General features: G+C 67.6%; 48 protein-coding genes and 7 tRNA genes (2 of these 55 cut by a window edge). 36 read left to right on the top strand and 19 right to left on the bottom strand.

Going from position 1 to position 56615, the window contains the following annotated elements; all coding sequences use genetic code 11:
- Both U4Z64_RS06965 and U4Z64_RS06970 read left to right on the top strand, forming a co-directional pair.
- On the top strand, positions 1-576 hold the 3' portion of the coding sequence (locus U4Z64_RS06965) for a dipeptide ABC transporter ATP-binding protein (protein ID WP_321801182.1). The gene continues 1047 nt to the left of window position 1, outside the view; 576 of the gene's 1623 nt are visible here — the last part of the coding sequence; the start codon falls outside the window, past its left edge; its stop codon occupies positions 574-576.
- Between the two features lie 128 nt (positions 577-704).
- A complete protein-coding gene (locus U4Z64_RS06970) occupies positions 705-1379 on the top strand; it encodes a C40 family peptidase (protein ID WP_044847963.1) in 675 nt (224 codons plus the stop codon).
- A gap of 144 nt (positions 1380-1523) precedes the next feature.
- On the opposite strand, the gene U4Z64_RS06975 is transcribed toward U4Z64_RS06970, so the two are convergent.
- The gene (locus U4Z64_RS06975; RefSeq protein WP_044847962.1) at positions 1524-2450 is read right to left on the bottom strand and encodes a patatin-like phospholipase family protein; all 927 of its coding nucleotides are present in this window, start codon (positions 2448-2450) and stop codon (positions 1524-1526) included.
- A gap of 280 nt (positions 2451-2730) precedes the next feature.
- On the opposite strand from U4Z64_RS06975, the gene gltX reads away from it, so the two are divergent.
- The 9 genes from gltX (at position 2731) to U4Z64_RS07020 (ending at position 6087) form a co-directional block, all read left to right on the top strand.
- On the top strand, positions 2731-4140 hold the full coding sequence (gene gltX, locus U4Z64_RS06980; RefSeq protein ID WP_321801185.1) for a glutamate--tRNA ligase: 1410 nt from the start codon (positions 2731-2733) through the stop codon (positions 4138-4140).
- 128 nt (positions 4141-4268) lie between these two features.
- Positions 4269-4344, top strand: a tRNA-Ala gene (locus tag U4Z64_RS06985).
- Positions 4345-4485: 141 nt separating this feature from the next.
- Positions 4486-4561: transfer RNA gene (locus U4Z64_RS06990), tRNA-Glu, on the top strand.
- An 80-nt stretch (positions 4562-4641) separates the two neighbouring features.
- Positions 4642-4718 (top strand) — tRNA-Asp (locus U4Z64_RS06995).
- A gap of 63 nt (positions 4719-4781) precedes the next feature.
- A tRNA-Glu gene (locus U4Z64_RS07000) sits at positions 4782-4857 on the top strand.
- Between the two features lie 83 nt (positions 4858-4940).
- Positions 4941-5017 (top strand) — tRNA-Asp (locus U4Z64_RS07005).
- Positions 5018-5082: 65 nt separating this feature from the next.
- Positions 5083-5158, top strand: a tRNA-Glu gene (locus tag U4Z64_RS07010).
- Positions 5159-5231: 73 nt separating this feature from the next.
- Positions 5232-5308, top strand: a tRNA-Asp gene (locus U4Z64_RS07015).
- 314 nt (positions 5309-5622) lie between these two features.
- Entirely contained in the window at positions 5623-6087 is a 465-nt protein-coding gene (locus U4Z64_RS07020) for a GNAT family N-acetyltransferase (RefSeq protein WP_014896698.1), read from the top strand.
- Between the two features lie 40 nt (positions 6088-6127).
- On the opposite strand, the gene U4Z64_RS07025 is transcribed toward U4Z64_RS07020, so the two are convergent.
- Positions 6128-7006 (bottom strand): AraC family transcriptional regulator, encoded by an 879-nt coding sequence (locus U4Z64_RS07025; protein WP_044847960.1) that lies wholly within the window; start codon positions 7004-7006, stop codon positions 6128-6130.
- A 302-nt stretch (positions 7007-7308) separates the two neighbouring features.
- Between U4Z64_RS07025 and U4Z64_RS07030 the strand changes: the two genes are divergently transcribed.
- Positions 7309-7734: a gamma-glutamylcyclotransferase family protein gene (locus U4Z64_RS07030; protein WP_321819533.1), complete on the top strand. Its 426-nt coding sequence runs from the start codon at positions 7309-7311 to the stop codon at positions 7732-7734.
- A 106-nt stretch (positions 7735-7840) separates the two neighbouring features.
- Here the strand turns inward: U4Z64_RS07030 and aceB are convergent, their stop codons facing one another.
- Positions 7841-9433, bottom strand: a complete 1593-nt coding sequence (gene aceB, locus U4Z64_RS07035; protein WP_321819534.1) for a malate synthase A — start codon at positions 9431-9433, stop codon at positions 7841-7843.
- Positions 9434-9500: 67 nt separating this feature from the next.
- Complete coding sequence (locus U4Z64_RS07040) at positions 9501-10262, bottom strand: haloacid dehalogenase type II (RefSeq protein ID WP_044847958.1); 762 nt, start codon at positions 10260-10262, stop codon at positions 9501-9503.
- A 154-nt stretch (positions 10263-10416) separates the two neighbouring features.
- Between U4Z64_RS07040 and U4Z64_RS07045 the strand changes: the two genes are divergently transcribed.
- On the top strand, positions 10417-11322 hold the full coding sequence (locus tag U4Z64_RS07045; RefSeq protein ID WP_044847957.1) for a LysR family transcriptional regulator: 906 nt from the start codon (positions 10417-10419) through the stop codon (positions 11320-11322).
- Positions 11323-11496: 174 nt separating this feature from the next.
- On the top strand, positions 11497-11931 hold the full coding sequence (locus tag U4Z64_RS07050; RefSeq protein WP_044848000.1) for a universal stress protein: 435 nt from the start codon (positions 11497-11499) through the stop codon (positions 11929-11931).
- Between the two features lie 229 nt (positions 11932-12160).
- Here the strand turns inward: U4Z64_RS07050 and aceA are convergent, their stop codons facing one another.
- From aceA to U4Z64_RS07065, 3 genes are all read right to left on the bottom strand, one after another.
- Positions 12161-13468 carry an isocitrate lyase gene (gene aceA, locus U4Z64_RS07055; RefSeq protein WP_321819535.1) on the bottom strand — a complete coding sequence of 436 codons (1308 nt, stop codon included), beginning with the start codon at positions 13466-13468 and terminating at the stop codon, positions 12161-12163.
- A gap of 380 nt (positions 13469-13848) precedes the next feature.
- A complete protein-coding gene (locus tag U4Z64_RS07060; RefSeq protein ID WP_321819536.1) occupies positions 13849-15390 on the bottom strand; it encodes a DEAD/DEAH box helicase in 1542 nt (513 codons plus the stop codon).
- 368 nt (positions 15391-15758) lie between these two features.
- Positions 15759-16028 (bottom strand): acyl-CoA-binding protein, encoded by a 270-nt coding sequence (locus tag U4Z64_RS07065; protein WP_044847954.1) that lies wholly within the window; start codon positions 16026-16028, stop codon positions 15759-15761.
- A 147-nt stretch (positions 16029-16175) separates the two neighbouring features.
- On the opposite strand from U4Z64_RS07065, the gene tsaB reads away from it, so the two are divergent.
- Genes tsaB through U4Z64_RS07085 form a run of 4 tightly spaced genes read left to right on the top strand, consistent with a single transcriptional unit; the run spans position 16176 to position 19495 of the window.
- Positions 16176-16943, top strand: a complete 768-nt coding sequence (tsaB, locus tag U4Z64_RS07070; RefSeq protein WP_321819537.1) for a tRNA (adenosine(37)-N6)-threonylcarbamoyltransferase complex dimerization subunit type 1 TsaB — start codon at positions 16176-16178, stop codon at positions 16941-16943.
- Positions 16940-17440 carry a ribosomal protein S18-alanine N-acetyltransferase gene (rimI, locus tag U4Z64_RS07075; protein WP_044847952.1) on the top strand — a complete coding sequence of 167 codons (501 nt, stop codon included), beginning with the start codon at positions 16940-16942 and terminating at the stop codon, positions 17438-17440. Before tsaB ends, rimI begins: the two co-directional genes overlap by 4 nt.
- Positions 17427-18539: a uracil-DNA glycosylase gene (locus tag U4Z64_RS07080; RefSeq protein ID WP_321819538.1), complete on the top strand. Its 1113-nt coding sequence runs from the start codon at positions 17427-17429 to the stop codon at positions 18537-18539. The genes rimI and U4Z64_RS07080 overlap by 14 nt, the downstream gene beginning before the upstream one ends.
- The gene (locus tag U4Z64_RS07085; protein ID WP_321819539.1) at positions 18536-19495 is read left to right on the top strand and encodes a DUF1853 family protein; all 960 of its coding nucleotides are present in this window, start codon (positions 18536-18538) and stop codon (positions 19493-19495) included. Before U4Z64_RS07080 ends, U4Z64_RS07085 begins: the two co-directional genes overlap by 4 nt.
- Positions 19496-19513: 18 nt before the next feature.
- On the opposite strand, the gene thiD is transcribed toward U4Z64_RS07085, so the two are convergent.
- A complete protein-coding gene (gene thiD, locus U4Z64_RS07090; RefSeq protein ID WP_321819540.1) occupies positions 19514-20323 on the bottom strand; it encodes a bifunctional hydroxymethylpyrimidine kinase/phosphomethylpyrimidine kinase in 810 nt (269 codons plus the stop codon).
- A 58-nt stretch (positions 20324-20381) separates the two neighbouring features.
- A complete protein-coding gene (gene lplT, locus U4Z64_RS07095; RefSeq protein WP_044847948.1) occupies positions 20382-21689 on the bottom strand; it encodes a lysophospholipid transporter LplT in 1308 nt (435 codons plus the stop codon).
- A 218-nt stretch (positions 21690-21907) separates the two neighbouring features.
- Between lplT and alr the strand changes: the two genes are divergently transcribed.
- From alr to U4Z64_RS07110, 3 genes are all read left to right on the top strand, one after another.
- Complete coding sequence (gene alr, locus U4Z64_RS07100) at positions 21908-22978, top strand: alanine racemase (RefSeq protein ID WP_044847947.1); 1071 nt, start codon at positions 21908-21910, stop codon at positions 22976-22978.
- An 11-nt stretch (positions 22979-22989) separates the two neighbouring features.
- Positions 22990-24366, top strand: coding sequence for a DNA repair protein RadA (radA, locus tag U4Z64_RS07105; protein WP_044847946.1), 1377 nt, complete (start codon positions 22990-22992; stop codon positions 24364-24366).
- A 149-nt stretch (positions 24367-24515) separates the two neighbouring features.
- Positions 24516-24782, top strand: coding sequence for a DUF2866 domain-containing protein (locus U4Z64_RS07110; protein ID WP_044847945.1), 267 nt, complete (start codon positions 24516-24518; stop codon positions 24780-24782).
- Positions 24783-24985: 203 nt separating this feature from the next.
- Here the strand turns inward: U4Z64_RS07110 and U4Z64_RS07115 are convergent, their stop codons facing one another.
- Positions 24986-26917 (bottom strand): ATP-binding cassette domain-containing protein, encoded by a 1932-nt coding sequence (locus tag U4Z64_RS07115; RefSeq protein WP_321809235.1) that lies wholly within the window; start codon positions 26915-26917, stop codon positions 24986-24988.
- A gap of 136 nt (positions 26918-27053) precedes the next feature.
- Here U4Z64_RS07115 and U4Z64_RS07120 point away from each other — a divergent pair, with 136 nt between their 5' ends.
- The gene (locus tag U4Z64_RS07120) at positions 27054-27533 is read left to right on the top strand and encodes a glutathione peroxidase (RefSeq protein WP_321801211.1); all 480 of its coding nucleotides are present in this window, start codon (positions 27054-27056) and stop codon (positions 27531-27533) included.
- A 106-nt stretch (positions 27534-27639) separates the two neighbouring features.
- Here the strand turns inward: U4Z64_RS07120 and cls are convergent, their stop codons facing one another.
- The 6 genes from cls to dapC all read right to left on the bottom strand — a co-directional run bounded on the left by cls (position 27640) and on the right by dapC (position 33813).
- Positions 27640-29079 carry a cardiolipin synthase gene (gene cls / locus U4Z64_RS07125; RefSeq protein ID WP_321819541.1) on the bottom strand — a complete coding sequence of 480 codons (1440 nt, stop codon included), beginning with the start codon at positions 29077-29079 and terminating at the stop codon, positions 27640-27642.
- 113 nt (positions 29080-29192) lie between these two features.
- Entirely contained in the window at positions 29193-30101 is a 909-nt protein-coding gene (gene prmB, locus U4Z64_RS07130) for a 50S ribosomal protein L3 N(5)-glutamine methyltransferase (protein WP_124519992.1), read from the bottom strand.
- Positions 30102-30112: 11 nt separating this feature from the next.
- Positions 30113-31252 carry a succinyl-diaminopimelate desuccinylase gene (dapE, locus tag U4Z64_RS07135; protein ID WP_044847940.1) on the bottom strand — a complete coding sequence of 380 codons (1140 nt, stop codon included), beginning with the start codon at positions 31250-31252 and terminating at the stop codon, positions 30113-30115.
- A gap of 87 nt (positions 31253-31339) precedes the next feature.
- On the bottom strand, positions 31340-31708 hold the full coding sequence (locus U4Z64_RS07140) for an ArsC family reductase (protein WP_121859337.1): 369 nt from the start codon (positions 31706-31708) through the stop codon (positions 31340-31342).
- Positions 31708-32535 carry a 2,3,4,5-tetrahydropyridine-2,6-dicarboxylate N-succinyltransferase gene (gene dapD, locus U4Z64_RS07145; RefSeq protein ID WP_006478479.1) on the bottom strand — a complete coding sequence of 276 codons (828 nt, stop codon included), beginning with the start codon at positions 32533-32535 and terminating at the stop codon, positions 31708-31710. Before dapD ends, U4Z64_RS07140 begins: the two co-directional genes overlap by 1 nt.
- A gap of 45 nt (positions 32536-32580) precedes the next feature.
- Complete coding sequence (gene dapC / locus U4Z64_RS07150) at positions 32581-33813, bottom strand: succinyldiaminopimelate transaminase (RefSeq protein ID WP_321819542.1); 1233 nt, start codon at positions 33811-33813, stop codon at positions 32581-32583.
- A 167-nt stretch (positions 33814-33980) separates the two neighbouring features.
- Here dapC and U4Z64_RS07155 point away from each other — a divergent pair, with 167 nt between their 5' ends.
- The 5 genes from U4Z64_RS07155 (at position 33981) to def (ending at position 42735) form a co-directional block, all read left to right on the top strand.
- A complete protein-coding gene (locus U4Z64_RS07155; RefSeq protein ID WP_044847937.1) occupies positions 33981-34922 on the top strand; it encodes a DMT family transporter in 942 nt (313 codons plus the stop codon).
- Positions 34923-35063: 141 nt separating this feature from the next.
- Positions 35064-38576: a chromosome segregation protein SMC gene (gene smc / locus U4Z64_RS07160; RefSeq protein WP_321819543.1), complete on the top strand. Its 3513-nt coding sequence runs from the start codon at positions 35064-35066 to the stop codon at positions 38574-38576.
- 85 nt (positions 38577-38661) lie between these two features.
- Complete coding sequence (locus tag U4Z64_RS07165) at positions 38662-39954, top strand: cell division protein ZipA C-terminal FtsZ-binding domain-containing protein (RefSeq protein WP_321819544.1); 1293 nt, start codon at positions 38662-38664, stop codon at positions 39952-39954.
- 175 nt (positions 39955-40129) lie between these two features.
- Positions 40130-42205 (top strand): NAD-dependent DNA ligase LigA, encoded by a 2076-nt coding sequence (gene ligA / locus U4Z64_RS07170; RefSeq protein ID WP_321819545.1) that lies wholly within the window; start codon positions 40130-40132, stop codon positions 42203-42205.
- Complete coding sequence (gene def / locus U4Z64_RS07175; protein ID WP_044847933.1) at positions 42202-42735, top strand: peptide deformylase; 534 nt, start codon at positions 42202-42204, stop codon at positions 42733-42735. Before ligA ends, def begins: the two co-directional genes overlap by 4 nt.
- 108 nt (positions 42736-42843) lie before the next feature.
- On the opposite strand, the gene U4Z64_RS07180 is transcribed toward def, so the two are convergent.
- From U4Z64_RS07180 to map, 3 genes are read right to left on the bottom strand one after another with little or no spacing between them, the layout of a single operon-like run.
- Positions 42844-44706: a pseudouridine synthase gene (locus U4Z64_RS07180; protein ID WP_321819546.1), complete on the bottom strand. Its 1863-nt coding sequence runs from the start codon at positions 44704-44706 to the stop codon at positions 42844-42846.
- Between the two features lie 16 nt (positions 44707-44722).
- The gene (locus U4Z64_RS07185) at positions 44723-47299 is read right to left on the bottom strand and encodes a [protein-PII] uridylyltransferase (RefSeq protein ID WP_044843776.1); all 2577 of its coding nucleotides are present in this window, start codon (positions 47297-47299) and stop codon (positions 44723-44725) included.
- Positions 47300-47353: 54 nt separating this feature from the next.
- Entirely contained in the window at positions 47354-48169 is an 816-nt protein-coding gene (gene map / locus U4Z64_RS07190) for a type I methionyl aminopeptidase (protein ID WP_021159103.1), read from the bottom strand.
- Between the two features lie 368 nt (positions 48170-48537).
- On the opposite strand from map, the gene rpsB reads away from it, so the two are divergent.
- From rpsB to bamA, 9 genes are all read left to right on the top strand, one after another.
- The gene (gene rpsB, locus U4Z64_RS07195) at positions 48538-49278 is read left to right on the top strand and encodes a 30S ribosomal protein S2 (RefSeq protein WP_006483818.1); all 741 of its coding nucleotides are present in this window, start codon (positions 48538-48540) and stop codon (positions 49276-49278) included.
- A 162-nt stretch (positions 49279-49440) separates the two neighbouring features.
- Complete coding sequence (gene tsf / locus U4Z64_RS07200; protein WP_321809228.1) at positions 49441-50322, top strand: translation elongation factor Ts; 882 nt, start codon at positions 49441-49443, stop codon at positions 50320-50322.
- 156 nt (positions 50323-50478) lie between these two features.
- On the top strand, positions 50479-51192 hold the full coding sequence (gene pyrH, locus U4Z64_RS07205; RefSeq protein WP_011885142.1) for a UMP kinase: 714 nt from the start codon (positions 50479-50481) through the stop codon (positions 51190-51192).
- Positions 51193-51294: 102 nt separating this feature from the next.
- Positions 51295-51855: a ribosome recycling factor gene (frr, locus tag U4Z64_RS07210; RefSeq protein WP_006752152.1), complete on the top strand. Its 561-nt coding sequence runs from the start codon at positions 51295-51297 to the stop codon at positions 51853-51855.
- Positions 51856-51902: 47 nt separating this feature from the next.
- Positions 51903-52685: a polyprenyl diphosphate synthase gene (uppS, locus tag U4Z64_RS07215; protein WP_321819547.1), complete on the top strand. Its 783-nt coding sequence runs from the start codon at positions 51903-51905 to the stop codon at positions 52683-52685.
- The gene (locus U4Z64_RS07220) at positions 52679-53500 is read left to right on the top strand and encodes a phosphatidate cytidylyltransferase (protein WP_124486187.1); all 822 of its coding nucleotides are present in this window, start codon (positions 52679-52681) and stop codon (positions 53498-53500) included. The genes uppS and U4Z64_RS07220 overlap by 7 nt, the downstream gene beginning before the upstream one ends.
- A 15-nt stretch (positions 53501-53515) precedes the next feature.
- Positions 53516-54712, top strand: a complete 1197-nt coding sequence (locus tag U4Z64_RS07225; protein ID WP_044843772.1) for a 1-deoxy-D-xylulose-5-phosphate reductoisomerase — start codon at positions 53516-53518, stop codon at positions 54710-54712.
- A gap of 11 nt (positions 54713-54723) precedes the next feature.
- Entirely contained in the window at positions 54724-56097 is a 1374-nt protein-coding gene (rseP, locus tag U4Z64_RS07230; RefSeq protein WP_321819548.1) for an RIP metalloprotease RseP, read from the top strand.
- A gap of 64 nt (positions 56098-56161) precedes the next feature.
- A protein-coding gene (gene bamA, locus U4Z64_RS07235; protein WP_044843770.1) for an outer membrane protein assembly factor BamA crosses the window boundary here: on the top strand, positions 56162-56615 show its 5' end (the start). Its footprint extends 1853 nt past the window's final position; only the first 454 of its 2307 coding nucleotides appear in the window; it begins with the start codon at positions 56162-56164; its stop codon lies off the right edge, out of view.

Raw genomic sequence — 56615 nt, forward strand, 5'->3', positions numbered from 1 at the left:
ATCGAATTCCAGGGGCGCGCGCTGTCGACCTATCGCGGCCGTGAACAGACCGCGCTGCGCTCGAACATGCAGGTCGTCTTTCAGGATCCCTTCAGTTCACTGTCGCCGCGTCACACGATCGAGCGGATCGTCGGCGAGGGGCTCGAACTGCATCGCCCGGAACTCACGCCGGACGCGCGCCGCGCGAAGTCGCTGGCCGTGCTGCGCGAAGTCGGCCTCGACCGCACGGTGCTGCATCGCTATCCGCACGAATTCTCGGGCGGGCAGCGCCAGCGGATCGCGATCGCGCGCGCGCTGGTGCTGGAGCCGCGCATCCTGATCCTCGACGAACCGACGTCCGCGCTCGACGTGTCGATCCAGCAGCAGGTGCTGAAGCTGCTCGCGAATTTGCAACAGAAATACAACCTCGGCTATGTATTCATCAGCCACGACCTGGAGGTGATTGGCGCGATGGCGCACCGGGTCGCGGTGATGCAGGACGGGGCGATCGTCGAGTCCGGCGACGTGGCCGATATCTTCACGAAACCGTCACATCCTTACACACAAAAGCTGTTGAAAGCGGTCTGGAAAGCGTGATAGGCGTCCAATGGTCTGACTATCTCGATTGTATTTTTTAATTTGTTTTGACAAACGATTACGCGCTGGCTAGTATCGACCGAAATTTTCCGCCAATCAGCTGATTTTTAAGCACATTCCATCGACCAATGCAGCATCGATCCCTGACCCAGGCATGCGCGCGCACCCTCGCCGGGCTGTTCATCGGCGCCCTGTTCGCAGCAGCTCCCGGCGCGTTCGCCGACGAAGTCAGCAGTTTTAACCAGAATGTCACGAATTCGACTCAAATCGGGTCGAGCTCCTCCCCCCAGCAGACCAATGCCCAGTCGTCGAGCGGCGGCGCGAAGTCGTTTCTTGCCGGCATGGCGGGCAAGGCAGGCGACGTCGTCGTCGGTGCGCTGAACATGATCGGCGTGCGTTACCGCTGGGGCGGCAACTCGCCGGATTCCGGCCTCGACTGCAGCGGCTTCGTGCGCTACGTGTTCCAGGACACGCTCGGCATGTCGCTGCCGCGTCGCGCCGAAGAGATGAGCCGCGTCGGCGAGAAGGTCAGCATGAGCAACCTGAAGCCGGGCGACCTCGTGTTCTTCAACACGATGCGCCGTACGTTCTCGCACGTCGGCATCTATATCGGCGACAACAAGTTCGTGCATTCGCCGTCGACGGGCAGCACGATTCGCGTCGACGATCTCGACAGCGGCTACTGGGAAAAGCGTTTCACCGGTGCGCGCCGGCTCGAGTCGGAGTTCCCGATGAAGGCCGACGACCTGCGCCAGCGCGTGCGCGCCACGATCGGCGACGACGCGGCGAACGGCAGCAACTGACCGACGCTCGCCGGCGAACCGCCGGATCCAAAAAACCCTGTCACCGGAAGGCGGCAGGGTTTTTTGTTTTGGGGCGTGCGCAAGCGGCTGGTGGCGGGGCCATCGTCGGTGGCGCGCTCGCTGTCGCGCGCCGCGATGCGTCGCTTATGCCGCCGCGACGCCGCGGGCGGCCGCGAGCTTGCGCTGCAGCTCGGGCATGACGCGCGCGACGGCTTCCTCGCCCGCGAGGATCGCCGCGTTGCGCTGGTTGAAGTCGCTGCCGCCCATCGCCGCGAGGTTCGGGCGGATCACGACGTCCGCGTATTTGTCGAGCTCGTAGGTCTTGATCGTCTGGCCCATGATCGTGAAGGTCTGCAGCAGCATCTCGATCGGGTTGTTGGTCGCCGCGCCGTCCGGCCGCGACGAGATGTCGACCGCGATCACGAAGCTCGCGCCCATCTTGCGCGCGAACGACGCGGGCACCGGGCTCACGAGGCCGCCGTCGACGTATTCGCGGTTGCCGATCTTCACGGGCTCGAACACCGACGGCACGCTGCACGACGCGCGCACCGCGAGCCCCGTATTGCCCTGCTGGAACAGGATCGGCTGGCCGTTCTGCAGGTCCGTCGCGACGATGCCGAGCGGCTTCGCCATCTTTTCGATCGGCCGGTTGTTGAGCGTCTTGTTCAGGAAGTTCTGCAGCGCCACGCCCTGCAGCAGCCCGCGCGAGCGGAACGGCAGCGCCCAGTCGCTGATCGCCGCCTGATCCATGTCGAGTGCGATCTTGTTGATCTGCAGCCCGCTCATCCCGGCGGCATAGAGCGCCCCGACCACCGAGCCCGCGCTCGTGCCCGCGACGATCTCGACCGGGATGCCGCGCGCCTCGAGCGCCTTCAGCACGCCGATGTGCGAGAAGCCGCGGGCGGCGCCGCCGCCGAGCGCGATGCCGATCTTCACGGGCTTCTCGCGCGACTGCGCGGGATTCGCGGCGTTGTCGGGGCGGGACTTGTCGCCGAACGACGTGCAGGCGGCGAGGCTGGCGGATGCGCAAGCGATCGTGAAGTGACGGCGCGACAGGCGAGGGGACGACATCGAATGGTTCTCCGGCGGCTTGGCGGCGGGCCGTGCGGCCCGCGGCGGCGATAGGTTCCGAGCGGCCGCGCGGAACAAACCGCGCGGCCGGCGCGGCGCCGGCTGGCGGCCGCGGCGCGCACATCATAAAGCAAGCGGCGCGCTTGGCGCGAAGGGCGGCGCGAGTATAATTCCGGCTTCTTTCCCGTTCCGGGCGCGGCCGGCCCCAGTGCTGTCCGGGCTGTCGCCGTCGATCCCGCGTCGAATCATTCATGCGCCCCAGGCGTTCGAGTTACCGTTTATGACCCGTCCTGTCCGTACCCGCTTCGCGCCGAGTCCCACCGGCTTCATCCACCTCGGCAACATCCGCTCCGCGCTCTATCCGTGGGCGTTCGCGCGCAAGATGAAAGGCACGTTCGTGCTGCGTATCGAGGATACCGACGTCGAGCGTTCGTCGCAGGAAGCCGTCGACGCGATCCTCGAGGGGATGCAGTGGCTCGGCCTGGATTTCGACGAAGGCCCGATCTACCAGATGCAGCGGATGGACCGCTACCGCGCGGTGCTCGCGCAGATGCTCGAGCAGGGCCTCGCGTACCCGTGCTACATGTCGGCCGAGGAGCTCGACGCGCTGCGCGAACGCCAGCGCGAGGCCGGCCTCAAGCCGCGCTACGACGGCACGTGGCGTCCGGAGCCGGGCAAGGTGCTGCCCGAGCCGCCGGCCGGCGTGAAGCCGGTGCTGCGGTTCCGCAACCCGCTGACCGGCACGGTCGTGTGGGACGACGCGGTGAAGGGGCGTGTCGAGATCTCGAACGAGGAACTCGACGACCTCGTGATCGCGCGCCCGGACGGCACGCCGATCTACAACTTCTGCGTCGTCGTGGACGACATGGACATGAACATCACGCACGTGATCCGTGGCGACGACCACGTGAACAACACGCCGCGCCAGATCAACATCCTGCGCGCGCTCGGCGGCGAGCCGCCCGTCTACGCGCACCTGCCGACCGTGCTGAACGAGCAGGGCGAGAAGATGAGCAAGCGGCATGGCGCGATGAGCGTGATGGCGTACCGCGACGCGGGCTTCCTGCCGGAGGCCGTCGTCAACTACCTCGCGCGCCTCGGCTGGTCGCACGGCGACGCGGAGATCTTCTCGCGCGAGCAGTTCGTCGAATGGTTCGACCTCGAGCATCTCGGCAAGTCGCCCGCGCAGTACGACCACAGCAAGCTGAGCTGGCTGAACGCCCATTACATCAAGGAAGCGGACAACGCGCGCCTCGCCGCGCTGGCGAAGCCGTTCCTCGACGCGCTCGGCATCGACGACGCGGCGATCGCGACGGGCCCCGCGCTCGATGCGGTGGTCGGCCTGATGAAGGACCGCGCGACGACGGTCAAGGAGATCGCCGAAGGCGCCGCGATGTTCTACCGCGTGCCGGCGCCGGATGCCGACGCGCTCGCGCAGCACGTGACCGATACGGTGCGCCCGGCACTGGCCGATCTCGTCGTCGCGCTGAAGGCGGCCGACTGGACGAAGGAAGCGGTGTCCGCCGCGCTGAAGGCGACGCTCGGCGCGCACAAGCTGAAGATGCCGCAGCTCGCGATGCCGGTGCGCCTGCTGGTGGCGGGCACGACGCATACGCCGTCGATCGACGCGGTGCTCGTGCTGTTCGGTCGTGACGTCGTGGTGTCGCGTATCGAGGCCGCGCTGGCCTGAGGTTGGAGCGGATGCGAAGCCGCTCGCGCAGGGTGTCACGGCGGCTTCGCAAAAAATTTCGCTCGAATCGCAAAAAGGGTATTTACAAGTTCAAATTCGGTCCATATAATCTCATTTCTGTTCTGCAAGGGGGTATAGCTCAGCTGGGAGAGCGCTTGCATGGCATGCAAGAGGTCAGCGGTTCGATCCCGCTTACCTCCACCATCAGAGCAGAACGAATTGATTTGCGAAGCAGCGGTAGTAAGTAATAAATGCTTCACAAAATGATTTAAAGCAGTTAGAATTTCGGCCTTCGCTGTTGATGATGAGTGAATAGCGAAAGTCAGACAGATCTGAAAAGATCATGTCCCCTTCGTCTAGAGGCCTAGGACATCACCCTTTCACGGTGAGTACAGGGGTTCGAATCCCCTAGGGGACGCCAGATTCAGCGGCGTTTCGTAGAAGTGTCGCGAGGCTTGCAGGAACGTAACCGACGTCCTGCAGGTAACGGTGCAGAAAGTTGGAGCGGTAGTTCAGTCGGTTAGAATACCGGCCTGTCACGCCGGGGGTCGCGGGTTCGAGTCCCGTCCGCTCCGCCAGAACGAAGCCCGTTCAAGACGTTTTTGAGCGGGCTTTTGTATTAAAGATGTAAGCAGTACGTTGTCCCCTTCGTCTAGAGGCCTAGGACATCACCCTTTCACGGTGAGTACAGGGGTTCGAATCCCCTAGGGGACGCCAGGATTCAGCGGCGTTTCGTAGTAGAAGTGTCGCAACGCTTGCAGGACGTGAACGAGGTCCTGCAGGTGAGAGTGAAGAAAGCTGGAGCGGTAGTTCAGTTGGTTAGAATACCGGCCTGTCACGCCGGGGGTCGCGGGTTCGAGCCCCGTCCGCTCCGCCAGAACAAAGCCCGTTCAAATGAACGTTTTGAGCGGGCTTTTGCGTTAAAGATGTAAGCAGTACGTTGTCCCCTTCGTCTAGAGGCCTAGGACATCACCCTTTCACGGTGAGTACAGGGGTTCGAATCCCCTAGGGGACGCCAGATTTCGGCGTCGTTCGAACAAACGATGCGCCGGCAGGAAGTAACCGACGCCTGCCAGGCAAGAAGCAAGACTGGAGCGGTAGTTCAGTCGGTTAGAATACCGGCCTGTCACGCCGGGGGTCGCGGGTTCGAGTCCCGTCCGCTCCGCCAGAAAATGAAAAAGCCCGCCTCGTGCGGGCTTTTTCATTTGCGTCGTTGATCGTGCCCGCTCGCGGGCGCGTGACTGCGGAGCGGAGGAAGCCGCCTGCGCGGCTTCCGGCGGGACGCGAAGGGCTGCGCGTGCACGCGCAGCCGCGGCCTGCAGGATGTAGGCGAGTCCCGTCCGCTCCGCCAGAAAATGAAGAAGCCCGCCTCGTGCGGGCTTTTTCGTTGCATCGCCGATCCGGCGCCACTACGAGAAATTCGCGATTGCATCCGCCCGCGACTGCGCTATCGTGGCGGAATGCGTTTTTGACCCCTGCGCGATGCTCGATCCGACCGACCTGCGATTGCTGTATCAGCTCCGGCCCGCGGAGCCTGGCGATTTTCCGTTTGCCGAGGCGCTGACGCACGGCAACATGGGCGGCTATTACAAGCGCCATGGGCTCGTCTGGCGCAGCGACCTGTTCTATGCGAGCTGGCGCGAATCCGAAAACTTCATCCTGGAAGCCGACGGCGAACGTATCGGCGTGCTGCGCGTGACCGAGGAGGGCGATTCGCTGCACATCCGCGACGTGCAGATCGCGGCCGGCCATCGCGGACAGGGCGCCGGCACCTACATGCTCGACATGTCGCATCGCTGGGCGCGCGCCCGCGGGCTACACGAACTGCAGTTGCGTGTGTTCGTCGACAATCCGGCCGCGCGCCTCTACCTGCGGATGGGCTACCGCGTCACCGGGCCGAGGCTGGCCCAGCTCGGCTCGATTCGCCACATGGTGCGTCCGGTTTGAGCGCGTAACGGTTACCCACGCGGGGGCCACGCGGCGACGGTCAGCGGGCGGCGTCGATCGCGTCGTCGTCGGGGGCGTCGTCGATTGCGATGCCGTCTTCCGCGCCGCGATGCTCGTAGCCGCGCAGCATGAACGCGCGCGGGCTTTCGCCGAACGCGCGCCGGAACATCGCCGAAAACGCGCTCTGGCTCTGGTAGCCGAGTTCGCGGGCGATATGCGACAGCGGGCGCCCCTGGTTCAACAGCGGAATCGCGCGCGCAAGCAGCGCCTGCTGCCGCCACTGCGAAAAACTCACGCCCAGTTCCTGCCTGAACAGCCGCGAGATCGTGCGCGTGCTCGCACCCACCTCGCTCGCCCAGTGTTCGAGCGATTCCGCATGCGCCGGTTGCGCGAGCACCGCCTCGCACAGCATGCGCAGCCGCTTCTCGTCGGGCATCGGCACCGCGAGCGGCAGCGGTTCGGCGCGGCTCAGCTCGTCGAGCACGAGCCCGCACAGCAGCCGTTCGCGGGTGCCGCTCAGGTCGCGCGCGTCGAGCGCGACGATCAGTTCGCGCAGCAAGCCCGTCACCTCGACCACCCGGCATGCGTCGAGCCCGTCCGGCACGACCGACTCGTCGATGTACAGCGTGCGCAAGTACGCTTCCTCGACGATCACGACCTCGTGCGTGACGTGCGGCGGCACCCAGATCGCGCGGGACGGCGGCACCATCCACGTCGTCCCGGTCGTCGCGACGCGCAGCACGCCGCGCGATGCATACGCAAGTTGCGCCCACGCGTGCGTGTGCAGCGGGATCCGGCGGCCGGCGTCGACCTGCCGTGCCCGGACACGCATCGGGTGGACGCGGGTCGGCGCGAACTCGGGCGGGATGTCGATGACGTCGTACGGGTTCGATGCGTCGGCTTGGGCTGGCGGGTTCATGGACGATTCGGTCGGCGCGGCGGCGATGCCGTCATTTTAGAAGGCGCCGCGCAGGCGCATGCGGCGGTTTTTCGGCCGATAATGCACGGTTCAAATGAACTTTGTATGGGGCAGCACGTGTGCCGGCCGGCGCAAGCCCGGGCCAGCGTGATGCGCCGTGCCGACAAGAACCATCGTGCCGCCGGCGCGGTCTATCGATGCGGGCGCGTTTTCGCACAAGCAGCGCCCCAACGACGCCGGCGCCCGCGGCACGGCCGCGACGGCCCGGCACGGCAACACCTGAATCGAAGAGGAGGACCACGATGCGCCATGTATTCGTCTACGGCACGTTGAGAGCGGGAGAAGCCAACGACATCGGCCAGGCGGCCGCGCGGCACGGGATCGCCGGGCCGACGCTGCTCGGGGCGGCCGCTCTGCCGGGCGAACTGTACGATTTCGGCACGTATCCGGGCATGGTGCCCGGGCCGGCCGGCCGGTCGCTCGTGTGGGGCGACGTCTACGAGATCGACGAGCGACTGGTGCCCGTGCTCGACGAGATCGAGCGCGTCTATCCGGGCGTCGACACGCTGTTCCGGCAGGAGCCGGTGACCGTCGAACTCGGCGGTCGTGCCTATGCGTGCGTCTACTATCCGGTCGCCGCGCATGCGGCAGCCGACCGTCCGCGCATCGTGTCGGGCGACTGGGTCCAGCACCGGCGCGAGCGGGAAGCCGCCGCCGCATCCGCATAGAGAACCCGCGGCCCCGCAAAGGAAAAGCGCCCCGCGGGGCGCTTTTTTCATGCCGCCGTGTTGCGCGACCGGCGGCGGGCAGGACCAGGCGACCCGGCCCGCGTCGTCAGATTTCCTCGTACAGCGGCAGCGTCAGGAATTCGGTGAAACCTTCCGACGTCGACATCTGTTCGAAGATCGACGCGGCACGCTCGTACGGCTGCGTGTTGCCGCCGACCGAACGCTTCACGTTATCGATCTCGGCCTTCGCGAATTCGCGCACGAGCTCGGCGGTGACCTTGCGGCCGTCGTCGAGCACGCCCTTCGGCGAGCGGATCCACTGCCACACCTGCGAGCGGGAGATCTCGGCGGTCGCCGCGTCTTCCATCAGGTTGTGGATCGGCACGCAGCCGTTGCCGTCGAGCCAGGCGCCGAGATAGTGGATGCCGACGTTGATGTTGTTGCGCAGGCCGGCTTCGGTGATCGGCGCTTCAGGCTGGAAGTCGAGCAGGTTCTTGCCTTCGATCTGCACGTCGTCGCGTTGCTTCGCGATCTGGTTCGGCTTGTCGCCGAGCACCTTGACGAATTCCTCCATCGCGATCGGAACGAGGCCCGGGTGCGCGACCCAGCCGCCGTCGTAGCCGTCGGTCGCGTCGCGGGCCTTGTCCGAACGCACGCCGCCCATCGCCTTGTCGTTCGCTTCCGGATCGTTCTTGATCGGAATCAGCGCAGCCATCCCGCCGATCGCCGGCGCGTTGCGCTTGTGGCAGGTCTTCAGCAGCAGCAGCGCGTACGCGCGCATGAACGGCACCGTCATCGTGATCTTCGAGCGATCGGCCAGGCAGAAGTCGCGGTCGTTCTTGAACTTCTTGATCGCCGAGAAGATGTAGTCCCAGCGGCCGGCGTTCAGGCCCGAGCTGTGTTCGCGCAGTTCGTACAGGATCTCGTCCATCTCGAACGCGGCGAGGATCGTCTCGATCAGCACCGTCGCGCGGATCGTGCCGCGCGGCACGCCGACTGCCTCCTGTGCCGCGACGAAGATGTCGTTCCACAGGCGCGCTTCGAGATGGCTTTCCATCTTCGGGAGGTAGAAGTACGGGCCCGAGCCGCGCGCGATCAGTTCCTTCGCGTTGTGGAACAGGAACAGCGCGAAATCGAAGATGCCGCCGGACACGCGCTGGCCGTCGACCGTCACGTGCTTCTCGTCGAGATGCCAGCCGCGCGGACGCACGATCAGCGTCGCGACCTTGTCGTTCAGCTGGTACGACTTGCCGTTCTGTTCGAGCGAGATCGTGCGGCGCACCGCGTCCTTCAGGTTGATCTGGCCGTCGATCTGGTTCGTCCAGCTCGGCGCGTTCGAATCCTCGAAGTCCGTCATGTACGAATCGGCGCCCGAGTTCAGCGCGTTGATGATCATCTTGCGCTCGACCGGGCCGGTGATCTCGACGCGGCGGCATTGCAGGTCGGCCGGCAGCGGCGCGACCTTCCAGTCGCCCTCGCGGATCGCCTTCGTGTCGGCCAGGAAATCGGGGCGCTCGCCGGCGTCGAGGCGCTTGGTGCGTTCGACGCGGGCCTGCAGCAGCGCCTGGCGGCGCGGCTCGAACGCGCGGTGCAGCGCCGCGACGAGCGCGAGTGCTTCAGGCGTCAGGATCGCTTCGTAACCCGGCTTGATTTCGCCGGTGATCGCCATGCCTTGCGGCAGCGTGATCGGGGTGCTCATGAGTCTCATCTCCTTGGTCGGTCAGTTGCGGTTTCGGTGAAGGGGGAAGGCGGCAGCGCAGCGAACGTCATGCGCCCGGGCCGGGGCGCGCGCGGTTCGCGGGTCTGCCGGACGGAGCCGGGGTGGCGAGGAATGCGAGCAGGTCGGCCATGCCGCTGCCGGTGCCGTCGGGCGGCGCGCCGAGTTCCTCGGCGGGCGCACCCGTGCGGTTGAGCCAGAACGTCGTGTAGCCGAACCAGGCGGCCCCCGCGACGTCCCAGGCGTTCGACGACACGAACACGATGTCGCGGGGGTTCGCGCCGAACGCGGCGGTGCCGAGTGCGTACGCGACGGGGCTCGGCTTGTACGCGCGTACCGCGTCGGCCGACAGCACGCGATCGAACAGGCCGGTCATGCCGGCGCTCTTGATCGCGATGTCGAGCATCTCCGGGTTGCCGTTCGACAGGATCGCGAGCGGCGGGCGCGGGTCGAGCGCGCGCAGCTTGCGCAGCGCGGGCACCGTGTCGGGATAGGTGGACAGGCACGCGTATTCGTCCATCAGCCGCTTCTCGGCCGCGCTGTTCAGCGCGAGCCCGAGCCTGCGCGCGGCGAACCGCAGCGCGTCGAGCGTGATGTCGCGGAACGGGCGATAGCGGGCGCCGGACGGATCGGCGAGCGTGCGCAACTGCGAGTATTCGATTTGCTTGCGTCGCCACAGCCGCGACAACCGGTCCCCGTGACCGGGAAACATCTGCTCTGCCGCGGCCACGACCGCATGCACGTCGAACAACGTGCCGAATGCATCGAAGAGGATTGCGTCGGGAGAGGAGAGTGTCGTTGTGGCCGACATAGCCTTGCGCTCCAGTTTCAGAGGTCGGAAACGATTTTATTCGTGCTCGTCAGTGCTAAAAAAGACGCTAAACATCACTTGATCTTTTACTTTCATATACCTAATCTTGACCGCTCAAGCTATTTGAAGGGCGGGAACGCCGCCCTTGCGAGTCATGGACCGGTTCAAACAGATCGAAACGTTCGCCGCGGTCGCGGCGAAGGGCAGCCTGTCGGCGGCCGCGCATGCGGAAGGCGTCGCGCCGGCGATCATCGGCCGCCGCCTCGACGCGCTCGAGGAGCGGCTCGGCGTGAAGCTGCTGGTGCGGACCACGCGCAAGCTCACGCTGACCTTCGAGGGTTCGGCCTTCCTCGAGGATTGCCAGCGGATCATCAACGACATGCAGAACGCGGAGGCGAGCGTGTCCGCCGGCGGCGTGAAGGCGAGCGGCCACCTGCGCATTTCCGCGCCGGCCGGCTTCGGGCGGCGCCACGTCGCGCCGCTCGTGCCCGAGTTCAGCGGCGCGCATCCGGACGTGTCGGTCACGCTCGACCTGTCCGACCGGATGGTCGACCTCGTCAACGAAGGGTTCGATTGCGCGGTGCGGCTCGGCGAGCTGCCCGATTCGTCGCTGGTGTCGCTGAAGCTCGGCGAGAACCGGCGCGTGTGCGTCGCGTCCCCCGCGTATCTCGCGCGGCGCGGCACGCCGGCCACGCTTGCGGAACTCGCGCGCCACAACTGCCTCGCGCTTGCCGCGAATGCGAACCAGCAGCGTGGCTGGGCGTTCCAGGAGGGCGACAAGGTGGTGTCGATCCGCGTGAACGGCACGATGGAATGCTCGGACGGCGCGGTGCTGCACGAATGGTGCCTCGCCGGCTACGGCCTGGCATGGCGATCGTGGTGGGAGGTCGGCGACGATATCGCGGCCGGCCGCCTCGTCACCGTGCTCGACGCGTTCGCGGCGCCGCCGATCGGCATCCACGCGGTGTTTCCGCAGCGCCGTCACCTGCCGCTGCGCGTGCGGCTGTTTCTCGATTACCTGAAACATACGTACGAACGGCCGGGGTATTGGGGCGAGTAGGGCGGGGGCGAGCAGGGCGCACCGGCCCACGCGTTTCCGATATGAGGGCGAACCCGCTGCCGGCGCCGGTCGCCCGGTTTCGCGCACTACAATCGAAACTGGCATGCGCGACGCGCCGGAGCCGGCCCGCATGGGTTCGCGGTGCGCGCGGTGCGTCTGACGCAGGAGGGCGCGATGTTCCGGCACATCCTCGTTCCAACCGACGGTTCCGAACTGTCGCAGAAGGCGATCGACGGCGCGATCGACCTGGCGCGCGCGGTCGGCGCGCGGGTCACGGCCTATGCGTGCCTGCCGCAGTATCCGTACTCGCCGTTTTCCGAAGTGATCATCGAGCCGCCCGCCGATTTCCGCGCGCGCAGCGAGCGCGAGGCGCGCGCGCACCTGGACGACGTGCAGGCAGCCGCGAAGGCGGCCGGCGTCGATTGCGACAGCTGGACGAGCGTGCATCCGTCGCCGTACCTCGGCATCATCGAGGCGGCCGAACGTGGCGGCTGCGACGTGATCTTCATGGCGTCCCACGGACGCCGCGGGCTCGGCAGCCTGCTGATCGGCAGCGAAACGCAGCGCGTGCTGACCCATACGAAAATTCCGGTGATCGTCTATCGGTAGACGCGGCGCCCGTCGCTCGTAGCCGCCCGGGCGACAGCACGGCGGCGCCGCTGAAAAAAGGGCGCGCCGGACGAAGCCGACGCGCGTCGTTGCTGGCGGCCACTGGCCGCGCGCGACCGGTCGCGCGACGTCGATCGCGCGCCAGCCGTCTCCTCCCTGATTGTTGTCCGGTGCCGCCGATGCCGCGCCGTCGCGTGACGGGCCGGCATCGGCGTGACGCTTGCGCGTGTTACGCGACCTTCTTGCCGTCGAAGAACTGTTCGTCTTCGGTCGAGCCGTGCAGCGCGGTCGTCGAGGCTTCCCGCTCGACGGTCTGCGTGACCGCGTCGAAGTAGCCGGTGCCGACTTCGCGCTGGTGCTTGACGGCCGTGAAGCCCTTGTCGGCCGCCGCGAACTCGGCCTGCTGCAGTTCGACGAACGCGCTCATCTGCGTGCGGGCATAGCCGTGCGCGAGGTTGAACATCGAGTAGTTCAGCGCATGGAAGCCGGCCAGCGTGATGAACTGGAACTTGTAGCCCATCGCGCCGAGTTCCTTCTGGAACTTCGCGATCGTCGCGTCGTCGAGGTTCTTCTTCCAGTTGAACGACGGCGAGCAGTTGTACGACAGCATCTTGCCGGGGAACTGCTTGTGGATCGCTTCCGCGAACTTCTTCGCGTACTCGAGATCCGGCTTGCCCGTCTCGCACCAGACGAGATCGGCGTACGGCGCATATGCGAGGCCGCGCGAGATCGCCTGCCCGATGCCCGGCTTCGTGCGGAAGAAGCCTTCGACCGTGCGCTCGCCCGTCAGGAACGGCTTGTCGTTGTCGTCGATGTCGGACGTGATCAGGTCCGCCGCTTCCGCGTCGGTCCGCGCGACCAGCACGGTCGGCGTGCCCATCACGTCGGCCGCGAGACGCGCCGCCGACAGCTTCGCGACCGCTTCGCGGGTCGGCACCAGCACCTTGCCGCCCATGTGGCCGCACTTCTTCACCGACGCGAGCTGATCCTCGAAGTGCACGCCCGAGGCGCCGGCCTCGATCATCGCTTTCATCAGTTCGAACGCGTTCAGCACGCCGCCGAAGCCGGCTTCCGCGTCCGCGACGATCGGCGCGAAGAAATCGACGTAGCCTTCGTCGCCCGGATTCTTGCCTTCCGACCACTGGATCTGGTCGGCGCGCGTCAGCGTGTTGTTGATGCGCTTGACGACGAGCGGCACCGAGTTCGCCGGGTACAGCGACTGGTCCGGGTACATTTCGCCCGCGACGTTCGCGTCGCCGGCCACTTGCCAGCCCGACAGGTAGATCGCCTTCAGGCCGGCCTTCACCTGCTGCATCGCCTGGTTGCCGGTCAGCGCACCGAGTGCGTTGACGAACGGCTCTTCGTTGATGAGGCGCCACAGCTTTTCCGCGCCGCGCTTGGCCAGCGTGTGCTCGACGGCGAGCGAGCCGCGCAGGCGCACCACGTCCTCAGCCGTGTAGCTGCGCTTGATGCCCTTCCAGCGCGGATCGGTTTCCCATTGCTTTTGCAGTTCCTGTGCCTGTTGCTGTCGCGACATGATGAGCTCCTTGATGCGGTGTGTTGCCAGATCGGTCGAATCGGACGGTGCTGATGCTGTTCTCGAAGCGGGGCGCGGTGCGCGCCGCTTTGAGAAGTCTTGTATAAGAGTCTAGGCAAACCGATCCGAGTGAAACAGGGGCTATACCAGGAAGTTTTAAACTTTTTAATCGTTGTTAATCAATAACTTGTGTTTTGTGTTTCGCAATGAGAAACGATTTTTCCCATCTCGCAATTGTAAGGTTGTGCCGCGCAGCATGATTTTTTACGACGCAAAAAAATTTTCCGCATCGTGAAATTTGGCGCGGGACGAAAAAAAACCGGCGCGGGTGCGCCGGTTTGCCGGATGGGCGGGCGGCCACGGGGGCCGCCGGGGCGTGCTTACGACGCCGAATTGCTGCGACGCGGGCCGCCGCTGCGCTGGCCGTCGCGACGCGGGCCGCCGTCACGGCTGCCGCCCGGCTTGCCGCTCCAGCCGCCGCCATTGCCGCCGCCGTAGCTGCGGCCGTTGGCGCCATGACCGCCGCCCGGCTTGCCGCCGAAACGACGACCGCCGTTACCGCCGCCCGGACGGCCGCGGCCGCCGGTGCCGCGATCGTTGCGCGGGGGTGCCTTGCGGGGCTCGAAGCCTTCGATCACGTTGACCGGCAGCGGCGAGCGCACGAAGCGCTCGATGCGCTTGAGCGCGCCTTGCTCGGCGTGGTGCACGAGGCTCACCGCGGTGCCCGAACGGCCGGCACGGCCCGTACGGCCGATACGGTGCACGTAGTCTTCCGCGAACTTCGGCAGGTCGTAGTTGAACACGTGCGTGATGCCCGGGATGTCGATGCCGCGGGCCGCGACGTCGGTCGCGACCAGCACGCGCACGCGACGCTCGCGCAGCGCGCGGATCGTGCGGTTGCGTGCGCCCTGCGGCAGGTCGCCGTGCAGCGCGGCCGATTCGAAGCCGGCGTCGGCGAGACGGCCGGCGAGCTGGTCGGCATCGATCTTGGTCGCCGTGAAGATGATCGCCTGGTCGAGCGCGTCGTCGCGCAGCAGGTGATCGAGCAGGCGGTCCTTGTGGTCGCGATCGTCGACGTAATGGACGGTCTGTGCGATGTTCGCGCGCGATTCGAGGCGCTGCTGGATCTCGATGCGTTCCGGATCCTTCAGCAGGCGGCTCGTCAGCGAACCGATCTTGCCGTCGAGGGTAGCCGAGAACAGCATCGTCTGGCGCGACTCGGGCGTCGCGGCGACGATCGTTTCGATGTCTTCGATGAAGCCCATGTCGAGCATGCGGTCGGCTTCGTCGAGCACGAGCATCTTCAGTTCGGACAGGTCGATGCGGCCGCGTTCGAGGTGGTCGAGCAGACGGCCCGGCGTGGCGACCAGGATCTCGGGGTTCTTCGCGAGCAGCATCAGCTGCTGGCCGTAGGCGACGCCGCCGAGGATGCTGACCGTGCGCAGGCGCTTCAGGTGCTTGCCGTAGGTCGACGCGGCCGTGGTGACCTGCATCGCGAGTTCACGGGTCGGCGTCAGCACGAGCAGGCCCGGGCGGGCGACGGGCTGCGGGCGGCGCGCACGGCGGTCGCCCTGGTTCGGTTCGCGCGGCGCGCGCGGTTGCTGCGCCTGCGCCTTCTGGAGCTGCGCGAAACGTTCGATCGCGGGCAGCATGAATGCGGCCGTCTTGCCCGAACCGGTCGGGCTCGACACCAGCAGGTCCCGACCGGCGATGCCGGCCGGAATCGCGCGCTGCTGGACCGGCGTCGGCTTGGCGTAGCCGGCGGCCTGCAGCGCGGAGACGATCTCCGGCGACAACCCGAGCGACGCGAAAGTCGGCTCGTCCGACGCCGGTTCGACCGCGGCCGGTGCGGCGGCGTTCTCGAGACCGAGCGCCTGGTCGGCGATCGCGTTGAGCGGGCTGGAGTTGATGCTCGAAGTCATAACAATCCTTGAAACACAGTGGGTGAAACGTCGGCGCCAATCGCGCATACCCAAGTCGTCGGATTCAGCGAGCAAATCGGGAAACGGGTGCAATCCGCCGAACCGTCGGCGGATGAGGCATTAGAAGCTGTTTTGGGTGCGGCGCGCTTCTGGAGCGGGGGCCGCCAGCCTAGTTGACGACCGCGAGGGTCGAAGCAGGAGGGGACAGGTTCTAAACCGGATTGGAGCTTAACGCTACGAGGCGTCGGGCCGGAACGGCTTGCGAGCCGAGCGCGGGAGGTGACGCAGCCAGCATTATAGAGATATTTGCTGCGCTGCGCCACTGATTTGATTGCCTATTGATTGCCGGTCTCGGCAGGCGGGACAGATCAGGACGCCGTGCCGTTCTTCAGCGATTCGACGAGTTCGATGTATTGCTGCTTCGCCGCATCCTGGGTCGTGCCTTTCAGCGCTTCCCACGCGTCGTACTTGTACTTGCCGACGATGTCGGTGAAACCCGGCTTGTCGCCGTGCGCGTCGCCGTCGGTCGCCTGCTTGAAGAGCGCATACAGGCGCAGCAGCGTCAGGTTGCCCGGTCGCTCGGTCAGTTGCTTGACGTCGACCTGGGCCTGGTCGAATTGGGCGGTGAGTTCGCTCATCGTGTGTCTCCGTAAGGGTTTCAGGTCGGGCGATCTTAACAAGCGCCGCGCCGCGCGGGGTCGAGCGATCCTTCCAAACCGCCGCCCGCGCGGCGCGCGCATCGCGATCGGGTCCGATCGCCCGTGGGAGCGGGGCGCCGCATTACAATGTCGGCCATGACGCAAACAGTGCTCCTCGCCATCGATACGTCGACCGAATACTGCTCGGTCGCGCTGCTGCGCTCGGCTTTCGCCGATGACGCCGTTTCCACCCCGCAAACCTGGGTCCGCCACGAGCTGACGGGCGCCGTGTCGAGCACGCGCGTGCTGCCGGCCATCCAGGAGCTCTTCGCCGAATCGGGCCTCACGTTCGCCGATTGCGACGCGATCGCGTTCGGCGCGGGCCCCGGCTCGTTCACCGGGCTGCGCACCGCGACCGGCATTACGCAGGGGCTCGCGTTCGGGCGCGGGCTGCCGGTCGTGCCGGTCAGCACGCTGCTCGCGTGCGCCGAGCACGCGCGGCTGCGCGCACCCGGCACGACGCGCGTGCTGGCCGCGCTCGACGCGCGGATGGACGAAGCGTACTGGGCCGACTTCGTGTGGGACGAGCAGACGGGCGACTGGCGCACGCTGCATCCGGCGTCGCTCGATGCACCGGGCGCCGTCGGCGTGCCCGACGCGCCGTTCACGCTCGCGGGCAACGCGGCCGCCGCGTTCGGCGCGCAACTGCCGGCGGCGGCGGCCGCGGCCGTGATCGACGGCGATGCGCTGCCGCATGCGCTGGCGGTCGCGCATGCCGGGCTGCGGGCGTTCCGCGCCGGCCGGACGGTGCCGGCCGACCAGGCCGCACCCGAATACGTGCGCGACAAGGTTGCACAGACCACCGCCGAGCGCATGGCCGCGCGTGCCGCGCAGACGGACGGAGCAAAAGGATGACGGGCGTCCTGTTGAGCGACCGCTATCTGTCGCCGATGACCGACACCGATCTCGACGAGGTCGTCGCGATCGAGCAGGTCGCGTACGAATTCCCGTGGAGCCGCGGCAATTTCCAGGATTCGTTGCGCAACGGCTATTTCGGCGTGTGCCTGCGGCACGTGACGGGCGCGCTCGTCGGCTATTGCGTGCTGATGCCGGTGATCGACGAAATGCACCTGCTGAACCTGTGCGTCGCGCCGGCCGCCCAGCAGTCGGGCGCGGGCCTCGCGCTGCTGCGCGAAGCCGTGCGCATCTCGCGCGCGGAGGGGCTCGACGGCGTGCTGCTCGAGGTTCGGCCGTCCAATCCGCGGGCGATCCATCTGTACGAGCGCTTCGGCTTCGTGACGATCGGCCGGCGCAAGAACTACTATCCGGCGCGGCATCGCAGCCGGGAGGACGCGATCGTGATGCGTCTGACGCTGAACAAGGACGAAGGGGACGCGCATGGCGTGGGCTGAAGCAGCGCTCGAGGAAATGGGGCTCGCGCAGATCTGGGTGCGGCGCGGCTCGCGCGCGAAAGGCGCCGAAGCGGGTGGCGCGGGGGCCGGGCCGGCTGGCGTGCCGGGCGCGGCGGACGATGCGTCCACCGTTGCGGCCGCAACCGTCGCGCCCGCGTCGCGGCCGACGTCGGAGCAGCCGCGTGACACGCAGGCGCCTGCACGCGTGTTCCCGCGCGGCGATATGCCGCTGGCGGATACGCCGCCCGCTGGCGGCGCCGCGCGCTCCGCGCCACCGGCTGCGGAAACGGGTAGCGGCGCGCGTGCCGCGATCGACGAAACGGGCGGCGGCGCGCGTGCCGCGATCGACGACGATCGCGCGTCCGCCGGGCCCGCATCGTCCACGGCCGCCGCCGCCGCCGCGGACGACCTGCCGCCGCTCACCGAAGACGATTTCGCGTGGTTCGACGCGGCGCCGCCCGGCGATCCGCTGCCGCCGGCCGAAGCGCGTCCGGCGGCAATGCCGGTCGCGATGCTCGACTGGGATGCGCTCGCCGCACGCGTCGCCGGCTGCACGAGCTGCCGCCTGTGCGAGAAGCGCACCAATACCGTGTTCGGTGTCGGCGATCGGGAAGCGGACTGGATGCTGATCGGCGAAGCGCCGGGCGAGAACGAGGACAGGCAGGGCGAGCCGTTCGTCGGCCAGGCCGGCAAGCTGCTCGACAACATGCTGCAGTCGCTCGCGCTCAAGCGCGGCGACAACGTCTACATCGCCAACGTGATCAAGTGCCGCCCGCCCGGCAACCGCAATCCGGAACCGGACGAGGTCGCGCGCTGCGAGCCGTACCTGCAGCGCCAGGTCGCGCTCGTGAAGCCGAAGCTGATCGTCGCGCTCGGCCGCTTCGCCGCGCAGACGCTGCTGAAGACGGACGCGAGCATCGCATCGCTGCGCGGCCGCGTGCACACGTACGAAGGCGTGCCGGTGATCGTCACCTACCACCCGGCGTACCTGCTGCGCAGCCTGCAGGACAAGTCTAAGGCGTGGGCCGACCTGTGCCTGGCGCGCGATACGTTTCAGCGGGCGGAGGGCGCCGCCGCGCACGGGCCGGCCGGACAATGACGCGCGGCGCGGCGGTCGCGTTCGTCGATACGCTGCACGATGCCGCGGTCCGCGATCTGGGCTGGCTCCTCGCGAGCCCGAGCCTGCTCACTGCCGCGCCCGGCGCGCCGCTCGCGCATCCGTGGGCGGATGCGGTCGAGCGGGTGGCGGTCGAAGCGTGGCTCGTCGCGCTCGATGCCGCGCCCGAGCCGCTGCACCGCGCGCTCGACGGGCTGCGGCCCGTGCGACTCGGCCGTTATGCCGAATGCCTGCTCGAGTATTTCCTCACGCACGGGCCGTCGCTGCGGCTCGTCGCCGCCAACCTGCCGCTGCGCAGCAACGGCAAGACGCTCGGCGAGGTCGATTTCCTCGTCGATGCGCCGGGCGGGCTGCGCCTGCACTGGGAACTCGCGGTCAAGTGCTATCTATGCGCGCCGGTCGACGGCGACGCGTCGCTCGCGGATTTCGTCGGGCCGAATCTCGTCGACCGCCTCGACCGCAAGCGCAGCCGGCTGCTCGAGCATCAGCTGCGGCTGAGCGATCGCCACGGGTTCGTGCTGCTGGGCTACGGCGCGCCGTCCGATGCGCAGATGTTCATCAAGGGCTGGCTGTTCTATCCGCACGGCGTGCCGCTGCCGCCGGTGGCCGCGGAAATCGCGGCCGATCATCCGCGCGGGTTCTGGCTCACGCACGCGCAGTGGCCGGCGTGGGCCACCGCGCAGCCCGACGGTGCGGCGTGGAACGTGCTGCCGCGGCTCGCATGGCTCGCGCCGCGGCGGGTGGCGGCCGACGCCGCGCCCGAACCGCTGGCGCGTTCGCTCGAGTTGCCGTCCGCCTTGACGGCGCGCCAGGCGCCCGCGCTGATCGGCGTCCATCGACAGGACGGCAACGGCATATGGCGGGAGACGGCGCGCGGTTTCATCGTGCCGGACGACTGGCCCGCGCGTGCGCAGGCGTTCGCTGCCCAGGACCACTGACGCCGCATCAGCCGGCGCTTACCACCAGCGATGGAAGTGATGGACGGGGCCGACGCCGTGGCCCACGTCGAGCTGGCCGCTCTCGGCGATCGCGCCGGTCAGGTAGGCCTTCGCCTCGCGCACCGCGCTGTCGAGATCGGGCCGCTGCGGCAGCAGCGCGGCGATCGCCGACGACAGCGTGCAGCCCGTGCCGTGCGTGTTGCTGACCGGCACGCGCGTGCCGTCAAACCGGACCGCATGCGCCGCATCGACGAGCCAGTCGGGGCTCGCGGCCGCGTCGGGCAGGTGGCCGCCCTTCATCAGCACGGCGCGCGCGCCGGTCTTCAGCAGCGCCTGGCCTTGCCGGACCATGTCGTCTTCGGTCATCGCGGGCGTGTCGCCGAGCAGGGCGGCCGCTTCGGGCAGGTTCGGCGTGACGACGGTCGCGAGCGGCAGCAGCGCGTCGCGCAATGCGTCGGCCGCATCGGGTGCGAGCAGCGCGTGCGAACTCTTCGAAATCATCACCGTATCGAGCACAACGAAGCGCGGCGCATGGCGCCGCAGCGCGTCGGCGACCGCGTGCACGATCGCCGCGTTCGCGAGCATGCCGATCTTGACCGCGTCGATGCGGATGTCGTCGAACACCGCGTCGAGCTGCGCGGTCACGAACGCGGCGTCCGGCGCGTGCACGCCGGTCACGCCGCGCGTGTTCTGCGCGGTCAGCGCGGTGATCACGCTCGCGCCGTACGCGCCGAGTGCGGAGAAGGTCTTGAGATCGGCCTGGATGCCCGCGCCGCCGCCCGAGTCGGAGCCGGCGATCGTCAGGACGTTGGGTATCGGGTGCGTCATGATGGCAAGGCGCCGGTTCGAAGACCGGCGCCGACGGACGGAAACAGGAAGTGTAACGTCAGTGCCGCGATTCGCCGATCAGCGCGACCGAGTCGAACTGACGCTGGTTCGCCTGGTGGCGGCGCATCACGAGCCACATCGTCAGGCACACGAACGTGCCGAACAGCACGATCACGACGCCGACCGGCACGTCGAGCCAGACCAGCACCGCATACAGGCACAGCATCACGAGCACCGACAGGTTCTCGTTGAAGTTCTGCACCGCGATCGAATGGCCGGCCGACAGCAGCACGTGGCCGCGATGCTGCAGCAGCGCGTTCATCGGAACCACGAAGTAGCCGGACAGCGCGCCGACGCAGATCAGGAAGATGTACGCGACGATCAGGTACACGGGCAGGCGCAGGTGGCCGAAATGCACGGCCCAGTGCGCCGGGAACAGGTCGCGCGTGTAGAACGCCATCAGCATGACCGCGATGCCCATGATGATGCCGACCGGCAGCACGCTGAGCGACTTCTTCAGCGGGATCCGCGCGGCGGCGGCGATCGCACCGCCCGCGACGCCGACCGCGACCACCGCCTGCAGGATCGCGCCTTCGGACAGCGACATGTTGAGCGACACTTCGGCCCACTTCAGCACGATGAACTGCAGCGTCGCGCCCGCGCCCCAGAACAGCGTCGTGACCGCGAGCGAGATCTGGCCGAGCTTGTCGCGCCAGAGCACCATGAAACAGTCGGCGAAGTCGGTGAGGAGCTTGACCGGGCCGCGCTCCTGCTTCGGGTAGCGCGCGCCGGTATCGGGGATCCGCAGATTGAAGATGGCGGCGATCACGTAGATCGCCATGATGATCACCATCGCCGCTTCGGCGGGCGTGGCGATCCAGGCTGGCGTGTGCGCGATCACGTGCGACGCGATGTGCGGGCTGATCAGCGCGCCGCCGAGCACGGTGCCGAGGATGATCGAGCTGACGGTCGTGCCTTCGATCCAGCCGTTCGCGGCGACGAGCCGGTCGGCCGGCAGCAGCTCGGTCAGAATGCCGTACTTCGCGGGCGAGTAGGCCGCGGCGCCGAACCCGACGATGCCGTATGCGATCAGCGGATGGGCGCCGAGCAGCATGATCAGGCAGCCGACCACCTTGATCGAATTGGTGATGAACATCACGCGCCCCTTCGGACGCGAATCGGCGAACGCACCGACATAGGCCGCCAGCACCACATACGACAACACGAAGAACAGCTTGAGCAGCGGTGTCATCCAGTTGGGGGCGTGGAGGTCTTTCAGCAGGGCGATGGCGGCGATGAGAAGCGCATTGTCGGCCAGCGACGAGAAAAACTGCGCGGCCATGATGGTGTAAAAACCTTTTTTCATCTGATGCGATGCTTTCGTCGCTGCGGCAGGGCCGCGTAGGCCGCCTGGTATGCGATCGGCTTATTCCGTTCGAAATGGGTTGTGCGCACGGCTTTATAACACGAAAATACGGCAATTCGGACTAGCAAGATTCCCCGATCGTTCCGCAAATTGTCGGCTTCGGTGCTCAAAAGGCGCGGTAAGCTGATGATTCGCAAGCGTCTTTACGTAAATTTCCCATGCCGCGCCCGATCTCCGCCACCATCCACACCGCCGCCCTCGCGAACAATCTCTCCGTCGTCCGCCGCTTTGCCGGCCCGTCCAAGGTCTGGGCGGTCGTCAAGGCCAACGCGTACGGCCACGGTCTCGCGCGCGTGTTTCCCGGCCTGCGCGGCACCGACGGCTTCGGCCTGCTCGACCTCGACGAGGCCGTGAAGCTGCGCGAGCTCGGCTGGGCCGGCCCCATCCTGCTGCTCGAAGGGTTCTTCCGGTCGACCGACATCGACGTGATCGACCGCTACAGCCTCACGACCACCGTCCACAACGACGAGCAGATGCGGATGCTGGAGACGGCGCGGCTGTCGAAGCCCGTCAACGTGCAGCTCAAGATGAACAGCGGGATGAACCGGCTCGGCTACGTGCCGGAGAAGTACCGCGCCGCGTGGGAGCGCGCCCGTGCGTGCCCCGGCATCGGCCAGATCACGTTGATGACCCATTTTTCGGACGCCGACAACGAGCGCGGCGTCGCCGAGCAGCTCGCGACGTTCGAGCGCGGCGCGGCAAGCATCGCGGGCGCGCGCAGCCTCGCGAATTCGGCGGCCGTGCTGTGGCATCCGGATACGCACTTCGACTGGGTGCGGCCGGGGATCGTGCTGTACGGCGCATCGCCGTCGGGGCTGTCGTCCGACATCGCCGACACGGGCCTGAAGCCCGCGATGACGCTCGCCTCCGAGCTGATCGCCGTGCAGACGATCGCGAAGGGGCAGGCGATCGGCTATGGCTCGACGTTCTCCGCGCAAGCGCAGATGCGCATCGGCGTCGTCGCGTGCGGCTATGCGGACGGCTATCCGCGCGTCGCACCCGAAGGCACGCCCGTGATCGTCGACGGCATCCGCACGCGGATCGTCGGCCGCGTGTCGATGGACATGATCACCGTCGACCTGACGCCGTGCCCGCAGGCCGGCGTCGGCGCGCGGGTCGAGCTGTGGGGCAACGCGCTGCCGATCGACGACGTCGCGCGCCATTGCGGGACCATCGGCTATGAACTGATGTGCGCGGTCGCCGCCCGCGTGCCGGTGCGCGCGGAATAAGGGCAGCACGCGTGGCCAAACAGAAAACCGTCTACGTCTGCAGCGAGTGCGGCGGACAAACCCCGAAGTGGCAGGGGCAATGCCCGTCGTGCCAGGCCTGGAACACGCTCGTCGAATCGGTCGCCGAGTCGCCGGCCGCCCATCGCTTCCAGTCGCTCGCGAAACGCGCGCCCGTGCAGCGCCTCGTCGACATCGAGGCGGCCGACGTGCCGCGCTTCTCCACCGGCATCGGCGAATTCGATCGCGTGCTGGGCGGCGGGCTGGTCCCGGGCGGCGTCGTGCTGATCGGCGGCGATCCCGGCATCGGCAAGTCGACGCTGTTGCTGCAGTCGCTCGCGGACATCGCGAGCGAGCGGCGCGCGCTCTATATCAGCGGCGAGGAATCGGCCGCGCAGATCGCGTTGCGCGCGCAACGGCTCGCGCTGCTCGACGGCGGCGCGCCGGCGGCCGAGCTGAAGCTGCTCGCCGAGATCCAGCTCGAGAAGATCCAGGCCGCGATCGACGCGGAACGGCCGGACGTCGCCGTCATCGACTCGATCCAGACCGTCTATTCCGAAGCGCTGACATCGGCGCCCGGCTCGGTCGCGCAGGTGCGCGAGTGCGCGGCGCAGCTCACGCGCATCGCGAAGCAGTCCGGCACCGCGATCATCATGGTCGGGCACGTGACGAAGGAGGGCAACCTCGCGGGCCCGCGCGTGCTCGAGCACATCGTCGACACGGTGCTGTACTTCGAGGGCGACACCCATTCGTCGTTCCGGCTCGTGCGCGCGTTCAAGAACCGCTTCGGCGCGGTCAACGAGCTCGGCGTGTTCGCGATGACCGAGCGCGGGCTGCGCGGCGTCGCGAACCCGTCCGCGCTGTTCCTGTCGCAGCACGAGCAGGTCGTGCCGGGTTCCTGCGTGCTCGTCACGCAGGAGGGCACGCGCCCGCTGCTCGTCGAGATCCAGGCGCTCGTCGATACGGCGCATGTGCCGAACCCGCGCCGGCTCGCGGTCGGCCTCGAGCAGAACCGGCTCGCGATGCTGCTCGCGGTGCTGCACCGGCACGCGGGCATCGCGTGTTTCGACCAGGACGTGTTCCTGAACGCGGTGGGCGGCGTGAAGATCACCGAGCCGGCCGCCGACCTCGCGGTGCTGCTCGCGATCCATTCGTCGATGCGCAACAAGGCGCTGCCGAAGGGCCTGATCGTGTTCGGCGAAGTGGGACTGGCAGGCGAGATCCGGCCGTCGCCGCGCGGCCAGGAACGGCTGCGCGAGGCGGCGAAGCTCGGTTTCACCGCGGCGCTGATCCCGAAGGCGAATGCACCGAAACAGCCGATCGAAGGACTGAACGTGATGGCCGTCGAGCGGATCGAGCAGGCGATCGACCGTGTGCGCGATCTCGAATAGCCGTGGCTGGCCAGCGCCGCCGTGCGTTGGCCCGCAGTGATCTGTCGCGTAATTGACTGTAATGAATATGTAGGCTGATGTAACCCGCCGGACATCGCTTTTCCCTATCCTTTGCCGGATCGTCGAACCGCACAATGCGAAGGGAACCTATGTTTAAACAGTATGGGGAAGCGCCGAGCGGACGCAGTTACAACCTGCGCGGCTGCCGTGTGTCGGAGCCGATCGTTCAGCCGTGGGGCGGCGGATGCCGGATCGTCGAATGGATCGACGACGAAGGGCGCCTGGCGCGCCGGGTCGTGTCCGAGGACGTGACGGAAGCGGAGGTCGCCGCGGCGATTCGCCGGCCGACCGAAGGGCGGCGTCACCTGATGGGCGATGACGAGCAGATGCCGCGCGATACGCTGCCGCGGCGTTGAGCGGATGGCGCGGCCGGCGGACGGCCGACGCGATCACGTCGAACGCAACAATGACAAAGAGGCCGGGCCCGGGCGCCCGGCCTTGTCGTTTCCGCGCCCGGTTCGGCCGGGCGGGTTCGCAGGTCGTCGATCGTAGACCGTGGATCGTGCCGAGGACGTCCGGCCGCCGCTGAAACGACCGGCTGACGGCGCGCCGGGCGCGTTCAGCCGATCTGCTCGAGTTCTTCCTGCACGGCGAGCCAGTCCGCCTCGACCGTTTCGAGCCGGGCATTGACCTCGCCCAGCTTGCGGATCGCTTCGGTCAGTTCCGTCTTGCGCGCGGCTTCGTAGCTCGCCGGATCGGCGACGAACGCGTCGAGGCGCGCCTTCTCCGCGTGCAGCGTTTCCATTTCCCTTTCGAGCTTCGTGATGCGGTTCTGCAGCGGTTTCTTCAGCTGCGACAGCCGCTGGCGCTCTTCGGCCGCCTGACGCTTCTGGTCCTTGCGGTTGACGCCCGGATCCGTGCCCGCTGCCGCCGCGCTGTCGGCCTTCGCGGCCGCGCGTTGCTCGGCCGCATGCTGCAGCAGCCAGTCGCGGTAATCGTCGAGGTCGCCGTCGAACGGCTGCAGCCGGTGCTTCGCGACGAGCATGAACTGGTCGGTGGTCGCGCGCAGCAGGTGGCGGTCGTGCGAGACGAGGATCAGCGTGCCTTCGAACTGCGCGAGCGCCATCGTCAGCGCGTGACGCGTCTCGAGGTCGAGGTGGTTGGTCGGCTCGTCGAGCAGCAGCAGGTTCGGTTTCTGCCAGATGATCAGCGCAAGCGCGAGCCGCGCCTTCTCGCCGCCCGAGAACGGGCCGACCGGGCTCGTCGCCATGTCGCCGGAGAAATTGAAGCCGCCGAGGAAGTCGCGCAGTTCCTGCTCGCGCGTATCGGGGGCGAGCCGTGCGAGATGCGCGAGCGGCGAATCGTCCTCGCGCAGGGTTTCGAGCTGGTGCTGCGCGAAATAGCCGATCGTCAGCCCCTTGCCGTCGCGCACGTGGCCCGACAGCGGCGCGAGCGTGCCGGCCAGCGTCTTGATCAGCGTCGACTTGCCCTGGCCGTTCGCGCCGAGCAGGCCGATGCGCTGGCCGTTCTGGATCGACAGCGCCACGCGTTCGACGATCGGGATGTCCGTGCCGTCCTCGGCGTGGTAGCCGCAGCGGACGTCTTCCATCACCATCATCGGGTTCGGCGCGGCGTCGGGCGTGCGGAACTCGAACGTGAACGGCGACGCGATGTGCGCGGGCGCGATCAGCTCCATCTTCTCGAGCGCCTTCATCCGGCTTTGCGCCTGCTTGGCCTTGGTCGCCTTGGCCTTGAAGCGGTCGACGAAGCTTTGCAGGTGCTCGATCGTCTTCTGCTGCTTTTCGTACGCGCTTTGCTGCAGCGCCAGCTGCTGCGCACGCAGCACTTCGAACTGCGAGTAATTGCCGCCGTAGCGCTTCACCTGGCGATTTTCCAGATGCAGCGTGACGTTGCAGATCGAGTCGAGGAATTCGCGGTCGTGCGAGATCACGACGAGCGTGCCGGCGTAGCGGTGCAGCCAGTCTTCGAGCCAGACGATCGCGTCGAGGTCGAGGTGGTTGGTCGGTTCGTCGAGCAGCAGCAGGTCGGAGCGGCACATCAGCGCCTGCGCGAGGTTCAGCCGCATGCGCCAGCCGCCGGAGAAGCTGGCGACCGATTCGCGCGTCTGCGCGAGCGTGAAGCCGAGGCCGAGCAGCAGCGCTTCGGCGCGCGCGGGGGCCGTATAGCCGTCGGCGTCGGCGAACGCCGCGTGCGCGTCGGCTTCGGCCGCGCCGTCGTGCGCGGCCGAGGCGGCGGCGATACGCGCCTCGATCTCGCGCAGCGCGGTGTCGCCGTCGAGCGTGTAGTCGAGCGCGGAGCGGTCGACGGCGGGCGTTTCCTGCGACACGTGGGCGATCCGCCACGACGGCGGCATCGCGAAATCGCCGCCGTCGGAATGCAGCTCGCCGCGCAGGACCGAGAAGAGCGTCGATTTGCCGGCGCCGTTCGCGCCGATCAGGCCGGCTTTCTCGCCGGGATTGAGCACGAACGAGGCCGACTCGAACAGCGGCTTGGTGCCGCGCGCAAGGCTGAACTGATTGAAACGGATCACGGCGGGAATGACTGACCAAAACCGCTATTCTAGACTGCGTGCGCGTCGCCCCGGATATCGGTCGTTCGGCAGGTGCCTCAACGACGCGATTTCGCCTAGACTCCACGTCGATACGGTTTCGTAAAAGGAGTGCCCGATGTCCACCCTGTATTCGTTCAGCGCAGAGACGCTCGCGGGCGCACCCGCGTCGCTCGACGCGTATCGCGGCAAGGTGCTGCTGATCGTCAATACCGCGAGCGAGTGCGGTTTCACGCCGCAGTACGCGGGCCTGCAGAAGCTGTATGAGCAGTACGCGGCCCGCGGTTTCTTCGTGCTCGGCTTCCCGTGCAACCAGTTCGGCAAGCAGGAGCCGGGCGACGCCACGCAGATCGGCGCGTTCTGCGAGCGCAACTACGGCGTCACGTTCCCGATGTTCGCGAAGATCGACGTGAAGGGCGACCACGCGCATCCGCTGTACCGCTACCTGACCGACGAGGCGCCCGGCATCCTCGGCCTCAAGGCGATCAAGTGGAATTTCACGAAATTCCTGATCGACCGCGACGGGCGGATCGTCAAGCGCTACGCGCCGTCGACGAAGCCCGAGGAAATCGCCGCGGATATCGACAAGCTGCTTTGACCGTTCGATGCGGCGAGCGGGCGGTTCGGATCGAGCCTGCCTGGGTCACGCCGTGCGAAAGCATGCGCCGCCGGGCGGCGGCGCGGGGCCGGCGCTCGCGCAACCGCTACAGGATCGGCGCGAACAGGCGCGCGACGTGCATGGCGATACGCCGCCACGCGGGCGAGTGCCGATACTCGTTCGCATCGACTTCGTAGGCCAGCGCGAAATCGGCGTCGAGCATCGCTTCGACTTCGGCGGCGAACGCGCGGTCGACGGTCAGCACCATGATTTCGAAGTTCAGCCGGAACGAGCGGTTGTCGAGATTCGCGCTGCCGATGGCGGCCGCGACGCGGTCGATCAGCAGCACTTTCTGATGCAGGAAGCCGGGCCGGTAGCGAAACACCTTGACGCCAGCGTCGACGAGATCGCGCGCATAGAGCTTCGACGCCTCGAACACCACGTAGTGATCGCGCCGGCTCGGAATCAGGATGCGCACGTCGACGCCGCGCATCACCGCGAGCTTCAGCGCGGCGATCACCGCTTCGTCGGGCACGAGATACGGCGTCGTGATCCAGATCCGCTCGCGCGCGGCGTTGATCGCCTCGACGAAGAACAGCGAGCCGGTTTCCTGCTTGTCGGCCGGCCCCATCGGCACGGCGAGGCAATGCATCGCGTCGTCGGGCAGCGCCTCCGGCGGCGCGGCGAGCGGCGGCAGCGTCTGCGTGGCCCAGTGCCAGTCTTCGGCGAACACGTACTGGATGCTGGCCACCACCGGGCCGCGAATCTCGATATGGGTGTCGCGCCACGGCGACAGGCGCCGGTTCGCACCGAGATATTCGACGCCGACGTTGAGACCGCCGACGAACGCGCGATTGCCGTCGACGACGACGATCTTGCGATGGTTGCGGAAGTTGAGCTGGAAGCGGTTGACGAACTTGCGGTGGGTCGCGAACGGATGGACCTCGACGCCGCCACGGCGCAGCGTGTCGACGTAACCGCGCGGCAGGTCGAAGCTGCCGATGCTGTCGTACAGCAGGTAGCAGCGCACGCCGGCCGCCGTGCGGGCGAGCAGCGCGTCGCGCAGCATCTGGCCGAGCGCGTCGTCGCGCACGATGAAGAACTGGACGATCACGTAGTCGCGCGCGGCGTCGATCGCCGACAGGATCGCCGAGAAGGTTGCGTCGCCGTTCACGAGCGTGCGCACCACATTGCCGCCGACGAACGGCATTCCACCCAGCCGCGTGAGCGCGAGCACGGCGGCCCGGCCGATCGCGTCGGCGGCCTGCCCGTCGGTTGCGTCCGCAGCGGGCCATGGCGCGCGCGGCGTGTGCGTGCGCAGCGCTTCCATCTCGTGGCGCCGCGCGTCGACATAGCCGGAGAACTTGCTGCGGCCGAGGAACAGGTACGGGATGAGCGTCAGGTACGGCATCGCGGCGAGCGACACGGCCCATGCGATCGCGCCTTGCGACGTGCGGGTATTCATGAGCGCATGACACGCCGCGATGATCCCGAGCACATGGACGGCCAGGATCAGGGTGCCGAGATGTAGCCAGTCGAGGGTCATGGGCGCGTGACGGACTCCTGAAGTCGTGCGGCGCGACGGCCGCTTACGCGCATCTTACCCAACCGTGCGGGACAGCGGTGTGCCGTACCGCACGGTTCGGTCGCGGCGCGCCGTCAGGCCTTGCGCGGCAGGTCCGACGCCTGGATCAGGAACACGGCGTCGTCGCCCGCGCTGGTGGGCAGCCACGTGAGCTCGAGGCCGCCGAACGCGGCTTCGACGTGCTCGCGCTCGTTGCCGATCTCGACGACGAGCACGCCGTCGTCGTGCAGCCAGTTGTGCGCTTGCCCGATGATGCGCCGCACGATGTCCATCCCGTCGTCGCCGCCCGCGAGCGCCATTTCCGGCTCGTGCCGGTACTCGGGCGGGAGGGCCGCCATCGACGTCGCGTTCACGTACGGCGGGTTCGTCAGGATCACGTCGTAGCGCGTGTCGGGTTCGGCACGGAACGCGGGCAGCGGCGTGTAGAGGTCGCCGCGATGCAGCGTGATGCGATCGTCGAGGCCGTAGTCGCGCACGTTGATCTCGGCGACTTCGAGTGCCTTCTCGGACAGGTCGACCGCGTCGATCTCGGCATTCGGGAACGCGCTGGCCGCGAGGATCGCGAGGCAGCCGGAGCCGGTGCACAGCTCGAGCACCGCACCGACCTGCTCGGGATCGGCGACATACGGCTGCAGCCCGTCGTCGAGCAGTTCGCCGATGAACGAGCGCGGCACGATCACGCGCTCGTCGACGTAGAAGCGGTGGCCATGCATCCACGCTTCATGCGTGAGATACGCGGCCGGCACGCGGTCGGTCGCGCGTCGCTCGATCACTGCGAGCACGGCCGCGATTTCGTCGGGCAGCAGGCGGGCATCGAGGAACGGCTCGAGCGTGTCGAGCGGCAGGTCGAGCGTGTGGAGTACGAGGTAGGCGGCTTCGTCGTATGCGTTGTCCGAGCCGTGGCCGAACGCGAGCTTCGCCTTCGAGAAGCGCGTGACCGCATAGCGCAGCAGGTCGCGAACAGTTGCAAAAGGTGTCGTCATGCGAGGCTCCGTCAGGCGATCAGTTGTTCGAGCACGCGGCGGTACACGTTCTTCAGCGGGTCGACGAAGCGCACGTCGATGTGCTCGTCGATCTTGTGGATGCTGCCGTTCGGCGGACCGAACTCGATCACCTGCGGGCAGATGCGCGCGATGAAGCGCCCGTCGGACGTGCCGCCCGTCGTCGACAGCTCGGTCGTGAGGCCGGTCTCGGCGCGAATCGCGTTTTCCAGCGCGTTCGACAGGTCGCCGCGCGGCGTGAGGAACGGCAGGCCGCTCACCGACCACTTCAGCGTGTACTCGAGGCCGTGCTTGTCGAGGATCGCATGCACGCGCGCCTGCAGGCCCTCGACGGTGCTTGCCGTCGAAAAGCGGAAGTTGAACATCAGGTCCGCGTGGCCGGGGATCACGTTGGTCGCACCGGTGCCGGCATGCAGGTTCGACACCTGCCAGGTGGTCGGCGGGAAGTATTCGTTGCCTTCGTCCCACTGTTCGGCGGCGAGCTCGGCGAGCGCCGGCGCGAGCAGGTGGATCGGGTTCTTCGCGAGGTGCGGGTAGGCGATGTGGCCCTGCACACCCTTGACGATCAGCTCGCCCGACATCGAGCCGCGGCGGCCGTTCTTCACGACGTCGCCGAGTTCGGCGGTCGACGTCGGCTCGCCGACGATGCAGTAGTCGAGACGTTCGCCGCGCGCTTCGAGCAGCTCGACGACTTTCACGGTGCCGTCGGTGGCCGGGCCTTCCTCGTCGCTCGTGATCAGGAACGCGATCGCGCCGCGGTGGCCGGGGTGGGCCGCGACGAATTCCTCGGAGGCGACGACGAACGCCGCGAGCGACGTCTTCATGTCGGCCGCGCCGCGGCCGTACAGCTTGCCGTCGCGATGCGCGGGAATGAACGGCGGCGAGGTCCACTGCTCGAGCGGGCCGGTCGGCACGACGTCGGTGTGGCCCGCGAACGCGAGCAGCTTGCCGTCGCGGCCGTCGGCGCCGCGCTTGACGGCCCACAGGTTGGTCACGCCATGCGACGCGATGGTTTCGCATTCGAAGCCGAGCGCGGCGAGGCGCTCGGTCATGATCTGCTGGCAATGCTGGTCGTCGGGCGTGACGGACGCGCGGGCGATCAGCTGTTCGGTAAGGGCTAGGGTGGCGGACATGGTTCGGACCACTTTCGATAAAAAATGCCGGCGCGGTGGCCGGCAGCGATGAGGCGTCGTGTGCAGCGCGGGCGCCGCGCGGGCCGCCTAGGCGGCAAACAGCGCCGCGTACTGATCGGCCACGAAGCCGAGCGATTTCACGCGGCCGTTGACGACGAGCACGGGGCGCTTGATGACCGACGGCTTGTGGATCATCAGCGCAACCGCGCCGGACTTCGTTTCCGCGGCCGCCTTCATGGCGTCGTCCAGGCCGCGCCACGTCGTGCCGCGCTTGTTCACGAGCGCGTCGAGCGATACGTCCTTCAGCCAGTCTTCGACCAGCGGTGCGCTGACGCCGAGCTTCTTGAAGTCGTGGAACTCGAACTCGACGCCGTGATCGTCGAGCCACACGCGGGCCTTCTTCACGGTGTCGCAGTTCGGAATGCCGTAGACGACCACGGTGTGCGGCTTCGCCATCAGTCGCCTCGCAGCAGCTCGTTCAGGCCGACCTTCGCGCGGGTCTTCGCGTCGACCTTCTTCACGATCACCGCGCAGTACAGGCTGTGCGAGCCGTCCTTCGACGGCAGGTTGCCGGCGACGACGACCGAGCCGGCCGGGATGCGGCCGTAGCTGACTTCGCCCGTTTCGCGATCGTAGATCTTGGTGCTCTGGCCGAGGTACACGCCCATCGAGATCACCGAGTTCTCCTCGACGATTACGCCTTCGACGACTTCCGAGCGCGCGCCGATGAAGCAGTTGTCTTCGATGATGACCGGGTTGGCCTGCAGCGGCTCGAGCACGCCGCCGATGCCGACGCCGCCCGACAGGTGCACGTTCTTGCCGATCTGCGCGCACGAGCCGACCGTCGCCCACGTGTCGACCATCGTGCCTTCGTCGACGTACGCGCCGATGTTGGTGTACGACGGCATCAGCACGACGTTCTTCGCGATGAACGAGCCGCGGCGCGCGATGGCCGGCGGCACGACGCGGAAGCCGCCCGCGGCGAAGTCTTCGGCCGTGTAGTTCGCGAACTTCGACGGCACCTTGTCGTAGAACTGCGAGTAGCCGCCCGCCGGCATCGGTGCGTTGTCCTCCAGGCGGAACGACAGCAGCACGGCCTTCTTCAGCCACTGATGGACGGTCCAGTTGCCGTCGATCTTCTCGGCGACGCGCAGTGCACCCTTGTCGAGCTGCTCGATCGCGTGAGCGACGGCTTCGCGGACGTCGGCGGGCGCGGCCTTCGGCGACAGCTCGGCGCGGTTTTCCCAGGCGGTATCGATGATTTGCTGAAGTTGTTGCGACATGTTCGTTTTCGCAGGAGATGAATGGAATTGATCGGGATGGACGTCTTACCGCGCGAGAGCCCGGCAGAAATCGACGATGCGTTGCGCGCCCTCGACGCATTCGGGGGTGCCCGCGACGAGCGCGATCCGGATGAAATCGCGGCCCGGATTCGTGCCGTGCGCATCGCGCGCGAGGTACGAGCCGGGCAGAACCGTCACATTATAGTCGGCGTACAGGCGGCGGGCGAACTCGGTGTCCGACAGGCCGGTGCGCGCGACGTTGGCCCACAGGTAGAACGCGGCGTCGGGCAGCTTCACGTCGATCACGTCGGCCAGCATCGCCGTGACCGTGCTGAACTTCTGCAGGTACAGCGCGCGGTTCTCGCGCACGTGCGCCTCGTCGTTCCACGCGGCGATGCTCGCGTGCTGCCAGACCGGCGACAGCGCGGCGCCGTGGTACGTGCGGTACAGCAGGAATTTTTTCAGCAGCGCGGCGTCGCCGGCGACGAAGCCCGAGCGCATGCCCGGCACGTTCGAGCGCTTCGACAGGCTCGACAGCATCACGAGCCGCTCGAAGCCGCGGCCGAGGCGGTGCGCGGCCTCGAGGCCGCCGAGCGGCGGCGCCGCTTCGTCGAAATAGATCTCCGAATAGCACTCGTCGGACGCGATCACGAAACCGTGGCGGTCGGACAGCGCGAACAGCTCGCGCCAGTCGTCGAGCGTCAGCACGGCGCCCGTCGGGTTGCCCGGCGAGCACACGTACAGCAGCTGGGTGCGCGCCCACACTTCATCGGGCACGGCCGCGTAGTCGCACGCGAAGTTGCGGGCCGGGTCGCTGTTCGCGAAATAGGGTTCGGCACCGGCCAGCAGCGCCGCGCCTTCGTAAATTTGATAGAACGGATTCGGACAGAGTACGATCGCCTTCTTGCCGTCCGCGCGCGGGCGCGCGTCGATCACAGTCTGCGCGAGCGAGAACAGCGCCTCGCGGGAGCCCGACACCGGCAGCACCTGCGTCGCCGGGTCGATTGCCGGCAGCCCGTAGCGGCGCTCGAGCCAGTGTGCGATCGACGTGCGCAGCGCGTCCGAGCCGGCCGTGGCCGGGTACGACGCGAGACCGTCGAGCGCGGCGACCACGGCGTCGCGGATCAGCGCCGGCGTCGGGTGCTTGGGCTCGCCGATGCCGAAGCTGATCGGTTTCAGGTCGCCGGAAGGCGTCACGTCCTTGAACAGGGCGCGCAGCTTTTCGAAGGGATAGGGCTGGAGCGAGTCGAGTCGAGGGTTCACGGGCGAAGCGGCCATCGCGGCCGGTTGGAGCGAAAGGGCGAAAGGGGCGGCGCGGGTGCCGCACGGCTGCGGGCGGGCGCCGACGGCGCGCGGCTCGCAGCGGACGATTATAACGTGACGCAATGCGGTCGCGGCCCGCCGGAACGGCGGCCGGGCCGCTCGAATAAAGGGTAGCGAATCAAATGAATAACGCGGTACGCGGCAGCCTGCCGACGCTGGCCATCCTGATCGGCGCGTCGGTATGGGGCCTGATCTGGTATCCGCTGCGGATTCTCGCGTCGCTCGGGCTCACCGGCACGCTGGCGAGCGCGCTGACGAGCGTGGTCGCGTTCCTGTTCGTGGTCGTCGTGCGGCACCGCACGATCGCCACGCTGCGCTGGCACTGGGTGCTGCCGGGCATCGCGATCACGGCGGGCGTGACCAATCTCGGTTTCGTGTGGGGCACGATCCACGGCGAAGTGCTGCGCGTGATGCTGCTGTTCTACCTGACCCCGGCATGGACCGCGATCTACGCGCATTTCCTGCTGCGCGAGCGGCTGACCTGGGCCGGCGCGGCGCTCGCGGCGCTGTCGATCGGCGGCGCGATGCTGATGCTGTGGTCGCCGCAGCTCGGCGTGCCGCTGCCGGCCAACCCGGCCGAATGGGCGGGGCTCGCGGCCGGCCTGAGTTTCGCGATGAGCAACGTGCTCGTGATCAAGGCGAGCCGCGAGCTGCCGGAGATGCGCGCCGAGATGCGCACGGCGACGCTGTTCGGCGGCGCGGCGGTGTTCGGCGCGGTCGCGTCGCTGTTCGAGGGGCTGCCGGCCGCGCCGGCGGGAAGCCAGCTCGGCGTCGCGGCAGCGATCATCGCCGCGATCGGCGTGACGATGGCCGCCAACAACCTGCTCGTGCAATACGGGCTCGCGCGCGTGCCGGCGAACCGCGCGTCGATCATCATGCTGTTCGAGATCGTGATCACCGCGCTGTCGGCGTGGGTGTTCGCGAGCGAACTGCCGAGCGCGCGCGAGTGGGCGGGCGGCGCGTGCATCGTGCTGGCGACGCTGCTGTCGAGCCGGGTCCATCGTGCCGCGCCGGCATCGGGCAAACCCGGCGACGGGCGGGACGGCGCACGCGCGATGGTATGATGGAAGCCGTTTGCGGGGCCCAACGCTTGAGATGCGCGCGGCCCCGCTTTTGAATTCCGGGGCGCATCGCGCACACGGGCCGTCCGGCCCCGCGCGTCGCGGCCCCGTCCGTTTCACCTCTTCTTCACATCCGATACCGCCGTGCGTCTGAGCTCGATCAAACTCGCTGGCTTCAAATCCTTTGTCGATCCCACGCATTTCCAGGTTCCGGGCCAGCTTGTCGGCGTGGTGGGCCCGAACGGGTGCGGCAAGTCCAACATCATCGATGCCGTGCGCTGGGTGCTCGGCGAGTCGCGCGCGTCCGAGCTGCGCGGCGAGTCGATGCAGGACGTGATCTTCAACGGCTCGACCGCCCGCAAGCCCGGCAGCCGGGCCAGCGTCGAACTGATCTTCGACAACTCCGACGGCCGCGCGGCCGGGCAGTGGGGCCAGTACGGCGAGATCGCCGTGAAGCGCGTGCTGACGCGCGACGGCACGTCGAGCTACTACATCAACAACCTGCCGGCGCGCCGCCGCGACATCCAGGACATCTTCCTCGGCACGGGCCTCGGGCCGCGCGCGTACGCGATCATCGGGCAGGGCATGATCGCGCGGATCATCGAGGCGAAGCCGGAAGAGCTGCGCGTGTTCCTCGAGGAAGCCGCGGGCGTGTCGAAGTACAAGGAACGCCGCCGCGAGACCGAGAACCGCCTGCACGACACGCGCGAGAACCTGACGCGCGTCGAGGACATCGTCCGCGAGCTCGGCGCGAACCTCGAGAAGCTCGAGGCGCAGGCCGTCGTCGCGACCAAGTACAAGGAACTCGTCGCCGACGGCGAGGAGAAGCAGCGCCTGTTGTGGCTGCTGCGCAAGAACGAGGCCGCCGGCGAGCAGCAGAAGCAGCAGCGCGCGATCGAACAGGCGCAGATCGACCTCGAGGCGCAGACGGCGAAACTGCGCGAGGTCGAATCGCAGCTCGAGACGCTGCGGGTCGCGCATTACTCGGCGAGCGACGCGATGCAGGGCGCGCAGGGCGCGCTCTACGAGGCCAACGCCGAAGTGAGCCGCCTCGAGGCCGAGATCAAGTTCATCGTCGAATCGCGCAACCGCGTGCAGGCGCAGATCGCCGCGCTGAACGCGCAGCGCGAGCAATGGCGCGCGCAGGCCGAGAAGGCGCAGGACGAGCTCGAGGAAGCCGAAGAGGCGCGCGCGATGGCCGACGAAAAGGCCGCGCTCGCCGAAGACAACGCGGCTGCGAAACACGACGCGCTGCCAGCGCTCGAGGCGAAATGGCGCGATGCGCAGGCGCAGCTCAACGACGAGCGCGCGCGGATCGCGCAGACCGAACAGTCGCTGAAGCTCGAGGCTGCGCACCAGCGCAATGCCGACCAGCAGCTCCAGCAGCTTCAGCAGCGCCACGAGCGCCTGAAGTCCGAGGCGGGCGGGCTCGACGCGCCCGACGAGGCGCAGCTCGAAGAACTGCGCATGCAGCTCGCCGAGCAGGAAGAAATCCTCGCCGAAGCGCAGGCGCGCCTCGCCGATGCGCAGGAAACGGTACCGCGCCTCGACGGCGAGCGCCGCGCGGCCCAGGAGCGCGTGCAGGCCGAAAGCGCGCAGATCCACCAGCTGGAGGCGCGGCTCGCCGCGCTCAAGCAGCTGCAGGAGAACGTGCAGACCGAAGGCAAGATCCAGCCGTGGCTGGACAAGCACGAGCTCGGCGCGCTGCCGCGTCTCTGGAAGAAGCTGCACGTCGAGGCCGGCTGGGAAGCGGCGCTCGAGGCCGTGCTGCGCGAGCGCCTCGCCGCGCTCGAAGTGTCGAATCTCGACTGGGTGAAGGCGTTCGCGACCGATGCGCCGCCCGCGAAGCTCGCGTTCTACGCGCCGCCCGTGGCCGGCGAGCCGCCGGCCGCCGCAGCCGGGCTGCGCCCGGTGCTGTCGCTCGTGCGCATCGACGATGCAGGCATCCGCGCGGTGCTGAACGACTGGCTCGGCAACGTGTACGTCGCCGACGACGTCGCGCAGGCACTCGCGACGCGCGCGCAACTGCCGGCCGGCGGCGCGTTCGTCGTGAAGGCCGGCCACATCGTCACGCGTGTCGGCGTGCAGCTGTACGCGGCCGATTCGGAGCAGGCTGGGATGCTGGCCCGCCAGCAGGAGATCGAGAACCTGACGCGCCAGGTGCGCGCGCAGGCGCTGCTCGCCGACGAGGCCCGCACGGCGGCGGTGCGCGCGGAAGCCGCACACACGCAGGCCACGCAGGCGCTCGGCGACGTGCGCGCGCAGGCCGAACGCGCGACCCAGCGCGTGCATGCATTGCAGATGGACGTGCTGAAGCTCGCCCAGGCGCATGAACGCTACACGCAGCGCAGCACGCAGATCCGCGAGGAACTCGAGGAGATCGGCGCGCAGATCGACGAGCAGCGCGCATTGCGCGCGGAATCGGAAGCGAACTTCGAGCGCTTCGATGGCGAACTCGCGGAACTGCAGGCGCGCTTCGAGGACAACCAGCTCGCGTTCGAGGCGCTCGACGAATCGCTGACGCAGGCGCGCCAGGAAGCGCGCGACCTCGAGCGCGGCGCGAACGACGCGCGCTTCGCCGCGCGCAACGCAGTTACGCGCATCGATGAACTGAAGCGCAGCATCCAGGTCGCGCACGAGCAGAGCGAACGCGTCGCCGCGTCGCTGGAAGACGCGCGCGCCGAACTCGAAACGATCAACGAGCAGACCGCGCACACGGGCCTGCAGGACGCGCTCGAAATTCGCGCGGTGAAGGAAGAGGCGCTGCAGGCCGCGCGGATCGAACTCGACGACCTGACCGCGAAGCTGCGCGCGTCGGACGAGCAGCGTCTCGTCGCCGAGCGTTCGCTGCAGCCGCTGCGCGACCGCATCACCGAGCTGCAGCTGAAGGAGCAGGCCGCGCGCCTGTCCGTCGAGCAGTTTGCCGAGCAGCTCGCGGCGGCCGAGGTCGACGAGGAAGCGCTGCGCGAGAAGCTGACGTCGGACCTGAAACCGTCGTACCTGCAGGGCGAGGTCACGCGCCTGAACAACGCGATCAACGCGCTGGGTCCGGTCAACATGGCCGCGCTCGACGAGCTGAAGGCCGCGAGCGAGCGCAAGGTGTTCCTCGATGCGCAGTCGGCCGACCTGACCGACGCGATCACGACGCTCGAGGATGCGATCCACAAGATCGACCAGGAAACCCGCACGCTGCTGCAGGGTACCTTCGACGAGGTCAACCGTCACTTCAGCGACCTGTTCCCGCGCCTGTTCGGCGGCGGCCAGGCGAAGCTGATCATGACGGGCGACGAAATCCTCGATGCGGGCGTGCAGGTAATGGCGCAGCCGCCGGGCAAGAAGAACGCGACCATCCACCTGCTGTCGGGCGGCGAAAAGGCGCTGACCGCCACCGCACTGGTGTTCGCGATGTTCCAGTTGAACCCGGCGCCGTTCTGTCTGCTCGACGAGGTCGACGCGCCGCTCGACGACGCGAACACCGAGCGTTTCGCGAATCTCGTGCGCGCGATGTCCGACAAGACGCAGTTCCTCTTCATCTCGCACAACAAGATCGCGATGGAGATGGCGCAGCAACTGATCGGCGTGACGATGCAGGAGCAGGGCGTGTCGCGGATCGTCGCGGTGGACATGGAAACCGCCGCGGGTTTTGCCCAGAATTGACGTTTGAAGAAACCGGACCGCGTTCGCGCGGCGCATGGGCGCCCGTTCGCGGTTCCGACGAACAAGAATTGCTGATGGAGCGTGCATGGACGAGTTGACACTCGGTTTGATCGGCGCGGGCGCCGTCGTGGTGGGCGGCGTCGTGGTCTACAACGCGTGGCAGGGTGCGAAGGTGCGGCGCAGGATGCCGCGCCCGATGCCGGAAGAGGCGGTCGAGGCGATGAATCGCCCCGAGCGCGACGAAGAGCTGCCGTTCATCGAGCCGGTGCGTCAGCCCGCACGCCGCGAGCCCGCGGCGCCGGCACCGGCCGCCGCCGCCGCGAGCGCGCCGGTCGAAGCCGCGCGCGTCGAGCCGACCTTCGGCGGCGTGGCGCCTGCCGACACGCCGGCCGACCTGCAGGCCGAAGCCACCGGGGGCGACGCGCCGTCGGGGTCGACCGAATCGGCCGAGCAGGCCGTCGACGAAGCAGCCGCCGCTGCGCAGGAAGCGCCGGCCGCCGCCGCATCGCACGAACCGGCCGAACCCGTGCTGCCGGCCGCCACGACGATTTCGTCGGCGCCGCCCGCGATCGTCGACCGCCGGATCGACTGCATCGTGCCGATTCGCCTCGGCGCGCCGCTGCCGGGCGACAAGATCCTGCCGGCCGCGCAGCGGCTGCGCCGCGCGGGCAGCAAGCCCGTGCATATCGAAGGCAAGCCGGAAGGCGGCCAATGGGAGCTGCTGCAGAACGGCGTGCGCTATGAAGAGCTGCGCGCGGCCGCGCAGCTCGCGAACCGCAGCGGCGCGCTGAACGAGCTCGAATTCTCCGAGTTCGTGACGGGCGTCCAGCAGTTCGCCGACACGATCGACGGCGCACCGGAATTCCCCGACATGATGGAGACGGTCGCGATGGCGCGCGAACTCGACGGCTTTGCCGCGCAGTGCGACGCGCAGTTGTCGATCAACGTGATGTCGGACGGCGCGCCGTGGTCGGCGAACTACGTGCAGGCCGTCGCGTCCCAGGACGGGTTGCTGCTGTCGCGCGACGGCACGCGGTTCGTGAAGCTGGACGCGAAGCAGAACCCCGTGTTCATGCTGCAGTTCGGCGACACGAACTTTCTGCGCGACGACCTGACCTACAAGGGCGGCAACATGATCACGCTGGTGCTCGACGTGCCGGTCGCCGAAGAGGACATCCTGCCGTTCCGGCTGATGTGCGATTACGCGAAGTCGCTGTCCGAGCGGATCGGCGCGCGGGTCGTCGACGATTCGCGCCGGCCGCTGCCGGAATCGACGCTCGTCGCGATCGACCAGCAACTGATGAAGCTGTACGCGAAGCTCGAGGAAGCGGGCATCCCGGCCGGTTCGCCGGTCACGCGCCGTCTCTTCAGCCAGTAACGCGTTGCACGGGCGGCGGCCTGACGTGCCGTCGCCCGTCGGTCGCTGCTGCAGTGCACACACACCGCCTGGGTGTGCTGCAGCGGGCCTGCGCGGCACGCATCGCGCGCCCCCGTCGCGGCGTCAAACTGAGATAATCGAACATCCGATTTTTCAGAACGAATCTGCCGCCAGCATGGCCCGAACCCAAGCCGAACCGCCAGCCAGCCAGCCCGACGCGCGTGCCGCGTGGCTGCGCGACCAACTCGAGCGGGCGAATTACGCCTATTACGTGCTCGACCAGCCGGACCTGCCCGACGCCGAATACGATCGGCTGTTCGGCGAGCTGCAGCAACTCGAAACCGATCATCCCGAACTCGTGACGCCCGATTCGCCGACGCAGCGCGTCGGCGGCGAAGTGGCGGGCGGTTTCACGCCGGTCGTCCACGACGCGCCGATGCTGTCGCTGAACAACGGTTTCGCCGACGAGGACATCGTCGCATTCGACAAGCGCGTCGCCGATGCGCTCGACAAGACGACCGATCTCGCCGGCTCGGTGACGGACCCGGTCGAATACGCGTGCGAGCTGAAGTTCGACGGGCTCGCGATCTCGCTGCGCTACGAGCAGGGCGTGTTCGTGCAGGCGTCGACGCGCGGCGACGGCACGACCGGCGAGGACGTGACCGAGAACGTCCGCACGATCCGCTCGATCCCGCTGAAGCTGAAGGGCAAGCATGTGCCGGCCGTGCTCGACGTGCGCGGCGAGGTGCTGATGTTCAAGCGTGATTTCGCACGCCTGAACGAACGCCAGCGCGCGGCCGAGCAGCGCGAATTCGCGAACCCGCGCAATGCGGCGGCCGGCAGCCTGCGCCAGCTCGACCCGAAGATCACCGCGCAGCGTCCGCTGTCGTTCTTCGCGTACGGGGTCGGCAGGCTCGACGGGATGCCGATGCCGGACACGCACAGCGCGCTGCTCGACTGGTACGAAACGCTCGGCCTGCCGGTGAACCGCGAACGCGCGGTCGTGCAGGGCGCCGATGGCCTGCTCGGCTTCTTCCGCAAGGTCGGCGAGAAGCGCGAGTCGCTGCCGTACGACATCGACGGCGTCGTCTACAAGGTGAACCGGCGCGACGAGCAGGACCGCCTCGGCTTCGTGTCGCGCGCGCCGCGCTTCGCGCTCGCGCACAAGTTTCCGGCGCAGGAAGCGCTGACGAAGCTGGTCGCGATCGACGTGCAGGTCGGCCGCACGGGCGCGATCACGCCGGTCGCGCGGCTCGAGCCCGTGTTCGTCGGCGGCGCGACGGTGACCAACGCGACGCTGCACAACGAGGACGAAGTGCGCCGCAAGGACATCCGGATCGGCGATACCGTGATCGTGCGGCGCGCGGGCGACGTGATCCCCGAGGTCGTCGGTGCGCTGCTCGATCGGCGGCCGGCGGACGCTGCCGAGTTCGTGATGCCGACCGAGTGCCCGGTGTGCGGTTCGAAGATCGAGCGCCTGCCGGACGAGGCGATCGCGCGCTGCACGGGCGGGCTGTTCTGCCCGGCGCAGCGCAAGCAGGCGCTGTGGCACTTCGCGCAGCGCCGCGCGCTCGACATCGACGGGCTCGGCGAGAAGATCATCGATCAGCTCGTCGAACTGAATCTCGTGCGCACGCCGGCCGACCTGTTCAATCTCGGTTTCGCGACGCTTGCGGAACTCGACCGGTTCGCCGAGAAGTCCGCGCAGAATCTGCTCGACTCGCTCGAGAAGGCGAAGCACACGACGCTCGCGCGCTTCATCTACGGGCTCGGGATCCGCCATGTCGGCGAATCGACCGCGAAGGATCTCGCGAAGCATTTCGGGTCGCTGACGCCGATCATGGACGCGTCGATCGAGGAACTGCTCGAAGTGAACGACGTCGGGCCGATCGTGGCCGAGTCGATTCACCAGTTCTTCGCGGAAGAGCACAACCGCACGGTGATCGAGCAATTGCGCGCGCCCGGCAAGGTCACGTGGCCCGAAGGGCCGCCCGCGCCGAAGGCGCCGCAGGGCGTGCTCGCCGGCAAGACGGTCGTGCTGACGGGCACGCTGCCGAACCTCACGCGCGACGCGGCGAAGGAGATGCTCGAAGCGGCCGGCGCGAAAGTCGCGGGCTCGGTATCGAAGAAGACGGATTATGTGGTCGCGGGCGCCGACGCCGGCAGCAAGCTCGCGAAGGCCGAGGAACTCGGCATCCCCGTGCTGGACGAAGACGGACTGCACCAACTCCTGGAGGGCAACACGCCATGATTCGCGAGATCCTGAAGATGGGCGATCCGCGCCTGCTCGAAGTCGCCAAGCCGGTCGAGCGGTTCGACACCCCCGAGCTGCACGAGATCGTCGCGGACATGTTCGAGACGATGCATCACGCGAACGGCGCGGGGCTCGCCGCGCCGCAGATCGGCGTCGGGCTGCAGATCATCATCTTCGGCTTCGGCAGCAACAACCGTTATCCGGACGCACCGCCGGTGCCCGAGACCGTGCTGATCAACCCGAAGCTCGAGTACATGCCGCCGGACATGGAAGAGGGCTGGGAAGGCTGTCTGTCGGTGCCGGGCATGCGCGGCGTCGTCAGCCGCTACGCGAAGGTGCGTTACAGCGGCTTCGACCAGTTCGGCGCGAAGCTCGACCGTGTCGCGGAAGGCTTCCATGCGCGGGTCGTCCAGCACGAATACGATCACCTGATCGGCAAGCTGTATCCGATGCGGATCACCGACTTCACGCGCTTCGGCTTCACCGAGGTGCTGTTCCCGGGGCTCGATCCGGCAGCCGACGACTGACCTTGATGCGGCTGCGCGCGCCGCGTTGCGTGTGGTTTCGTACCGGATATGAAAAAGCCCGCTTGCGCGGGCTTGTTTCATGGTGCGGCACGCAGCGCGTGCCCGCTGTCAGAACGACTCGTCGGCCGACAGGTAGCGCCATTGCCCCTGCGGCAGCGCGCCGAGCATCACGCGGCCCATCCGCACGCGCTTCAGGCCGATCACTTCGAGACCGACCAGTTCGCACATGCGGCGGATCTGGCGCTTCTTGCCTTCACGCAGCACGAAACGCAGCTGTTCGCCGTTCTGCCAGCTGACCATCGCCGGCTTCAGCGGGACGCCGTCGAGTTCGAGGCCGTGGCGCAGCTTCGCGAGCGATTCCGCGGGGAAGTGCTGGTCGATGTCGATCAGCCGTTCGCCGAAGCGCACGCGCACCAGATACTCCTTGTCGATGTCCGACTGCTCGCCGATCAGCTGCTTGGCGATCACGCCATTCTGCGTCAGTACGAGCAGGCCGGTAGAGTCGATGTCGAGCCGGCCGGCCGGCGCGAGCGCGTGCAGGTGCTGCGGCGAGAAGCGCAGCGGCGAGCGGTCGCCGCTCCACTGGTTGGCGCGCGTGATCAGCACCGATGCCGGCTCATAGCCGTCTTCCGCCTGACCCGACACGTAGCCGACCGGCTTGTGCAGCAGGATCGTCACCTGCGCGGCCTGCGCGGCGCTCGCGCGCTCGTCGATCTCGATCTTCTGGTCCGGGCGGACCTTGGTGCCGAGCGTGTCGATGCGTTCGCCGTCGACGAGCACCCAGCCCTTTTCGATCCACTCGTCGGCTTCGCGGCGCGAGCACAGGCCGAGTTCGGACATGCGCTTCGACAGGCGCATCAGGCCGGTTTCGTCGCCGTGGTCGACTTCGGCCGCCGCGCGCTTGACCGGTTGCGCGGTCTTGACCGCACCGAACGAGCGGCGTTCGCCGTCGCGTGCGGGGCGTGCCGGGCGGTCGCCGAAGCTGCGCTTCGCACCTTCGCCGGCTGCCTTGTCGCGATAGGACGGGCGCTTGCCTTCATCGGCGCCTGCGCGGCGCGGGCGGGCGTCGTCATCACGACGCGGCGGGCGATCGGACGACGTGCGACGGTCGCCGAAACTGCGTTTTGCGCCTTCGCCGGATGCGTTGTCGCGATAGGGCGCACGTGCGCCGCCTTCGCCACCCGCGCGACGCGGACGTGCATCGTCGTCGCGACGCGGCGGGCGATCGGACGACGTGCGACGGTCGCCGAAACTGCGTTTTGCGCCTTCGCCGGATGCGTTGTCGCGATAGGGCGCACGCGGGCCGCCTTCGCCACCCGCACGACGCGGACGTGCATCGTCGTCACGACGGGGCGGACGATCTGAAGACGTGCGACGGTCGCCGAAACTGCGCTTCGCCCCTTCGCCGGATGCGTTGTCGCGATACGGCGCACGTGCGCCACCTTCGCCACCCGCGCGACGCGGACGTGCATCGTCGTCACGGCGCGGCGGACGATCCGACGACGTGCGACGGTCGCCGAAGCTGCGCTTCGCCCCTTCGCCGGATGCGTTGTCGCGATACGGCGCACGTGCGCCGCCTTCGCCACCCGCGCGACGCGGACGTGCATCGTCGTCACGACGGGGCGGGCGATCCGACGACGTGCGACGGTCGCTGAAGCTGCGCTTCGCCCCTTCGCCGGCTGCGTTGTCGCGATACGGCGCGCGCGTGCCGCGTTCGGCACCGCCCTCACGCGGCGCACGCTTGGCCGGTGCGCGATCCGCGCCCGGGCGCTCGGCGCCTGCCGCGCCGCGCGGCTTGAACGAGCGTTCGCCGGCGGCGGCCGGCGCGGCCTTCTTCGGGCGCGCCGGCTTGTCGCCTGCGGGTAGCGCGGCGGGGCGCACCGCCTTGCGGGCGACGAGGCTGCCGGAGCGGACAGGGGCGCGGGTCGGCGACGCCGGCTTCGGATTCTTGACGGTTAATTTGGTGCGCATAAACGCTGGGATTCATTCAGACTGCGATCGCGCGCAGCAATTCGGTTTCGAGCTGGATCTGCAGGCGGTTGTCGGACAGGCCGGCACCGTCGAGCAGGAAGATGTCCTCGACGCGTTCGCCGAGCGTATTGATCCGCGCCGCGTGGACGCCGACCTGATGCTCGGCCAGGACGCGCGCGATCGAATAGAGAAGGCCCGGCCGGTCGTTGGCGGACACGGACAGGATGTAGTACTGGCCGCGCTCGTCGGCCCGGAGGTCGACGCGCGGCGTGATCGGAAACGTCCGCGACAACCGCGACAGGCGGCCCTTGGACGGCTCCGGCAGCGACGCGGTTTCGGCAAGGCGCGCCGCGAGTTGCTGTTCGACGAGATTCGCGATGTCGCGGTAGCGCACGTCGCGTTCGGTCTGCGTGACGATGAAGTTGTCGAGCGCATAGCCGTGCCGCGTCGTGCTGACGCGCGCATCGAGCACCGACAGCCCGTTGCGGTCGAAGTACGCGCAGATGCCCGCGAACAGGTCGGGGCGGTCCTTCACGTACACGAGCACCTGCAGCGCGTCGCCGATCGGCGACGGCCGCGCGCGCACGATCGCGGTCTCGGCGTTCACGTGCCGGTACAGCACGCGCGTCTGCCATGCGATGTCGGCCGCGTCGTGACGCAGGAAGAAGCCGACGTCGAGCTGGTCCCACAGCGCGCGGTGCGCGTCGTCGGGCACGGTCTCGAGGCGCAGCAGCGCGAGCGCCTGCTCCTGCCGCGACTTCAGTTCCGAATGCGCGTCGGGGTTCGCTCCGCCGAGCACCGCGAGCGTGATGCGGTACAGGTCCTCGAGCAGCTTGCCCTTCCACGTGTTCCACACCTTCGGGCTCGTGCCGCGGATATCGGCGACGGTCAGCAGGTAGAGCGCGGTGAGGTAGCGCTCGTTGCCGACGACTTCGGCGAAGCGCTTGATGACTTCCGGGTCGCTCGTGTCCTGCTTCTGCGCGACCTGGCTCATCGTCAGGTGATGCTGGACGAGCCACACGATCAGCGATGCGTCGTCGCCGGTGATCCCGTGCTCGCGGCAGAAGCGCCGCGCGTCGGCCATCCCGAGCGTCGAGTGGTCGCCGCCGCGGCCTTTCGCGATGTCGTGGAACAGCGCCGCGACGTACAGCACCCACGGGCGCTCGAAGTTGCCGATCAGCTGGCTGCAGAACGGGTACTCGTGCGCATGCTCGGCCACCGCGAAGCGGCGGATGTTGCGCAACACCATCAGGATGTGCTGGTCGACCGTGTACACGTGGTACAGGTCGTGCTGCATCTGGCCGACGATGCGGCGGAAATTCAGCAGGTAGCGGCCGAGCACGCTCGTCTGGTTCATCAGCCGGAACGCATGCGTGATGCCTTCGGGCTGCTGCAGGATCTGCATGAACGTGCGGCGGTTCTGCGGATCGCGCCGCCACGTGTGGTTCATGATCTCGCGCGAGTTGTAGAGCGCGCGCAGCGTGCGGGCGGACAGGCCCTTCACGCCGCGGGTCGCCTCGTACAGCAGGAACGCCTCGAGGATCGCGTCGGGATGGCGTTCGAACACGCCGTCGTCGACGATCTCGAGCATGCCCTGTTTCTCGACGAAGCGATCGGGCGACAGCACGCGCGTGATGCCGCTCGTCGCGGGGAACAGCTGCGCCTCGATGTTCTGGATCAGGATCGTCGCCAGCTGCGTGACCGCTTTCGCGGCCCAGTAGTAGCGGCGCATCAGCTGCTCGCTCGCGCGCTTGGCCTGCGTCGGCCGGTAGCCGAAGCTCTCGGCGGCCTGCGTCTGCAGGTCGAACACGAGCATGTCTTGGCGGCGCCCGGCGATCACGTGCAGCCGCGCGCGCAGGGTCTTCAGGAATCCTTCGTTGCGGCGCAGCTCGCGCGCTTCGCGATCGGTGATGAGGCCGCGCGTGTCGAGCTCGCGCCAGCTGCTGCCGAAGCCGGCCGCGCGCGCGATCCACAGGATCGTCTGCAGGTCGCGCAGGCCGCCGGGGCTCTCCTTCACGTTCGGCTCGAGGCTGTACGGCGTGTCCTGGAACTTCGCGTGGCGCTGGCGCATCTCGAGCACCTTCGCGGTGAAGAAGGCGCGCGCGTCGAGCGCCTCGTGATACCGCACGGTGAAGCGTTCGAACAGCGCGGTGCTGCCGACGATGCGGCGCGCTTCGAGCAGCGAGGTCTGCACGGTGACGTCCTGCGACGCCTCCTCGATGCATTGCTCGACCGTGCGCACGCTGCTGCCGATCTCGAGGCCGAGATCCCACGCCATCCCGATGAAGCGCTCGATCCGCGCGTCGAGCGCCGGGTCGTGCGCATCGGGCAGCAGCACCAGGATGTCGACGTCGGAGTGGGGCGCGAGCTCGCCGCGCCCGTAGCCGCCGACGGCGACGAGCGCGAGCGTCGCGGGCAGCCCGCAGTCGTCCCACACGCGCTTGAGCGCATCGTCGGTGAGTCTCGACAGCGCGTGCATCAGCGATGTGACGTTCGTCGCGCTGCGAAAGCGCTCGAGCAGGTCGGCCTTGGCGGCCTTGAATTCGGCGCGCCGCGACAGCGCTGCGGGCGAGGGGGCGGCGTGAGCGCTCATGGGCGGCCGTTCAGGTCAGCAGGTGAGAGGTGGGCGGGGCGGGCGCGACGGCGCTCAGACCGCGGCGGCCGGTTGCGCGAACACCGGGCGTGCCGGCGTGCCGGCGGACACGGTCAGCACCTCGTAACCCGTTTCGGTGACGAGCACCGTGTGCTCCCATTGCGCGGACAGGCTGCGATCGCGCGTCTTGACCGTCCACTGGTCGGGCATCGTGCGGATGTCGCGCTTGCCGGCGTTGATCATCGGCTCGATCGTGAAGATCATCCCGGCCTTCAGCTCGATGCCGGTGCCCGGGCGCCCGTAGTGGACGACCTGCGGATCCTCGTGGAACACCGTGCCGATGCCGTGGCCGCAGTATTCGCGCACGACGCTGTAGCCCTGCGCTTCGGCATGCTTCTGGATCGCGTAGCCGATGTCGCCGAGGTGCGCGCCGGGCTTGACCTGGTCGATGCCGAGCCACATGCACTCGTAGGTGGTCTGCACGAGGCGCTTCGCGAGGATCGAGCCTTCGCCGACGATGAACATCCGGCTGGTGTCGCCGAAGTAACCGTTCTTGATCACGGTGATGTCGATGTTCAGCGCGTCGCCGTTCTTGATCACCTTCTCGCCGGGAATGCCGTGGCAGATCACGTCGTTGACCGAGATGCAGGTGGCCTTCGGGTACGGCGGATAGCCGGGCGGCTGGTAGTTCAGCGGCGCGGGGATCGTGCCCTGCTCGTTGAGCATGAATTCGTGACAGAGCCGGTCGAGTTCGGCGGTCGTGATGCCCGCGACGACGTGCGGCGTGATGAAGTCGAGCACTTCGCTCGCGAGACGGCAGGCGACGCGCATCTCGGCGATGTCGTGTTCGTTTTTGAGCGTAATAGCCATCGAGGTATGCCTGGAATGCGGTGAATTGACGGATTATCGCACCTTATGGCGGGCCTCGCAGCCCCTGCCGGCGGTGCCGGTGCGGGTTTTCGCGGATTGTCCGGCCGGCTGCCGCGCGGCAAGCGAAAGTGGCGGGCGACTTGAGAGCCGACAAATCGGCGTGCTATACTCTTTGGCTAAGTCGACATCCAAATGCCGAACATGCCCCGATGTGGGGCGGTATCGCGACGGCATCAGGATGAAAGGCTTGCGGCACGGGCAGTTTCGCACGTGCCGAATCGCAAGCCGGCGCAACCAGGGTGCCGGCCGCGCGGAACGCGCGGCGGTACGGCAGCCGGCTTAAGACCCAACCCTCGTGGAGAATTTACATGGCAGTCACGATGCGCCAAATGCTGGAAGCGGGTGTCCACTTCGGTCACCAGACGCGCTTCTGGAACCCGAAGATGGCTCCGTTCATTTTCGGTCACCGCAACAAGATTCACATCATCAACCTCGAAAAGACGCTGCCGATGTTCACGGACGCACAGAAGTACGTGCGCCAGCTGGCAGCGAACCGCGGCACGATCCTGTTCGTCGGCACGAAGCGCCAGTCGCGTGACACGATCGCCCAGGAAGCGCAACGTGCGGGCATGCCGTACGTCAACGCACGCTGGCTCGGCGGCATGATGACCAACTTCAAGACGCTGAAGGTATCGATCAAGCGCCTGAAAGACATGGAAGCGGCAGTCGAGGCGGGCGAGCTCGAGAAGATGAGCAAGAAGGAAGCGCTGCTGTTCGAACGCGAAATCGCCAAGCTGCAGAAGTCGATCGGCGGCGTGAAGGACATGGGCGGCATTCCGGACGCAATCTTCGTCGTCGACGTCGGCTACCACAAGATCGCCGTCACGGAAGCGAACAAGCTGGGCGTGCCGGTCATCGCCGTGGTCGACACGAACCACTCGCCGGAAGGTGTGGACTACGTGATCCCGGGCAACGACGACTCGAGCAAGGCAGTCGCGCTGTACGCTGAAGGCGTGGCCGACGCGATCCTGGAAGGCCGTGCGAACGCGGTCAACGAAGTGGTCCAGGCAGCGCGTGGCGACGACGAGTACGTCGAGGAAAACGCGTAACTGGCCCCGAGCCGGCGCAAAAAGGGGGCTCTCAACAGGCCCCCTTTTTTTAAGCTTGTGCGCCGGACCTGATCGCGCCGAATCGGCGCGGGTCCGGAAACGATTTTCGGCCGTTCGCGTCCAAGCGGGCGGCGTTGTGAATACAGACTCAAGGAGCGAATGATGGCGGCAATTACCGCAAGCATGGTGGCAGAACTGCGCGCAAAGACCGACGCACCGATGATGGAGTGCAAGAAGGCGCTGACGGAAGCCGACGGCGACCTGGCCAAGGCTGAAGAGCTGCTGCGCGTCAAGCTCGGCAACAAGGCGAGCAAGGCGGCATCGCGCGTGACGGCAGAAGGCGTCGTCGCATCGTTCGTCGGCGGCAACGCGGGCGCGCTGGTCGAGCTGAACTGCGAAACCGACTTCGTCGCGAAGAACGACGACTTCCTCGCATTCTCGAAGACCGTCGCAGAACTCGTCGCGACGCAAAACCCGGCCGACGTGGCAGCGCTGTCGGCACTGTCGCTCGACGGTTCGACGGTCGACGCAGTCCGCCTGGCCCTGATCGGCAAGATCGGCGAGAACGTCTCGATCCGCCGTTTCGTCCGTTTCGAAACCGCGAACAAGATCGCAACGTACCTGCACGGCGCGCGTATCGGCGTGATCGTCGAGTACACGGGTGCGGAAGAGCAGGTCGGCAAGGACGTCGCGATGCACATCGCCGCGATGAAGCCGGTCGCCCTGTCGTCGGCCGACGTGCCGGCGGAACTGATCGAGACGGAACGCCGCGTCGCCGAGCAGAAGGCTGCCGAATCGGGCAAGCCGGCTGAAATCGTCGCGAAGATGGTCGACGGCAGCGTCCAGAAGTACCTGAAGGAAGTGTCGCTGCTGAACCAGACGTTCGTGAAGAACGACAAGCAGACGATCGAGCAGATGCTGAAGGCAGCGAATGCGACCGTGCAGAAGTTCGCGCTGTTCGTCGTCGGCGAAGGCATCGAGAAGCGCCAGGACGACTTCGCCGCCGAAGTGGCCGCGCAAGTCGCAGCAGCAAAGCAGCAGTAAGCAGTCAGGCAGTATCCGCGGCGGGCGTCCGCTCCGCCGCGGCCGGCGGCGCCGCCGGCCGGCCGGGAAACCCGGTCCGGTCGCCGGCGCTTGCCCGAATCAGTATTTCGCCCCTACAGTTCGTGGTTGTCATCCTCTCGTCGCTCGGAAGCCCCTATGTCCAATGCCTATAAACGCGTCCTCCTCAAACTCTCCGGCGAAGCGCTGATGGGCGACGATGCCTTCGGCATCAATCGCGCGACGATCGAACGGATGGTGGCAGATATCGCCGAAGTCGTGGGTCTCGGTACGCAACTCGCGGTCGTGATCGGCGGCGGTAACATTTTCCGCGGTGTCGCGGGCGGTGCGGCCGGCATGGACCGCGCGACGGCCGACTACATGGGGATGCTGGCGACGATGATGAACGCGCTGGCGCTGCAGGACGCGATGCGCCACGCCGGCATCGTCGCACGCGTGCAGTCCGCGCTGCGCATGGATCAGGTCGTCGAGCCGTACATCCGGCCGCGCGCGATCCGCCAGCTCGAGGAAGGCAAGGTCGTGATCTTCGCGGCCGGCACGGGCAACCCGTTCTTCACGACGGACACGGCCGCCGCGCTGCGCGGTTCGGAAGTGGGCGCCGAGGTCGTTTTGAAGGCGACCAAGGTCGATGGCGTATATTCTGCCGATCCGAAGAAGGATCCGTCGGCCACGCGCTACACGACGATCAGCTTCGACGAGGCGATCAGCCGCAATCTGCAGGTGATGGACGCGACGGCCTTCGCGCTGTGCCGCGACCAGAAGCTGCCGATCCGCGTGTTTTCGATCAACAAGCCGGGCGCGCTCAAGCGCATCGTGCTGGGCGAGGACGAAGGTACGCTCGTCCACGTGTAAACTCCCGCGGATGCGGGCAAGCGGCGCGGGTCGCCGGCCGTGGTGCGTGGCGCACCGGGCGCGGCCCGCGTTCATTGAAGGTTGGAAGGTTCGGAGGTTGAAATGAGTGTCGCTGATGTCAAGAAGGGCGTAGAGCAGAAGATGCAGCGCTCGATCGAAGCGTTCAAGAACGATCTGGCGAAGATCCGTACGGGCCGTGCGCATACCGGTCTGCTCGATCACGTGCAGGTCGACTACTACGGTTCGATGGTGCCGATCTCGCAGGTTGCGAACCTGACGCTCGTCGACGCACGCACGATCGGCGTGCAGCCGTGGGAAAAGAACATGGTCGCGAAGGTCGAGAAGGCCATCCGCGAAGCCGATCTGGGCCTGAACCCGGCCACGGCCGGCGACCTGATCCGCGTGCCGATGCCCGCGCTGACGGAAGAGCGCCGCCGCGAGCTGACCAAGGTGGTCAAGAGCGAAGGCGAAACGGCCAAGGTCGCGATCCGCAACCTGCGCCGCGACGCGAACGAAGCGCTCAAGAAGCTCGTGAAGGACAAGGAAATCTCGGAAGACGACGAGCGCCGTGCGAGCGACGACGTGCAGAAGCTGACCGACAAGCACGTCGCCGAAGTCGACAAGCTCGTGCAGAGCAAGGAAGCCGAGATCATGACGGTCTGACGACCGTCCTCGCGCGCCGCCTTCTTCCCGCAACTGTCTCAACGGCCATGACCTATACCAGCTCTACCGTTCGCGTGCCTGACGTCGGCGCCGTGCCGCGTCATATCGCGATCATCATGGACGGCAACGGCCGTTGGGCGACCGAACGCCGCTTGCCGCGCGTCGCGGGGCACACCCGCGGCGTCGACGCCGTGCGGTCGGTGGTCGAAGGCTGCGCGCGCGCCGGCGTCGAATACCTGACGCTGTTCGCGTTCAGTTCGGAAAACTGGCGCCGGCCGAACGACGAAGTGTCGTTCCTGATGCGGCTGTTCATCACCGCGCTCGAGCGCGAGATCGGCAAGCTGCATGCGAACGGGATCCGCCTGCGCGTCGTGGGCGATCTCGAGCGTTTCGAGCCGCGCATCCGCGAACTGATCCGCCGCGCTGAAACCAAGACGGCGCGCAACACCCGCCTGACCCTGACGATCGCCGCGAACTACGGCGGCCGCTGGGACATCCTGCAGGCGACGAAGAAACTCGTCGAGCAGGCCGTGCGCGAGGGCCGCGAGGTCGAGGTGACCGAAGACGCGTTCGCGCCGCACCTGGCGATGGCCTATGCGCCGGAGCCCGATCTCTTCATCCGCACCGGCGGCGAGCAGCGCGTCAGCAATTTCCTGCTGTGGCAGCTCGCGTACGCCGAATTCTATTTCACCGACAAATACTGGCCGGATTTCGATGGCGCGGCCCTGGCCGACGCGATCGCGTCGTATACCGAGCGCGAGCGCCGTTTCGGGCGCACCAGCGCGCAGCTCGAACCGCAATCGCAGAACGTCGATTCCCTTTCATGCTGAAGACCCGTGTGATCACGGCGGTCGTGATGCTGGCCGTGTTGCTGCCGGTGACGCTGTTCGCGCCGCTCGCAGCCTTCGGCGCGCTGATCGGCGTCGTGCTCGTGTTCGCCGCGTGGGAATGGGCGCGCCTGCTGAAGCTCGGCGCGGCCGGTTCGGTCGTCTATGCGATCGTCGCCGCGCTGGCGCTCGCGGCGACCGCGCCGCTCGGCGTCGAGGCCGCTTCGTCCCGTCCCCTTTTCATGGCAGCCGGCGTGTTCTGGCTACTGGTCGGCCCGTTCTCGCTGCGACGCAAGCCCGAACTCGCGGGCGGCGTGTGGCGGCCGTTTCTGCTCGCGGCCGGGCTCGTGGTGTTCGCGGCCTGCTGGCACGCGGTCGTCGCGGCGCGTGCGCAGGGCGTTCCGTTCGTGCTCTCGCTGCTGCTGGTCGTGTGGCTGGCCGATATCGGTGCATATTTCGCGGGCAAGGCCTTCGGAAAGCGTAAACTGGCCGTGACGATCAGCCCCGGGAAGAGCTGGGAAGGCGCGATCGGCGGCTGGCTCGCCGTGATGGTCGTCGCGGGAGCCGCGATGGCCGCGCACTGGTTCGAGCCGACCCTGTTTTCTGCATTCGCGACGCGCTACGGGATGCCCGGCGCGTGGGCCGCGCTGACGCTGCTGGTTGCGTACAGCGTGATCGGCGACCTGTTCGAGTCGCTGCTCAAGCGTCAGGCGGGCGTGAAGGATTCGAGCGGTCTGCTGCCCGGTCACGGCGGCGTGCTCGACCGCGTCGACGCGCTGCTGCCGGTGCTGCCGCTCGCAATGCTGCTGCTTGGTTAAACCACTATTTCTGTTATGCAAAAACGTCTGACACTGCTCGGTTCCACGGGCTCGATCGGAGACAGCACGCTCGACGTGGTCGCCCGCCATCCCGAGCGTTTCTCGGTCTATGCGTTGACCGCGCACCGCAATGGCGACAAGCTCGTCGAGCAGTGCCTGCGCTTCGCACCCGAAGTCGCGGTGGTCGGCGATGCGAACACGGCAGCGCACGTCGAGGCGAAGCTGCGCGCGGCGGGCAACAAGACCACGGTGCTGTACGGGCCGCAGGCGCTCGTCGACGTGTCGAACAGCGACGGCTGCGACACGGTCGTCGCGGCGATCGTCGGCGCGGCCGGCCTCGCGCCGAGCCTGGCGGCCGCGCGCGCCGGCAAGCGCATCCTGCTCGCGAACAAGGAATCGCTCGTGATGTCGGGCGCGATCTTCATGGACGCCGTGCGCGACCATGGCGCGATCCTGCTGCCGGTCGACAGCGAACACAACGCGATCTTCCAGTGCATGCCGCGCGACGCGAACGAGCACGGCGGGATCTCGAAGATCATCCTGACCGCGTCGGGCGGCCCGTTCCGCACGCGCGAGCCGGCCACGCTCGTCGACGTGACGCCGGACGAGGCCTGCAAGCATCCGAACTGGGTGATGGGCCGCAAGATTTCCGTCGATTCCGCGACGATGATGAACAAGGGCCTCGAAGTGATCGAGGCGCACTGGATCTTCGGCCTGCCGGGCGACCGGATCGACGTGCTGATCCACCCGCAGAGCGTGATCCATTCGCTCGTGTCGTACCGCGACGGCTCGGTGCTCGCGCAGCTCGGCAACCCCGACATGCGTACGCCGATCGCGCACGCGCTGGCGTTCCCGGAGCGCGTCGACGCCGGCGTCGAGCAGCTCGACCTCGCGCAGATCGCCCAGCTGTCGTTCGAGAAGCCCGACTACACGCGCTTCCCGTGCCTCGCGCTCGCGCTGAAGGCGCTCGAGGAGGGCGGCATCGCGAGCGCCGCGTTGAACGCGGCGAACGAAATCGCGGTCGAAGCGTTTCTCGAGCGCCGGATCGGCTTCATGGCGATCGCGGCGACGGTCGACGCGGTGCTCAACGCACTGCCGAACCGCAACCCGAACGGGCTCGACGACGTCCTTGCGGCGGATGCCGAGGCACGCCGCCTCGCCGCCGAGATCATTGCGAAAGCGCCTGCGCCACGCGTGGAGCGCACTGTCTGAATGAGGTGCTCATGAACGTGCTGGTCGAACTGATCGCGTTTGCGGTGGCGATCGGGGTGCTGGTCGTCGTGCATGAGTACGGACATTATCGTGTCGCGCGCTGGTGCGGCGTGAAGGTGCTGCGTTTCTCGATCGGCTTCGGCCAGCCCGTCGCGCGCTGGGTCAGCCGCAAGACGGGCACCGAATGGACGCTCTCCGCGCTGCCGCTCGGCGGCTACGTGAAGATGCTCGACGAGCGCGAGCCGGGGGCGGGCGTCAAACCCGAGGAGCTCGGCCAGGCGTTCAACCGGCAATCGGTGTTCAAGCGCATCGCGATCGTCGCCGCCGGCCCGATCGCGAACTTCCTGTTGGCAATCGTCCTGTTTTCCGCCGTATTCGCGACCGGCGTGACCGAGCCGGCCGCGGTGCTCGCGCCGCCGGCCGCCGGCACGGCGGCGGCCCGCGCGGGCTTCGACGGCAGCGAGACGATCGTATCGATCCGCGACGCGCAGGGCGGCGACGCCGTGCCGGTGCGCTCGTGGTCGGACCTGCGCTGGAAGCTGCTGGCCGCCGCGTTCGATCATCGCGAGGTCGTGCTCGGCGCGCGCGACGGCGGCGCGGCGACGTTCGACTTTCGCGTCGACCTGCGCAATGTTCCCGAAAGCGCGCTCGACGACGATTTCATGCTGCACCTGGGCTTCGAGACCGGCGGCGGCGCGCTGTCGGTGGCGTCGGTGCAGCCCGGCAGCGCGGCCGAGCAGGCAGGCCTGAAGGCCGGCGACAAGCTGCTCGCGCTCGACGGCAAGCCCATCGGCGGCGCCACGCGCTTCATCGACGCGGTGAAGCACCATGCGGGCCAAGCGGTCGAACTGCAGATCGAGCGCGGCGGTGCGTCCCGGACGGTGTCGATCGTGCCGCAGGCGCAGCGCGACGACGAAACGGGGCAGCAGGTCGGCCGCATCGGCGCGGCGCTGTCGATGCACACGCCGTCGGTCGACGTGCGCTACGGGCCGATCGAGAGTCTGCGCCTCGGCGCGCACCGCACGTGGGACATCGCTATTTACTCGCTGAGGATGTTCGGGCGGATGATCACGGGCGATGCGTCGCTGAAGAACCTGTCCGGCCCGGTGACGATCGCGGACTACGCGGGCAAGAGCGCGCGGCTCGGTCCGTCGGCCTTCCTGTCGTTCCTCGCCCTTGTCAGCATTAGCCTCGGGGTGCTGAACTTGCTGCCGATTCCCGTTTTGGACGGGGGGCATCTGTTATATTATCTGGTTGAAGCCGCGACCGGGAAAGCCGTATCGGAGCGCTGGCAGCTGATTCTGCAAAGAGCCGGGTTGATCTGCATCGTCGCGTTGTCGGCGATCGCGCTGTTCAACGACCTGGCTCGGTTAATCCATTTCTGAAGCGTCAGGCGGCGGCCAGTCGGCCGCCGCCTGATTTGATGCAGCTAAATATTGGGGATGCACGTTGTTCAAACCTCATCGCTTTGTACCTAAGACAGTTGCAGCGGCCGCGCTCGCCGCGCACGGCCTCGCGGCGCATGCAGCGGCACCGTTCGTGGTGCAAGACATCAAGATCGAGGGGTTGCAGCGCGTCGAAGCCGGTTCGGTGTTCGCCTACCTGCCGATCAAGCAGGGCGATACCTTCACCGACGACAAGGCATCCGAAGCAATCCGCGCGCTGTACGCGACGGGCTTCTTCAACGACGTGCGCATCGCCACCCAGGGCAACGTCGTGATCGTGCAGGTGCAGGAGCGTCCGGCCATCGCGTCGATCGACTTCACCGGCACGAAGGAATTCGACAAGGACAACCTGACGAAGGCGCTGCGCGCGGTGGGTCTGGCCGATGGCCGCTACTACGACAAGGCGCTCGTCGACAAGGCGGAGCAGGAGCTCAAGCGTCAGTACCTGACGCGCGGCT

Source organism: Burkholderia sp. BCC1996 (assembly GCF_905339955.1).
Lineage (GTDB): Bacteria > Pseudomonadota > Gammaproteobacteria > Burkholderiales > Burkholderiaceae > Burkholderia.

What these genes read in the sequence shown, in the direction of transcription:
- U4Z64_RS07180 (WP_321819546.1), bottom strand. Translation starts at nt 44,706, where the DNA reads ATGCGCACCAAATTAACCGTCAAGAATCCGAAGCCGGCGTCGCCGACC.
- aceA (WP_321819535.1), bottom strand. Translation starts at nt 13,468, where the DNA reads ATGTCGCGACAGCAACAGGCACAGGAACTGCAAAAGCAATGGGAAACC.
- U4Z64_RS07080 (WP_321819538.1), top strand. Translation starts at nt 17,427, where the DNA reads ATGGCGTGGGCTGAAGCAGCGCTCGAGGAAATGGGGCTCGCGCAGATC.
- tsaB (WP_321819537.1), top strand. Translation starts at nt 16,176, where the DNA reads ATGTCGGCCATGACGCAAACAGTGCTCCTCGCCATCGATACGTCGACC.
- rseP (WP_321819548.1), top strand. Translation starts at nt 54,724, where the DNA reads ATGAACGTGCTGGTCGAACTGATCGCGTTTGCGGTGGCGATCGGGGTG.
- ligA (WP_321819545.1), top strand. Translation starts at nt 40,130, where the DNA reads ATGGCCCGAACCCAAGCCGAACCGCCAGCCAGCCAGCCCGACGCGCGT.
- rpsB (WP_006483818.1), top strand. Translation starts at nt 48,538, where the DNA reads ATGGCAGTCACGATGCGCCAAATGCTGGAAGCGGGTGTCCACTTCGGT.
- U4Z64_RS07155 (WP_044847937.1), top strand. Translation starts at nt 33,981, where the DNA reads ATGAATAACGCGGTACGCGGCAGCCTGCCGACGCTGGCCATCCTGATC.
- uppS (WP_321819547.1), top strand. Translation starts at nt 51,903, where the DNA reads ATGACCTATACCAGCTCTACCGTTCGCGTGCCTGACGTCGGCGCCGTG.
- U4Z64_RS07025 (WP_044847960.1), bottom strand. Translation starts at nt 7,006, where the DNA reads ATGAACCCGCCAGCCCAAGCCGACGCATCGAACCCGTACGACGTCATC.
- U4Z64_RS07065 (WP_044847954.1), bottom strand. Translation starts at nt 16,028, where the DNA reads ATGAGCGAACTCACCGCCCAATTCGACCAGGCCCAGGTCGACGTCAAG.
- U4Z64_RS07060 (WP_321819536.1), bottom strand. Translation starts at nt 15,390, where the DNA reads ATGACTTCGAGCATCAACTCCAGCCCGCTCAACGCGATCGCCGACCAG.
- U4Z64_RS07140 (WP_121859337.1), bottom strand. Translation starts at nt 31,708, where the DNA reads ATGGCGAAGCCGCACACCGTGGTCGTCTACGGCATTCCGAACTGCGAC.
- U4Z64_RS06970 (WP_044847963.1), top strand. Translation starts at nt 705, where the DNA reads ATGCAGCATCGATCCCTGACCCAGGCATGCGCGCGCACCCTCGCCGGG.
- U4Z64_RS06975 (WP_044847962.1), bottom strand. Translation starts at nt 2,450, where the DNA reads ATGTCGTCCCCTCGCCTGTCGCGCCGTCACTTCACGATCGCTTGCGCA.
- dapD (WP_006478479.1), bottom strand. Translation starts at nt 32,535, where the DNA reads ATGTCGCAACAACTTCAGCAAATCATCGATACCGCCTGGGAAAACCGC.
- U4Z64_RS07050 (WP_044848000.1), top strand. Translation starts at nt 11,497, where the DNA reads ATGTTCCGGCACATCCTCGTTCCAACCGACGGTTCCGAACTGTCGCAG.
- U4Z64_RS07225 (WP_044843772.1), top strand. Translation starts at nt 53,516, where the DNA reads ATGCAAAAACGTCTGACACTGCTCGGTTCCACGGGCTCGATCGGAGAC.
- prmB (WP_124519992.1), bottom strand. Translation starts at nt 30,101, where the DNA reads ATGACGACACCTTTTGCAACTGTTCGCGACCTGCTGCGCTATGCGGTC.
- U4Z64_RS07045 (WP_044847957.1), top strand. Translation starts at nt 10,417, where the DNA reads ATGGACCGGTTCAAACAGATCGAAACGTTCGCCGCGGTCGCGGCGAAG.
- tsf (WP_321809228.1), top strand. Translation starts at nt 49,441, where the DNA reads ATGGCGGCAATTACCGCAAGCATGGTGGCAGAACTGCGCGCAAAGACC.
- def (WP_044847933.1), top strand. Translation starts at nt 42,202, where the DNA reads ATGATTCGCGAGATCCTGAAGATGGGCGATCCGCGCCTGCTCGAAGTC.
- dapC (WP_321819542.1), bottom strand. Translation starts at nt 33,813, where the DNA reads ATGGCCGCTTCGCCCGTGAACCCTCGACTCGACTCGCTCCAGCCCTAT.
- U4Z64_RS07220 (WP_124486187.1), top strand. Translation starts at nt 52,679, where the DNA reads ATGCTGAAGACCCGTGTGATCACGGCGGTCGTGATGCTGGCCGTGTTG.
- U4Z64_RS07040 (WP_044847958.1), bottom strand. Translation starts at nt 10,262, where the DNA reads ATGTCGGCCACAACGACACTCTCCTCTCCCGACGCAATCCTCTTCGAT.
- U4Z64_RS07165 (WP_321819544.1), top strand. Translation starts at nt 38,662, where the DNA reads ATGGACGAGTTGACACTCGGTTTGATCGGCGCGGGCGCCGTCGTGGTG.
- dapE (WP_044847940.1), bottom strand. Translation starts at nt 31,252, where the DNA reads ATGTCCGCCACCCTAGCCCTTACCGAACAGCTGATCGCCCGCGCGTCC.
- map (WP_021159103.1), bottom strand. Translation starts at nt 48,169, where the DNA reads ATGGCTATTACGCTCAAAAACGAACACGACATCGCCGAGATGCGCGTC.
- rimI (WP_044847952.1), top strand. Translation starts at nt 16,940, where the DNA reads ATGACGGGCGTCCTGTTGAGCGACCGCTATCTGTCGCCGATGACCGAC.
- U4Z64_RS07110 (WP_044847945.1), top strand. Translation starts at nt 24,516, where the DNA reads ATGTTTAAACAGTATGGGGAAGCGCCGAGCGGACGCAGTTACAACCTG.
- gltX (WP_321801185.1), top strand. Translation starts at nt 2,731, where the DNA reads ATGACCCGTCCTGTCCGTACCCGCTTCGCGCCGAGTCCCACCGGCTTC.
- alr (WP_044847947.1), top strand. Translation starts at nt 21,908, where the DNA reads ATGCCGCGCCCGATCTCCGCCACCATCCACACCGCCGCCCTCGCGAAC.
- U4Z64_RS07085 (WP_321819539.1), top strand. Translation starts at nt 18,536, where the DNA reads ATGACGCGCGGCGCGGCGGTCGCGTTCGTCGATACGCTGCACGATGCC.
- aceB (WP_321819534.1), bottom strand. Translation starts at nt 9,433, where the DNA reads ATGAGCACCCCGATCACGCTGCCGCAAGGCATGGCGATCACCGGCGAA.
- U4Z64_RS07030 (WP_321819533.1), top strand. Translation starts at nt 7,309, where the DNA reads ATGCGCCATGTATTCGTCTACGGCACGTTGAGAGCGGGAGAAGCCAAC.
- U4Z64_RS07020 (WP_014896698.1), top strand. Translation starts at nt 5,623, where the DNA reads ATGCTCGATCCGACCGACCTGCGATTGCTGTATCAGCTCCGGCCCGCG.
- frr (WP_006752152.1), top strand. Translation starts at nt 51,295, where the DNA reads ATGAGTGTCGCTGATGTCAAGAAGGGCGTAGAGCAGAAGATGCAGCGC.
- cls (WP_321819541.1), bottom strand. Translation starts at nt 29,079, where the DNA reads ATGACCCTCGACTGGCTACATCTCGGCACCCTGATCCTGGCCGTCCAT.
- thiD (WP_321819540.1), bottom strand. Translation starts at nt 20,323, where the DNA reads ATGACGCACCCGATACCCAACGTCCTGACGATCGCCGGCTCCGACTCG.
- U4Z64_RS07120 (WP_321801211.1), top strand. Translation starts at nt 27,054, where the DNA reads ATGTCCACCCTGTATTCGTTCAGCGCAGAGACGCTCGCGGGCGCACCC.
- pyrH (WP_011885142.1), top strand. Translation starts at nt 50,479, where the DNA reads ATGTCCAATGCCTATAAACGCGTCCTCCTCAAACTCTCCGGCGAAGCG.
- U4Z64_RS07185 (WP_044843776.1), bottom strand. Translation starts at nt 47,299, where the DNA reads ATGAGCGCTCACGCCGCCCCCTCGCCCGCAGCGCTGTCGCGGCGCGCC.
- lplT (WP_044847948.1), bottom strand. Translation starts at nt 21,689, where the DNA reads ATGAAAAAAGGTTTTTACACCATCATGGCCGCGCAGTTTTTCTCGTCG.